The sequence below is a fragment of the Mesorhizobium dulcispinae genome (assembly GCF_033977345.1).
Taxonomy (GTDB): domain Bacteria; phylum Pseudomonadota; class Alphaproteobacteria; order Rhizobiales; family Rhizobiaceae; genus Mesorhizobium; species Mesorhizobium dulcispinae.
In genome coordinates, this window is the sequence record NZ_JAVIIY010000002.1 from 113,658 (window position 1) to 169,341 (window position 55,684).

57 protein-coding genes (2 of these 57 only partly in view) are annotated in these 55,684 nt (G+C 63.8%); 39 read left to right on the forward strand and 18 right to left on the reverse strand.

Annotated elements, in window-relative coordinates:
- From RFN30_RS05190 to RFN30_RS05205, 4 genes are all read left to right on the forward strand, one after another.
- Positions 1 to 189, forward strand: the final stretch of a protein-coding gene (locus RFN30_RS05190; RefSeq protein ID WP_320261070.1) for a DnaJ domain-containing protein. 351 nt of this gene lie to the left of the window's left edge; the window shows 189 of its 540 coding nt (coding positions 352-540); the start codon falls outside the window, past its left edge; it ends in the stop codon at positions 187 to 189.
- Between the two features lie 40 nt (positions 190 to 229).
- Positions 230 to 418 (forward strand): hypothetical protein, encoded by a 189-nt coding sequence (locus RFN30_RS05195; protein WP_320261071.1) that lies wholly within the window; start codon positions 230 to 232, stop codon positions 416 to 418.
- A gap of 101 nt (positions 419 to 519) precedes the next feature.
- Positions 520 to 696 (forward strand): hypothetical protein, encoded by a 177-nt coding sequence (locus RFN30_RS05200; RefSeq protein WP_320261072.1) that lies wholly within the window; start codon positions 520 to 522, stop codon positions 694 to 696.
- A 239-nt stretch (positions 697 to 935) separates the two neighbouring features.
- Entirely contained in the window at positions 936 to 2,078 is a 1,143-nt protein-coding gene (locus tag RFN30_RS05205; protein ID WP_320261073.1) for a hypothetical protein, read from the forward strand.
- Between the two features lie 48 nt (positions 2,079 to 2,126).
- Here the strand turns inward: RFN30_RS05205 and RFN30_RS05210 are convergent, their stop codons facing one another.
- Positions 2,127 to 2,924: a hypothetical protein gene (locus RFN30_RS05210; RefSeq protein ID WP_320261074.1), complete on the reverse strand. Its 798-nt coding sequence runs from the start codon at positions 2,922 to 2,924 to the stop codon at positions 2,127 to 2,129.
- A 107-nt stretch (positions 2,925 to 3,031) separates the two neighbouring features.
- On the opposite strand from RFN30_RS05210, the gene RFN30_RS05215 reads away from it, so the two are divergent.
- The gene (locus RFN30_RS05215) at positions 3,032 to 4,327 is read left to right on the forward strand and encodes a glycosyltransferase (protein WP_320261075.1); all 1,296 of its coding nucleotides are present in this window, start codon (positions 3,032 to 3,034) and stop codon (positions 4,325 to 4,327) included.
- Positions 4,328 to 4,361: 34 nt separating this feature from the next.
- Here the strand turns inward: RFN30_RS05215 and dprA are convergent, their stop codons facing one another.
- The 4 genes from dprA to RFN30_RS05235 form a co-directional block, all read right to left on the reverse strand.
- Positions 4,362 to 5,498 (reverse strand): DNA-processing protein DprA, encoded by a 1,137-nt coding sequence (gene dprA, locus RFN30_RS05220; protein ID WP_320261076.1) that lies wholly within the window; start codon positions 5,496 to 5,498, stop codon positions 4,362 to 4,364.
- The gene (plsY, locus tag RFN30_RS05225; protein ID WP_320261077.1) at positions 5,495 to 6,076 is read right to left on the reverse strand and encodes a glycerol-3-phosphate 1-O-acyltransferase PlsY; all 582 of its coding nucleotides are present in this window, start codon (positions 6,074 to 6,076) and stop codon (positions 5,495 to 5,497) included. Before plsY ends, dprA begins: the two co-directional genes overlap by 4 nt.
- An 86-nt stretch (positions 6,077 to 6,162) precedes the next feature.
- Positions 6,163 to 7,449 (reverse strand): dihydroorotase, encoded by a 1,287-nt coding sequence (locus RFN30_RS05230; protein WP_320261078.1) that lies wholly within the window; start codon positions 7,447 to 7,449, stop codon positions 6,163 to 6,165.
- Positions 7,446 to 8,411: an aspartate carbamoyltransferase catalytic subunit gene (locus RFN30_RS05235; protein WP_320261079.1), complete on the reverse strand. Its 966-nt coding sequence runs from the start codon at positions 8,409 to 8,411 to the stop codon at positions 7,446 to 7,448. Before RFN30_RS05235 ends, RFN30_RS05230 begins: the two co-directional genes overlap by 4 nt.
- Positions 8,412 to 8,558: 147 nt before the next feature.
- Here RFN30_RS05235 and RFN30_RS05240 point away from each other — a divergent pair, with 147 nt between their 5' ends.
- The 3 genes from RFN30_RS05240 to RFN30_RS05250 all read left to right on the forward strand — a co-directional run bounded on the left by RFN30_RS05240 (position 8,559) and on the right by RFN30_RS05250 (position 11,282).
- A complete protein-coding gene (locus RFN30_RS05240; protein WP_441328171.1) occupies positions 8,559 to 10,223 on the forward strand; it encodes a DNA alkylation response protein in 1,665 nt (554 codons plus the stop codon).
- Positions 10,224 to 10,377: 154 nt separating this feature from the next.
- Positions 10,378 to 10,941: a hypothetical protein gene (locus RFN30_RS05245; RefSeq protein WP_320261081.1), complete on the forward strand. Its 564-nt coding sequence runs from the start codon at positions 10,378 to 10,380 to the stop codon at positions 10,939 to 10,941.
- Complete coding sequence (locus tag RFN30_RS05250) at positions 10,941 to 11,282, forward strand: DUF6105 family protein (RefSeq protein WP_320261082.1); 342 nt, start codon at positions 10,941 to 10,943, stop codon at positions 11,280 to 11,282. The genes RFN30_RS05245 and RFN30_RS05250 overlap by 1 nt, the downstream gene beginning before the upstream one ends.
- Here the strand turns inward: RFN30_RS05250 and ruvX are convergent.
- A complete protein-coding gene (ruvX, locus tag RFN30_RS05255) occupies positions 11,224 to 11,706 on the reverse strand; it encodes a Holliday junction resolvase RuvX (protein ID WP_320261083.1) in 483 nt (160 codons plus the stop codon). The genes RFN30_RS05250 and ruvX overlap by 59 nt on opposite strands.
- Before the next feature lie 106 nt (positions 11,707 to 11,812).
- Between ruvX and RFN30_RS05260 the strand changes: the two genes are divergently transcribed.
- The 5 genes from RFN30_RS05260 (at position 11,813) to RFN30_RS05280 (ending at position 15,864) form a co-directional block, all read left to right on the forward strand.
- Positions 11,813 to 12,520 (forward strand): metal-dependent hydrolase, encoded by a 708-nt coding sequence (locus RFN30_RS05260; protein WP_320261084.1) that lies wholly within the window; start codon positions 11,813 to 11,815, stop codon positions 12,518 to 12,520.
- 145 nt (positions 12,521 to 12,665) lie between these two features.
- Positions 12,666 to 12,953 carry an Asp-tRNA(Asn)/Glu-tRNA(Gln) amidotransferase subunit GatC gene (gene gatC, locus RFN30_RS05265; protein ID WP_320261085.1) on the forward strand — a complete coding sequence of 96 codons (288 nt, stop codon included), beginning with the start codon at positions 12,666 to 12,668 and terminating at the stop codon, positions 12,951 to 12,953.
- A 6-nt stretch (positions 12,954 to 12,959) separates the two neighbouring features.
- Entirely contained in the window at positions 12,960 to 13,418 is a 459-nt protein-coding gene (locus tag RFN30_RS05270; protein ID WP_320261086.1) for a GNAT family N-acetyltransferase, read from the forward strand.
- Complete coding sequence (locus RFN30_RS05275; protein WP_320261087.1) at positions 13,418 to 14,983, forward strand: amidase; 1,566 nt, start codon at positions 13,418 to 13,420, stop codon at positions 14,981 to 14,983. The genes RFN30_RS05270 and RFN30_RS05275 overlap by 1 nt, the downstream gene beginning before the upstream one ends.
- Positions 14,984 to 15,066: 83 nt before the next feature.
- Positions 15,067 to 15,864, forward strand: coding sequence for a YdcF family protein (locus RFN30_RS05280; protein WP_320261088.1), 798 nt, complete (start codon positions 15,067 to 15,069; stop codon positions 15,862 to 15,864).
- Here RFN30_RS05280 and RFN30_RS05285 read toward each other — a convergent pair.
- Positions 15,813 to 16,556, reverse strand: coding sequence for a DUF599 domain-containing protein (locus RFN30_RS05285; protein WP_320261089.1), 744 nt, complete (start codon positions 16,554 to 16,556; stop codon positions 15,813 to 15,815). The two genes, RFN30_RS05280 and RFN30_RS05285, sit on opposite strands and share 52 nt — an antisense overlap.
- A gap of 172 nt (positions 16,557 to 16,728) precedes the next feature.
- Between RFN30_RS05285 and RFN30_RS05290 the strand changes: the two genes are divergently transcribed.
- The 3 genes from RFN30_RS05290 (at position 16,729) to RFN30_RS05300 (ending at position 19,537) form a co-directional block, all read left to right on the forward strand.
- On the forward strand, positions 16,729 to 18,132 hold the full coding sequence (locus RFN30_RS05290; protein ID WP_320261090.1) for an L-serine ammonia-lyase: 1,404 nt from the start codon (positions 16,729 to 16,731) through the stop codon (positions 18,130 to 18,132).
- A 148-nt stretch (positions 18,133 to 18,280) separates the two neighbouring features.
- Positions 18,281 to 18,718, forward strand: a complete 438-nt coding sequence (locus RFN30_RS05295) for a DUF1489 family protein (RefSeq protein ID WP_320261091.1) — start codon at positions 18,281 to 18,283, stop codon at positions 18,716 to 18,718.
- 120 nt (positions 18,719 to 18,838) lie between these two features.
- Positions 18,839 to 19,537, forward strand: a complete 699-nt coding sequence (locus RFN30_RS05300) for a J domain-containing protein (protein ID WP_320261092.1) — start codon at positions 18,839 to 18,841, stop codon at positions 19,535 to 19,537.
- 41 nt (positions 19,538 to 19,578) lie between these two features.
- On the opposite strand, the gene RFN30_RS05305 is transcribed toward RFN30_RS05300, so the two are convergent.
- Positions 19,579 to 21,015, reverse strand: coding sequence for a D-alanyl-D-alanine carboxypeptidase (locus RFN30_RS05305; protein ID WP_320261093.1), 1,437 nt, complete (start codon positions 21,013 to 21,015; stop codon positions 19,579 to 19,581).
- Between the two features lie 290 nt (positions 21,016 to 21,305).
- Here RFN30_RS05305 and RFN30_RS05310 point away from each other — a divergent pair, with 290 nt between their 5' ends.
- The 4 genes from RFN30_RS05310 to RFN30_RS05325 all read left to right on the forward strand — a co-directional run bounded on the left by RFN30_RS05310 (position 21,306) and on the right by RFN30_RS05325 (position 25,445).
- The gene (locus tag RFN30_RS05310) at positions 21,306 to 21,635 is read left to right on the forward strand and encodes a phasin family protein (protein ID WP_320261094.1); all 330 of its coding nucleotides are present in this window, start codon (positions 21,306 to 21,308) and stop codon (positions 21,633 to 21,635) included.
- 277 nt (positions 21,636 to 21,912) lie between these two features.
- Positions 21,913 to 22,239: an ATP-dependent Clp protease adapter ClpS gene (gene clpS, locus RFN30_RS05315; RefSeq protein ID WP_040972327.1), complete on the forward strand. Its 327-nt coding sequence runs from the start codon at positions 21,913 to 21,915 to the stop codon at positions 22,237 to 22,239.
- Positions 22,240 to 22,245: 6 nt separating this feature from the next.
- Positions 22,246 to 24,711 carry an ATP-dependent Clp protease ATP-binding subunit ClpA gene (gene clpA, locus RFN30_RS05320; RefSeq protein WP_320261095.1) on the forward strand — a complete coding sequence of 822 codons (2,466 nt, stop codon included), beginning with the start codon at positions 22,246 to 22,248 and terminating at the stop codon, positions 24,709 to 24,711.
- 59 nt (positions 24,712 to 24,770) lie between these two features.
- Entirely contained in the window at positions 24,771 to 25,445 is a 675-nt protein-coding gene (locus RFN30_RS05325) for a chloramphenicol phosphotransferase CPT family protein (protein WP_320261545.1), read from the forward strand.
- A gap of 64 nt (positions 25,446 to 25,509) precedes the next feature.
- On the opposite strand, the gene RFN30_RS05330 is transcribed toward RFN30_RS05325, so the two are convergent.
- The 5 genes from RFN30_RS05330 to RFN30_RS05350 form a co-directional block, all read right to left on the reverse strand.
- Positions 25,510 to 26,604, reverse strand: coding sequence for a phosphatase PAP2 family protein (locus tag RFN30_RS05330; RefSeq protein ID WP_320261096.1), 1,095 nt, complete (start codon positions 26,602 to 26,604; stop codon positions 25,510 to 25,512).
- Positions 26,605 to 26,820: 216 nt separating this feature from the next.
- Positions 26,821 to 27,249, reverse strand: coding sequence for an HIT domain-containing protein (locus RFN30_RS05335; protein WP_320261097.1), 429 nt, complete (start codon positions 27,247 to 27,249; stop codon positions 26,821 to 26,823).
- 281 nt (positions 27,250 to 27,530) lie between these two features.
- Positions 27,531 to 28,745, reverse strand: a complete 1,215-nt coding sequence (locus RFN30_RS05340) for a GNAT family N-acetyltransferase (RefSeq protein WP_320261098.1) — start codon at positions 28,743 to 28,745, stop codon at positions 27,531 to 27,533.
- Between the two features lie 54 nt (positions 28,746 to 28,799).
- On the reverse strand, positions 28,800 to 29,528 hold the full coding sequence (locus tag RFN30_RS05345; RefSeq protein WP_320261099.1) for a glycerophosphodiester phosphodiesterase: 729 nt from the start codon (positions 29,526 to 29,528) through the stop codon (positions 28,800 to 28,802).
- A 12-nt stretch (positions 29,529 to 29,540) separates the two neighbouring features.
- Complete coding sequence (locus RFN30_RS05350) at positions 29,541 to 30,002, reverse strand: RidA family protein (protein WP_320261100.1); 462 nt, start codon at positions 30,000 to 30,002, stop codon at positions 29,541 to 29,543.
- Between the two features lie 138 nt (positions 30,003 to 30,140).
- Between RFN30_RS05350 and RFN30_RS05355 the strand changes: the two genes are divergently transcribed.
- From RFN30_RS05355 to tsf, 5 genes are all read left to right on the forward strand, one after another.
- A complete protein-coding gene (locus tag RFN30_RS05355) occupies positions 30,141 to 30,971 on the forward strand; it encodes a cell envelope integrity EipB family protein (protein ID WP_320261101.1) in 831 nt (276 codons plus the stop codon).
- 149 nt (positions 30,972 to 31,120) lie between these two features.
- Positions 31,121 to 32,416, forward strand: coding sequence for a hypothetical protein (locus RFN30_RS05360; RefSeq protein WP_320261102.1), 1,296 nt, complete (start codon positions 31,121 to 31,123; stop codon positions 32,414 to 32,416).
- A gap of 66 nt (positions 32,417 to 32,482) precedes the next feature.
- Entirely contained in the window at positions 32,483 to 32,761 is a 279-nt protein-coding gene (locus RFN30_RS05365; protein ID WP_320261103.1) for a DUF4031 domain-containing protein, read from the forward strand.
- 203 nt (positions 32,762 to 32,964) lie between these two features.
- Positions 32,965 to 33,744 carry a 30S ribosomal protein S2 gene (gene rpsB / locus RFN30_RS05370; RefSeq protein ID WP_059188654.1) on the forward strand — a complete coding sequence of 260 codons (780 nt, stop codon included), beginning with the start codon at positions 32,965 to 32,967 and terminating at the stop codon, positions 33,742 to 33,744.
- Between the two features lie 119 nt (positions 33,745 to 33,863).
- Entirely contained in the window at positions 33,864 to 34,784 is a 921-nt protein-coding gene (gene tsf / locus RFN30_RS05375) for a translation elongation factor Ts (RefSeq protein WP_127423994.1), read from the forward strand.
- Positions 34,785 to 34,812: 28 nt separating this feature from the next.
- Here the strand turns inward: tsf and RFN30_RS05380 are convergent, their stop codons facing one another.
- A complete protein-coding gene (locus RFN30_RS05380) occupies positions 34,813 to 35,739 on the reverse strand; it encodes a LysR family transcriptional regulator (RefSeq protein WP_320261104.1) in 927 nt (308 codons plus the stop codon).
- Between the two features lie 114 nt (positions 35,740 to 35,853).
- Between RFN30_RS05380 and RFN30_RS05385 the strand changes: the two genes are divergently transcribed.
- The 13 genes from RFN30_RS05385 to lpxB all read left to right on the forward strand — a co-directional run bounded on the left by RFN30_RS05385 (position 35,854) and on the right by lpxB (position 48,944).
- Complete coding sequence (locus RFN30_RS05385) at positions 35,854 to 36,381, forward strand: nuclear transport factor 2 family protein (protein WP_320261105.1); 528 nt, start codon at positions 35,854 to 35,856, stop codon at positions 36,379 to 36,381.
- A gap of 30 nt (positions 36,382 to 36,411) precedes the next feature.
- Positions 36,412 to 37,521, forward strand: a complete 1,110-nt coding sequence (locus RFN30_RS05390; protein ID WP_320261106.1) for an aldo/keto reductase — start codon at positions 36,412 to 36,414, stop codon at positions 37,519 to 37,521.
- Between the two features lie 150 nt (positions 37,522 to 37,671).
- Positions 37,672 to 38,394: a UMP kinase gene (gene pyrH / locus RFN30_RS05395; protein WP_320261107.1), complete on the forward strand. Its 723-nt coding sequence runs from the start codon at positions 37,672 to 37,674 to the stop codon at positions 38,392 to 38,394.
- Positions 38,395 to 38,482: 88 nt separating this feature from the next.
- A complete protein-coding gene (gene frr, locus RFN30_RS05400; RefSeq protein ID WP_082044360.1) occupies positions 38,483 to 39,037 on the forward strand; it encodes a ribosome recycling factor in 555 nt (184 codons plus the stop codon).
- 32 nt (positions 39,038 to 39,069) lie between these two features.
- Positions 39,070 to 39,789: an isoprenyl transferase gene (locus tag RFN30_RS05405; RefSeq protein WP_320261108.1), complete on the forward strand. Its 720-nt coding sequence runs from the start codon at positions 39,070 to 39,072 to the stop codon at positions 39,787 to 39,789.
- Positions 39,790 to 39,800: 11 nt separating this feature from the next.
- Positions 39,801 to 40,619 (forward strand): phosphatidate cytidylyltransferase, encoded by an 819-nt coding sequence (locus tag RFN30_RS05410; protein ID WP_320261109.1) that lies wholly within the window; start codon positions 39,801 to 39,803, stop codon positions 40,617 to 40,619.
- Between the two features lie 103 nt (positions 40,620 to 40,722).
- Complete coding sequence (rseP, locus tag RFN30_RS05415; protein WP_320261110.1) at positions 40,723 to 41,865, forward strand: RIP metalloprotease RseP; 1,143 nt, start codon at positions 40,723 to 40,725, stop codon at positions 41,863 to 41,865.
- Between the two features lie 218 nt (positions 41,866 to 42,083).
- Positions 42,084 to 44,450, forward strand: coding sequence for an outer membrane protein assembly factor BamA (gene bamA, locus RFN30_RS05420; RefSeq protein WP_320261111.1), 2,367 nt, complete (start codon positions 42,084 to 42,086; stop codon positions 44,448 to 44,450).
- Between the two features lie 75 nt (positions 44,451 to 44,525).
- On the forward strand, positions 44,526 to 45,581 hold the full coding sequence (gene lpxD, locus RFN30_RS05425) for a UDP-3-O-(3-hydroxymyristoyl)glucosamine N-acyltransferase (protein WP_320261112.1): 1,056 nt from the start codon (positions 44,526 to 44,528) through the stop codon (positions 45,579 to 45,581).
- A complete protein-coding gene (gene fabZ, locus RFN30_RS05430) occupies positions 45,574 to 46,035 on the forward strand; it encodes a 3-hydroxyacyl-ACP dehydratase FabZ (protein WP_320261113.1) in 462 nt (153 codons plus the stop codon). The genes lpxD and fabZ overlap by 8 nt, the downstream gene beginning before the upstream one ends.
- Positions 46,036 to 46,050: 15 nt before the next feature.
- Positions 46,051 to 46,884 carry an acyl-ACP--UDP-N-acetylglucosamine O-acyltransferase gene (lpxA, locus tag RFN30_RS05435; protein WP_320261114.1) on the forward strand — a complete coding sequence of 278 codons (834 nt, stop codon included), beginning with the start codon at positions 46,051 to 46,053 and terminating at the stop codon, positions 46,882 to 46,884.
- A complete protein-coding gene (locus tag RFN30_RS05440; protein ID WP_320261546.1) occupies positions 46,871 to 47,773 on the forward strand; it encodes an LpxI family protein in 903 nt (300 codons plus the stop codon). The genes lpxA and RFN30_RS05440 overlap by 14 nt, the downstream gene beginning before the upstream one ends.
- On the forward strand, positions 47,763 to 48,944 hold the full coding sequence (lpxB, locus tag RFN30_RS05445; protein WP_320261115.1) for a lipid-A-disaccharide synthase: 1,182 nt from the start codon (positions 47,763 to 47,765) through the stop codon (positions 48,942 to 48,944). The genes RFN30_RS05440 and lpxB overlap by 11 nt, the downstream gene beginning before the upstream one ends.
- Before the next feature lie 88 nt (positions 48,945 to 49,032).
- On the opposite strand, the gene gltA is transcribed toward lpxB, so the two are convergent.
- Both gltA and gltX read right to left on the reverse strand, forming a co-directional pair.
- Positions 49,033 to 50,361, reverse strand: coding sequence for a citrate synthase (gltA, locus tag RFN30_RS05450; RefSeq protein ID WP_320261116.1), 1,329 nt, complete (start codon positions 50,359 to 50,361; stop codon positions 49,033 to 49,035).
- A 181-nt stretch (positions 50,362 to 50,542) separates the two neighbouring features.
- Positions 50,543 to 51,967 (reverse strand): glutamate--tRNA ligase, encoded by a 1,425-nt coding sequence (gene gltX, locus RFN30_RS05455; protein ID WP_320261117.1) that lies wholly within the window; start codon positions 51,965 to 51,967, stop codon positions 50,543 to 50,545.
- A gap of 102 nt (positions 51,968 to 52,069) precedes the next feature.
- Between gltX and RFN30_RS05460 the strand changes: the two genes are divergently transcribed.
- Entirely contained in the window at positions 52,070 to 54,535 is a 2,466-nt protein-coding gene (locus RFN30_RS05460) for a ComEC/Rec2 family competence protein (protein ID WP_320261118.1), read from the forward strand.
- Here the strand turns inward: RFN30_RS05460 and lexA are convergent.
- Both lexA and RFN30_RS05470 read right to left on the reverse strand, forming a co-directional pair.
- Positions 54,519 to 55,253, reverse strand: coding sequence for a transcriptional repressor LexA (gene lexA, locus RFN30_RS05465; protein ID WP_192245184.1), 735 nt, complete (start codon positions 55,251 to 55,253; stop codon positions 54,519 to 54,521). The two genes, RFN30_RS05460 and lexA, sit on opposite strands and share 17 nt — an antisense overlap.
- Positions 55,254 to 55,369: 116 nt before the next feature.
- On the reverse strand, positions 55,370 to 55,684 hold the 3' portion of the coding sequence (locus tag RFN30_RS05470) for a molybdopterin molybdotransferase MoeA (protein ID WP_320261119.1). It continues 891 nt past the right edge of the window; only the last 315 of its 1,206 coding nucleotides appear in the window; its start codon lies beyond the right edge, outside the window; it ends in the stop codon at positions 55,370 to 55,372.

Consider the following 55,684-nt stretch of genomic DNA (forward strand, 5'->3'; position numbering starts at 1 on the left):
GAGCTCGAGCGCCTGTCAGGCTGCCCGCGAGAACATCTGGAGTTTCATCTCTGGTATCTTAAGGCAAAGGGCTGGATAGCAAGGATCGAGAACGGAATGTTCGCCATCACCGTGGACGGCATCGATCGCGCCAATTCCGAACATCGTCGTGACGTTGCCGTGACCAGGCTGCTGGACCATATGAACTGACGGGCATCGCCAATGCCGCAGGGGGGCAGGGGAGGGCAAATTGTCCGAGACCAAGGTGATCGCAGTCAAAGACTGGACCTGCGCGATGAGCGACGAGCTTGGCCGCGTGGCCCTGATGGTCAATCCGACCGAAGGCGAGCCGGTCCTGGTTTTGCTGACGATCTTCCAGGCAGCAAAGCTGGGGCGTGAACTGCAGTCGCCAAAGCGCGTACAAAAACCTGTCCTGTAACGGCGCGGCACGACCAAATACGTTATATTAGCAGTAGCTTGTATTCGACCTCGTCCGGGATCATAATCGCAGGCGCTTTCGGGAACTTGAGGGAGGTTCCGATGCGAACAATCCTCCTGCTGCTTGCCCTGGTAGTGTGTTTCTTCATCTGGGACCGCCTCGCGAACGACGGGATCTACACGTCCGACGTTGAGCGGAGCTTCAGAGAAGCCGCAGCCGACATGCCGCACGGTTACGGCACCGGCATCACGTTCGACCGTGACCTGCTGAAGCGCTAGACACTGCTGGAACGAGGCAGCTACGGGGCTGAGTCGCGCATTCGCCAACGTAACGTCTCGAGTGGTCTTGTTCCCGGCGCAGGCGGGGATCACGAAAGCGGGCGCTCGAAGTCGTATCGTCGACCGATATTGGGGATATTGGGGTCGCGTTCACCGGAAACAGCCTCTAACCGCAGCCGCAACCTTGTGGCCGGACTCCCCGGTGACTAAAGTCGGCCTTCCCGAAGGAGAGCTCGACCATGGCACTTGACCTTTCGGTAGATGCTTCTGCCCCCAAGGCGGCGGCGCCTGGCAAATATCTCTTCGGCCCGGTCGCCGACTTCCTCATGCTCGGCGGCGGTGCATTTCTGATCCTGCCGATTCTGCTTTTGGTGCCGCTCGAATACGAAGGTCTTGTGGCAGCAACGATGGTAGTCGTGGCCTACCTTGTGAACTATCCCCATTTCGCCCACTCGTACCAGATTTTCTATCGCAATTTCGGGCGCAAGGTGAGCGGGACGGGATACGACAGGAGCCTGCAGCTTCGCTACATTTTCGCGGGCATGGTCGTTCCCCTGATCATGGGCGCGTTCTTCGCTTATGGCGCAGCCACGGCGAACACCCGCCTGCTCGGATATGCGGCCAACGCGATGTTCTTCTTCGTGGGCTGGCACTACGTCAAGCAGGGCTACGGCATGCTGATGGTGGATGCCGTTCTGAAGCGCAAATTCTTCGACGATCGGGACAAGAAGGTGCTGCTGGTCAACAGCTATGCCGTGTGGATCCTGGCATGGCTGCAGACGAACACTGCGGTGACGCAGGGGAAATACTACGGCCTGGAATATTACACATTCGCGGCCCCTTCCTGGATCGCCAACATTGCCCTGCTGGCGGCCGTTGCCTCGACGGCAGTCACAGTCCTGATGCTGATCAACCGCTGGCGAAGAAACGGCCGCGCCCTGCCGTATAACGGCATCGTGGCCTATGTCGCGTCGCTCTATCTGTGGATCCTGATTGCGAGGATAAACCCGCTTTGGCTGCTCGTGGTGCCGGCGCTCCACTCGCTGCAATATCTGGCCGTGGTCTGGCGCTACCAGACCAATGTCGAGCGCGACGTCGCGGATGCCGCAAGAAATCCGCAACCGCGGTTGCTGTCCTTTCTCGGACCTCTCTACAGGCTCAGGGTCCTGGGATTCATCGTCGGGGGCGGTGCGCTTGGATATCTCGGCTTCTGGCTCGTCCCGATGGCGATGACGGCCTTGATCCCTTACGACAGGCAGGTCCTCGGGTCCTCGCTCTTCTTCTTCATCGTGCTGATCTTCATCAACGTGCACCACTATTTTCTCGACAATGTGATGTGGCGCCGCGGCAACCCGGAAGTGTCCAAGTACCTGTTCCGGTAGATAGTTTTCGGGAAACTGTGCGGCGTTCCAGGAGAGGCCGACGGCTGATCAATCCGATCGCGCCAGCAAAAGGCGAACGATCGGCTGCACATTGTCCTTGTAGGTAATGCATCGGCCGTAGATGCCCTTTGCCACGCGCTCTCGCCCAATCCGCTCCCATTCGGGCGTCTGCGCAGTCCAGTCGGGGGTCTGGGTAATAAGGCGCTCGCGGGTGAGACAGCCCGGGTCGCGCGCAAGGATCAGACGCGCTTCATCGGCCAATGGCGTATAGGCCTCGATCGCGGCTCTCTTTCTTGCCTGAGCATCTTGATCCAGCTTGATTTCCACCTGGACGGTGCCAGGCACATTGGGCACTGCGGCCGAGCAAAGCTGCTGATGCCCCTTGCGCTTCTTTTGCAGCAAAGCGTTCACAGCGCTGCCGAACACAAAAGCCAGGTCGTGCACCGGATTGTAGCCGTCAACGGCGTCCGACACGACCTGCACTTCCTGGTCGCTGTCGAGATCCGCGCTGATCCTGGTAAACACGTCGAGGAAAAATATCTGGTCGCCGGCCAAAAGAGCTTCGTACCAGGCGGCGTCGGGTATCTCGCCGAAGACCGAGCCCGGCGTTGCGCCGGCCGCCTTCACGATATGGTGGGAATATTCGGTCCTGGCGTTATGACGGCCGCCGGAGCCATCGGTCAAAAGATAGACTCTCGGCTTGGCGCGCTCCAGCCAGTGATGAATTCTGAGCTCATGTCCCGGATGCGCGAGGATCAGGATATTTTGGAGTTCGCTATCCATGGTGCCGCTCCAATTTTGGTTACCGCAGGGCAACCGATGTCGACGTCCCTGTACCAGCAGCAAGCCATGGGGGGAACTTGTTTGGCTGAATTGTTCTCACTATGACACGGGCTGCGTGAGCAGTTCGTCGCCTGCGATAGCGGCTCTACAACCGGCAAGGAAAGCTCGCCTTGAGGATACTCATCACCAACCTGTCGGTGGCGCAAAACAGCGGGTCGGAATCGGTCGTCGAATTGCTTGCTGACGGCCTGCGAGGCGCCGGCCACCAGACAATGCTGCTCACCACAAATCTTGGTGGTATGGCCGACAGAATGCGCCAGCGGGGTCATCACGTCGTCGATCGGATTGCCGAGATCGTCGACAAGCCCGACATCATCCATGGTCAGCATCTGACACCTTGCCTGACAGCCTTGGCCAGGTTTCCCGATGTGCCCGCGGTCTTCTCCTGCCACAGTTCGTTCTACGAGATCGAGGCGCCCATGCCTCATCCTCAAATACGCCATTGGATCGCTGTGGATGAGGCGTGCAAGGCGAAGTGCCTGTCGCGCGGCATCCCGGCAGACAAGATCGATCTCATCTACAACGCCGTCGATCTCGAGCGCTTCAGGCAGCGCCCGCCGCTTCCGGCTAGACCCGAGCGGGGCCTGCTGCTGACAAAAAACTTTGAACACCAGCAAGCGGTGCGGGAGGCCTGTGCCAGAAATGGCATTCAACTCGACGAGTTAGGTCCCGCCACAAACCGGTATTCGCAACAGATCGAAAAGGATCTTCTCGCCTACGACATTGTGTTCGCCACCGCGCGGATGGCCATAGAGGCTGCCGCGGTGGGATGCTCGGTCGTGGTTTGCGATGCGCGCGGCTTTGCGGGAATGCTCGATACCGGCAACATGGAAAGTTGGCGGCGGGCGAACCTTGGGGTGGGGCTGCTCAGCAGACCGGTCACGATCGAAAATCTGACGGCTGCAATCTCCAGCCACAATGCTGAAAACGCTGCGGCCGTCTCTGCCTATTTCCGCGATAAGGCAGGTTCCACCCATTTCATCGACGAACATCTGCGCATCTACAATGAGGTATTGCGTGAGGGACTTCGGGCCAGGCCTGAAGAAGTTGCGCTGGGCACAGCCTCCTGGATCGAGGAAACCGCCGTCTCCATCCAGCATCGCAAATGGTTTCGAGTCGCCAAGGAGATGCATGGCTGGCCGGACGCGATCGACCAGCTAATGATGATGGAGCTGTTGCGTGCGAACACGAAGACGCTGGAAGGAAATTCCGCCTTGTTAACGGCGCTTGGCCAACGGGCTGTAGGCTCCATCCAGGACGGGCCGGAGAACCAGGCGATCCTGCACCAGATAGACGACCGACTTTCCCGGCTCTCGCGCTTCGTCGATGAAGTGAGCCGTCTCTACAACGGCGTGGTGCCGCGGTTCATTCGTAAGGTGCTGCTGAGGATTCGGAGGCGAGGCTGACCACCCCCGTCCGCGGGCATCAACCCCAGCCAGTTCAGCTCCTCTCCAGAACAAGCGAGACATTCCCGCCGGCGTGGCGCTCCAGCCTTCCGGCAAGGTCGAGTTCCAATAGCACCATCGCTATCTGCGCGGCGCTCAAGCCTGTGTGGCGGATGATCTCGTCGACCCCGACCGGTGTCGGGCCGAGCGCTTCCAGCACGTCGGCGCGATCGTTTTCGCCTGGCGGCGGCATTGCCGATAGGTCGGGTGCCTCGGCGAGCGGTGCGCTGCGAGGCGCGCGGACACCGGCGAGCGGCGCCAAGGCGCCGAGAATGTCGGCCGCTTCTGTGACGAGCGTGGCGCCGTCTTTCAGCAAACCGTTGGAGCCTGCGGCGCGCGGATCGAGCGGCGAGCCCGGCACCGCAAAAACCAGGCGGCCCATCTCATTGGCAAGGCGCGCGCTGATCAGTGAGCCGGAGCGCTGCGCCGCCTCGATCACGACCAGCCCGATCGCCATACCGGCGACCAGGCGGTTGCGGCGCGGAAAATCCTGCGCGCGCGGCTGCCAGCCGAGCGGCATTTCCGAGACGATCGCGCCGCCGCGCTCGGCAATCTCATTGCAAAGACCGGCGTTTTCAGGCGGGTAGGGGACGTCGAGGCCGCCGGCCAGCACGCCGATCGTGCCGGTCGAGAGACTGCCGTGATGCGCCGCGGTGTCGATGCCGCGCGCCAGGCCGGACACGATGGCGTAGCCGTCGCGGCCGAGATCCGCCGCCAGCATGCGCGCCATCTTGATGCCGGCGAGCGAGGCGTTGCGGGCGCCGACGATCGCCACCGCCGGCAGGCGAAACACCGCGCCTTCGCCTTTTACCGCCAGCAGCGGCGGTGGGTTGTCCATGGTCTTCAGCATGGACGGGTAGTCGGCCTCGCCGATGCCGACGAAGCGGGCGCCGGCGCGCCTGGCCGCTTCCAGCTCCGCTTCGGCTTCCGCGACCGTCGGGATGCGGACGATGCGGTTGGCGCCGCCCGAAATCATCAGCTCGGGCAGCATTTCGAGCGCTGCCTCGGCCGAGCCGAAGCGGTTGATCAATTCGCGGAAGGAGGCCGGGCCGACATTGGGCGTGCGGATCAGCCGGAGCCAGGCAAGCCGCTGCCGGTCGCTGAGGCGCGGGCCGGCGGCGGGCCCGCTCACCCCTTCGCCCCGATCTTGCCTTCGGTGCCGTCGAGAAGCCGCGAGATGTTGGCGCGATGCTTGATGAAGACGATCAGGCTCATCAACGCGAACAGGCCGGCAATCTGGGGTGTGCTGATGAAGTAAAGCGCGATCGGCACGACCACCGCCGCCGCCAGCGCCGCCAGCGAGGAATAGCGGAACAGGAAGGCCATGGCGAGCCAGACGACGGCGAAGACAAGCATGCCTTGCCAGGCAAGACCGAGCAGCACGCCGAGATAGGTGGCGACACCCTTGCCGCCCTTGAAGCCGAGCCAGACCGGGAAGAGATGGCCGAGGAAGGCGCCGAAGCCGGCGATCAGCGCGAGCTCGGGTGCGAAATGGCCTGCAATCAGCACGGCGGCGGTGCCCTTCAGCGCGTCAAGCAGCAGCGTAGCCGCGGCCAGGCCCTTGTTGCCGGTGCGCAAAACATTGGTGGCGCCGATGTTGCCGGAGCCGATCTGGCGCACGTCGCCGAGGCCGGCGGCACGGGTGATCAAGAGCCCAAACGGGATCGAGCCGAGTAGGTACCCGAAGATGAGCGCGAGCACGTAACCCATTGTTTTCCCCAAAGATAACCCTGTCTGGCTTCCAGGAATTCGTAGAGATTCAGGTCAGGCCGACATCACCTGAATCTCGACACGTCCTAGGCCGAAAACACTGTGCGGCCCGCCACCATGGTTTGCAAGACCTTGCCCTGCAGGCGCGCCCCCTCGAAGCAGGTGTTCTTCGAGCGTGAGCGCAGGCCGCTCTCGCTCACGATCCAGGGCTCGTCGAGATCGATCACGGCGAGGTCCGCCAGCGCGCCGGGCTTAAGTGTGCCGCCGGGCAGGCCGAAAAGCTTCGCCGGCGCGGTCGAAAGCGTCTCGACCAGCCGGAGCAGCGGCACGTCGCCATTGTGGTAGAGCCGAAGTGCGGCGCCAAGCAGCGTCTCCAGCCCGATCGCGCCGGCGGCGGCGTCGGCGAAGGGCAGGCGCTTGGTGTCGACATCCTGCGGGTCGTGCGAGGAGACGATGATGTCGATCGTGCCGTCCTTGATCGCCTCGATCATCGCCAGCCGGTCGTCCTCGGCGCGCAGAGGCGGGGTCAGCCGGAAGAAGGTTCGGTATTCGCCGACGTCGTTCTCGTTGAGCGACAGATTGTGGATGGCGACGCCCGCCGTGACGTTGGCGCCGTCCGCCTTTGCCCGGCCGACGGCTCCAACCGCCATCGCGGTCGAGATCTTGGCGGCGTGATAGGCGCCGCCCGTCAGCCGCGCCAGGGCGAGGTCGCGCTCGAGCGGGATAAGCTCGGCCTCGCGCGGGATGCCGGAAAGCCCGAGCCAGCTCGCATAAAGGCCTTCGTTCATCACGCCGGCCGAGGCGAGGTCGGCGTCCTGCGTCTCATGCGCGATCACGCCGCCGAAATCGCGCGCATAGGTCAGCGCGCGGCGCATGACCAGCGCGTTGGCGATCGTGTGGCGACCGTCGGTGAAGGCCACGGCGCCGGCCTCGCGCAGCAGGCCGAACTCGGTCATCTCGCGGCCGTCCAGCCCCTTGGTGATCGCCGCCGCCGGAAAGATGTTGACGCTCGCCGTGTCCCTTGCCGTGCGCAGCACGAACTCCACCAGCGCCACATTGTCGATCACCGGGTCGGTGTCGGGCATCATGACGATGGAGGTGACGCCGCCGGCGGCCGCCGCGACGCTCGCCGAAGCAATGGTCTCGCGATGCTCGCCTCCGGGTTCGCCGATGAAGACGCGGGCATCGACAAGGCCTGGAATGATCGTCTTGCCGGCGCAGTCGATGACGACAGCGCCCTCGGGCGCGCCCTGGTTCAGCGCCGCCTTGCCGGCGGCGGTGATCTTGCGGCCATCGACGATGACGGTGCCGACCTCGTCGACACCGCGCGAGGGATCAACAACATGCGCCCTGCTGAAAACCGTCACGCTCATGCGCCGCGTCCTTCCTGGTTGCGGCGAGGATCGAGCAGCGCTTCCATGACCGCCATCCGCACGGCGACGCCCATCTCGACCTGTTCCTGGATCACGCTCTGCGGACCGTCGGCGATTTCCGAGGCGATCTCGACGCCGCGGTTCATCGGCCCGGGATGCATGACCAGCGCATCCTCCTTGGCTGCTTTCAGCTTTTCCGCGTCGAGGCCGAAATAGCGGAAATATTCGCGGGTCGACGGCACGAAGGCGCCTTCCATGCGCTCGCGCTGCAGGCGCAGCATCATCACGACGTCGGCGTCCTTGAGGCCTTCGGCCATCGAGCGCGACACGATCACGCCCATCCTGTCGATGCCCGCCGGCAGCAGCGTCGAGGGCGCGACGACCCGCACCTGCGCGCCGAGAGCGTTCAACAGCATGATGTTGGAGCGGGCGACGCGCGAATGCAGGATGTCGCCGCAGATCGCCACGATCAGCTTCGACAGCGGTCCCTTGGCGCGGCGGATGGTGAGCGCGTCGAGCAGCGCCTGCGTCGGGTGCTCATGTGCGCCATCGCCGGCGTTGACTACCGAGCAGCCGACCTTTTGCGCCAGAAGCGCTGCCGCGCCCGCCGACTGGTGCCGGATGATCAGGATATCCGGACGCATGGCGTTGAGCGTCATGGCGGTGTCGATAAGCGTCTCGCCCTTCTTCACCGAAGAGCTTGCCACCGACATGTTCATTACGTCGGCGCCGAGCCGTTTTCCCGCGAGCTCGAAGGAGGATTGCGTGCGGGTCGAGGCCTCGTAGAAGAGGTTGATCTGGGTGCGGCCACGCAGCGTCGAGGTCTTCTTTTCCGATTGCCGCGAGATCGCCACGGCCTGGTCGGCGCGATCGAGCAGCAGCTCGATATCGGCCGGGGAAAGATCGCGGATGCCCAGAAGATGGCGGTGAGGAAACAGCGGCAGGGACGAAGCGTCGGTCATCTCAAGGCGCTGCTATAGGGTGCGGTCCGGCCAGCCGCAAGCGGCAGCTTTGAATTGCGGGCGTTCTCCCCGGTATTTTCGTCGCGCGCCTTGTGTTGCTTGGGCTATAAGGCCCAGTGGCTTCGGATTCGCGACCGCAGCCTTGGGATGGTAAGGACCTCTCTGTCAACTGAAGGATTGGGCGTGACCGACGAGGTGATCAACCAGCCGCCGCCGCTGACGGGCGGCAACGCATGGCGGGGCGATCCGTTGCTCATCCAGCTCGCCGAGCGTTTTTCCGATTCCGTCCGCAAGGATCTGGACGGGCTCGGCCGGTTTGTCATGACCCAGGAGGCGCAGGAACTCGCCCGCCTCGCCAATACCGACACGCCGAAGCTCAGGACGCATGACCGCCAAGGCCGGCGCATCGACCTGGTCGAGTTTCATCCCGCCTATCATGCGCTCATGCGACGCTCGATTGCCGGTGGCTTGCATTCCTCTGTCTGGGAAAACGGCGATGCCGAGATCGGTCGCCGACACCAGGTGAGGGCGGCGCGCTTCTATCTGACCGCCGAACTGGAGACAGGGCATCTCTGCCCGATCACCATGACCAGCGCTTCGCTGGCGGCGCTGATGGCAAGTCCAAAACTGTTCCGCGAATGGGCGCCGCGCGTGACGACGCGCAAATACGACCAGAGCCAGAAGCCGCCGGTGCAGAAGACCGGGCTCACCCTCGGTATGGGCATGACCGAGAAACAGGGCGGCACCGACGTGCGCGCCAACGTCACCAGGGCGGAGCGCACGGGAAGCGGCTTCTACCGGCTGACCGGGCACAAATGGTTCATGTCGGCGCCTATGTCGGACGCCTTCCTGGTGCTTGCGCAGGCACCGGAGGGGCTTTCCTGCTTCCTCGTCCCGCGCATCCTGGGCGACGGCTCGGGCAATGGCTTCCGCTTCCAGCGCCTGAAGGACAAGCTCGGCAACCGTTCCAACGCCTCGTCGGAAGTCGAGTTCGTCAACGCCATCGGCGAGATGGTCGGCGAGCCTGGCGCCGGCATCAAGACGATCATGGACATGGTCACGCTGACCCGGCTCGACTGCGCGGTCGCGTCCTCGGCGATCATGCGGGCAGGGCTGGCCGAGGCCGTCCACCACACGCGCCACCGCCAGGTGTTCGGCGCCAATCTGGTCGACCAGCCACTGATGCAGCGGGTGCTGGCCGACATGGCGCTCGACGTTGCGGCCGCGACGGCGCTGTCGTTCCGGCTTGCGCGCTCCTTCGACGAGGCCGCAAGCGATCGCGGCGAGGCGGCCTTTGCCCGCGCCATGACGCCGGTGGTCAAATACTGGGTGTGCAAGATCGCTCCGCAGCTGCTTTACGAGGCGATGGAGTGCCTCGGCGGCAACGGCTATGTCGAGGAAGCGCCGCTTGCGCGTTACTATCGCGAGGCTCCGGTAAACGCGATCTGGGAAGGCTCGGGCAATGTCATGGCGCTGGACGTGCTGCGCGTGCTCGGCCGTGCGCCCGGCCTGTTCGAGGAGGTGCTGGCCGGCATAGACCGCGACCTCGGCACCGGCGGCCGCGGCACCATCGGCGTGCTCAAGGCGGCGATGCAGGTGGCTTCGACCGACGAGGGCTCGGCGCGCCTACTCACCGAGCAACTCGCGCTTTCGGCGGCGGCGGCCGAACTGCGCCGGCTGGGGGCAGGGCGGATCGCTGATGCCTTCGTCGAAACAAGGCTCGGCGGCCAATGGCGCACCACCTACGGCATGCTCGATTCGCGCCATGATGCGCGCATGATCATCGACACGCTCTATCCGCCGCTGACCTGAAGAGCCTGAAACGCCGTTCATCGCCAGCCTGTGGATGGCCGTTAACCTTAACGAATAGTTTCCGTTGCGGGGAGCCTTCGCAGAGCCCACTCTGCCGATCGGAGTAGGGAAGTATTAACCATGAGCCTCCCGTGCTCCGCCAGGCAGGAAGCGCATGCGGCACGTGTTGACATCATTTCTGGCTTTGCACTGGGCGGTCGTTTTCGCCCTGCTGGCCTACATCTGCATGGATGGCGATCGCGGTATCGCATCGGCGCTCGGCGTGCTTGGCGTGTCGGTGCAAGGCAGCCGTTTCCCGGGTCTCGAGCACGCCGTCATCGTGGCGCCGCTCTCGGTCGCGCTGCTGATCGTTGCGCTGCTGTTCTGCTGGGCTTTCGTCGAAACGCTGCTCAACATCGCGACAAGGCCCGATGCCGGCGACGCGGTGGTGCGGATCGCCTTCATCTCAGCCTCCTTCCTGCTGTCGATCATCCTCGTCGGCGGTGCCGCGCAAGGGATCAACGGGCTGTTCATGGTGGTCGCCATCCAGATGACGGCGCTGCTTGCCTCCTATGTCGCGGTGCTCGCCGAGCGACGCTCGGCTCTGGCCGCCGCGACGGCCTTGCATGAGAGCGAAGCCCGGCTGGTTTCCCATCGCATGGCGGCGGGCGCTGCGCATAGTTCGCTGCTGTCCCGCATCTCCAGCCGGCCGGAAACCAGACCCGGAGGTCGCCGCTGATGCGTGGCCTTCTGGCATTCTGGGCCGCACCGCTGATCCTGTTCTGGGGCTGGTACTTCCTGTCGCTCAACGACATCAATTTCGGCTATGTGATGCTCAGCCGCCAGTTGCACGACTTGGCTTTTCAGCTCTATGGCCAGGTGCTCGGCGTCGATCCGGCGATCATCCCGGGAATGGTCGCGCGGGCCTGCGTGTTCGACAGTTTCCTGCTCCTCGGACTGGTGGCGTTCCGCCGCCGGCGCCAGATCGCCGAATGGATCAGGCGGCGCCGGGAAGGCGCGGTCAGTCCGGACCGACTCGGCCGAGCGACTGAAGCCGGTCCAGGGCTCCCTGCAGAATAAAGGCCGCCGCCGCCGAATCGATCTTGCCGGCGCGCTTCTTGCGCGAGAAATCCATCTCGATCAGCGTCCGTTCCGCGGCGACCGTCGACAGCCGCTCGTCCCACAGCACGAAGGGCAAATCGGACAGGGCAGCCATGTTGCGCGCGAAGGCGCGCGATTTCTGCGCGCGCGGACCTTCCGATCCGTCCATGTTGACGGGGAGGCCGAGCACGATCGCGCCGACATTGTCCTTCTCGAGTTGGGCCAGCAACTGGGCGGCATCGAGCGAAAACTTCCTGCGCAGGATGACCGGGCGCGGATGGGCAAAGGACAGGCCACGGTCCGACACCGCCACGCCGATCGTCTTGTCGCCCAGATCGAGGCCGGCGAGCGTGCGGCCGCCGGCAAGCCGTGCCGGCAATTCCTCGATGCCGATGATGCTCAACAACTCTCCCCGGTCTTTCGCCGCGCGGCTTTTGATGGGCCGCGGGACTTTCAATTTGCCGTCGGCGTTCTATCCTTTGCTAGCAAGAAAATCGAGGAACTCGTTCATGAAACTGACCTGGTACGGCCATTCGGCATTCCGCATCGAGACCAAGGACGCCAACATCCTCATCGACCCGTACCTGGTCGGCAATCCGTCCTGGACCGGCGGCTGGGAGGGGCCGGCAGAAGGGGTGACGCATGTTCTTCTTACCCATGGCCATAACGACCATGTCAGCGGCTCGATCGAAGTATTGAAGAAGAGCGGCGCCATGCTGGTCGCCAATTTCGAGGTCTGCATGTATCTCGTCGGGCAGGGCGTCAGCGACAAGAAGATCAACCCCGGCAATATCGGCGGCACCGTCGATTGCGGTCCCTTCACCACCACCTTCGTCCAGGCGCTGCATTCCTCCTCGTTCGGCGGCCAGGGCGGCACCAACACCTATCTCGGCAACCCGGGTGGGCTCGTGCTGCATTTCCCGCAGGACAAGACGCTTTACCACATGGGCGACACCGACATCTTTTCCGATATGGGGCTGATCAACGAATTGCATGAACCGAAGATCGGCATCGTGCCCATCGGCGACCGCTTCACCATGGGCGGCGCGGTGGCGGCCCTTGCCTGCCGCCGCTTTTTCAACTTCGACACGGTCGTTCCCTGTCATTTCGGCACCTTCCCGATCATCGATCAAACCGCCGACAAGTTCGTGGCCGGCATGGAAGGGTCCGGCGTCAAGGTGGCGCTGCCGGAGATTGGCAAGCCGATCACGATCTAGGCGCTTCGCTCCTCTGCGACGGTGTTGCACTGCCTTAGGCGGCGACGCCCTAAGCGTCCGCAGGCCGATCGCTCCGGCATGATCGATGTTGCGCCGCAAGCGTCGCGCCGCTATAGCCCGCACTGGTTTTCCCGAGGCGATAGATATGTCCGTTGATCTTCAGACCGTGAAGCGCGTCGCGCACCTTGCCCGTATTGCGGTGAGCGAGGAGGACGCCGAACGCATGACCGGCGAGCTGAATGCCATCCTCGGCTTCGTCGAGCAACTGAACGAGGTCGACGTGGCCGGCGTCGAGCCGATGACCTCGGTCACGCCGATGGAGATGAAGAAGCGCCAGGACGTCGTCGCCGACGGCAACAAGGCGGCCGACATCGTCGCCAACGCGCCGGCTACGGACGAGAACTTCTTCCTCGTTCCCAAGGTTGTGGAGTAGGCCACGATGGCCGTCGAGATCGCCGTCGAGACGCCCCTGCAGGACGACGTGCGCGCGCTGGTGGCGGAACTCAACGCCGCGCTGCTCGAGCTGACGCCGCCGGAACATTGCTACCATTTGACCGTCGAGCAGATGGCGGGCGCAGACACGACCGTGTTCATTGCCCGCGAAAATGGCCTGGCCGTCGGCTGCGGCGCGCTGAAACGCCATGACGGCGTGGTCGGCGAGGTCAAGCGCATGTACACGCGGCCCTCGCATCGCGGCCAGAAGATCGGCGCGCAAATTGTTGAGCGCGTCGAGGCGCTGGCGCGGCAAGAGGGGCTGACACGCCTGGTTCTCGAAACCGGCGACCGCCACCCCGCCGCCTGGACCGTCTATGAGCGCGCCGGATTTTCGCGTTGCGGACCGGTGCTGGATTATCCCGACTCCACATGGTCGGTGTTTTACGAAAAGAGCCTTGCCTGATGAGCGACCTCACACATCTCACCATTTCCGAGGCCCGCGCCAAGCTGCGCGGCAAGGAGATCTCCGCCGCCGAGATCACGGAAGCCTATCTCTCGGCGATCGAGCGCGCCAATCCGCTGCTCAATGCCTATGTCACTGTCACGGCCGACAAGGCGCGCGACATGGCCAAGGCGTCCGACGCCAAGCTGGCCCGCGGCGAAGGCGGGGCGCTGGAAGGCATTCCGCTCGGCATCAAGGACCTGTTCGCCACCGAAGGCGTCCACACCCAGGCGTGCAGCCATGTGCTGAACGGTTTCAAGCCGCACTACGAATCGACCGTCACTGCCAATCTCTGGGCCGATGGCGCCGTCATGCTTGGCAAGCTCAACATGGACGAGTTCGCCATGGGCTCGTCCAACGAGACCTCCTATTACGGCCCGGTCATCAATCCGTGGCGACGCTCGCGCCTCGACACGGTGGTGATGCCGACGACGCATCAGGGCGACGGCGGCTTCGTCTCGGCCGGCGGCGCGAAGACCGCGCGGACCTTGGACAATGCCCAACTGGTGCCGGGTGGCTCCTCCGGCGGTTCGGCTTCGGCTGTCGCCGCCTTCCTCTGCGCCGGCGCCACCGCTACCGACACCGGCGGCTCGATCCGCCAGCCTGCCGCCTTCACCGGCACCGTCGGCATCAAGCCGACCTATGGCCGTTGCTCGCGCTGGGGCGTGGTCGCCTTCGCTTCCTCGCTCGACCAGGCCGGGCCGATCGCGCGCGACGTGCGCGATGCCGCGATCCTGTTGAAGTCGATGGCCTCCGCCGACCCGAAGGACACGACCTCGGTCGACAGGCCGGTGCCGGATTACGAAGCGGTGATCGGCAAGCCGATCAAGGGCATGAAGGTCGGCATCCCGAAGGAATACCGCGTCGACGGCATGCCGGAAGACATCGAGGCGCTCTGGCAGCAGGGCATCGCCTGGCTGAAGGACGCCGGCGCCGAGATCGTCGACATCTCGCTGCCGCACACCAAATACGCGCTGCCGGCCTACTACATCGTCGCGCCGGCCGAAGCCTCGTCCAACCTCGCGCGCTATGACGGCGTGCGCTACGGGTTGCGCGTGCCCGGCAAGGACATCGTCGACATGTATGAGAAGACGCGCGCAGCCGGCTTCGGCCGCGAGGTCAAGCGCCGCATCATGATCGGCACCTATGTGCTTTCGGCCGGCTACTACGACGCCTATTACCTGCAGGCGCAGAAGGTGCGCACGCTGATCAAGCGCGACTTCGAAAACGTCTTTGCCGCCGGCGTCGACGTCATCCTGACGCCTGCAACCCCGTCGGCCGCCTTCGGCGTCGCCGACGAGGACATGAACTCCGATCCGGTGAAAATGTATCTCAACGACATCTTCACGGTGACGGTGAACATGGCGGGACTGCCGGGCATCTCGGTGCCCGCCGGCCTTGACGGCAAGGGGCTGCCGCTCGGTCTGCAGCTCATCGGCCGGCCTTTCGACGAGGAAACGCTGTTCCAGACCGCGCATGTCATCGAACAGGCGGCGGGCAGGTTCCAGCCGGAAAAATGGTGGTAGCGTCGTCCCTCATCTAATTCATTAAGCGTTACACCGTCCTTTGCGCGTCCAACAGGACGCGCGGCGCCGTAATGGGGTGAGGGATGTTCTATTATCTTTCCAAGATACTCTGGTTCTTCGTCCAGCCGCTCAACCTGGCGATCTTCCTGCTGCTTGCCGGTCTGCTAGCGGCACTCTTCGGCCGCCGTCGGCTCGTTGCCATCGGCGGCGTCCTTGCTTTTTTGATCCTTGCCCTTTCGGCTTGGACCTCGCTCGGCGCCGTGATGCTCAACCCGCTGGAGGAACGCTTTCCCAAGCCGCCGCTGCCGGAAAAGGTCGACGGCATCGTCGTGCTCGGCGGCGGCTTCGAGGGCGCCATCAACCTGGCGCGCGGCGGCTATGAGCTGAACAGCGGCGGCGACCGCATGGTCGAGACGGCGATACTCGCCCGGCGCTTCCCGCAAGCGAAAGTGGTCGTCTCGGGCGGCAATGGCGAGCTTTTCCTCGACGGCGAAGGCGATGCCGACACCGCGCCACGCCTGCTCGGCGCCCTGGGTGTTGCGTCCGACCGTCTGATTCTGGAGAACAAGTCGCGCAACACCTATGAGAACGCCGTCTTCTCCCGCAGGCTGGTCGAGCCGAAGCCCGGCGAGACATGGCTGCTGGTGACCTCCGCCTTCCACATGCCGCGCGCCAAGGCGCTGTTCGACAAGGCGGGTTTTCCAACCATTCCCTGGCCGGTCGATTACCGCACCTCCGGCAAGGAAGGCGTCGGTCTGTTCCGCGACAATCCAGCCGATTCGCTGCAGGCGACCACGACAGCAATCCGCGAATGGATCGGGCTCTTCGCTTACTGGCTGTCTGGCCGCATCGATCGGCCCTTTCCTGCGCCGGGCGGCTGACCGAGCACTGCCTGGCGCGCGGCCGAGAAGAACTGGCGCCGCACCAGCACGGCAAGCAGCACCAGCGTCGACATGACGAACACCGTCGGGCCGACGAACCAGCCGAGATAGCCGATCGAGAAGAAGACGGCGCGCAGGCCGGAATTGAAATGCTTGCCGGCAAGCACGTTCATGCGGGTGGCCCGCCACACCGCCGTCTCGCTGACCGGATTGCGCGAGGCCTCGCCATGCGGGACAGGCACCGCGCCGATCAGGATCGAGCAATAATTGAACAGCCGGTAGGCCCAGCCGAACTTGAAGAAGGCGAAGGCAAGGATCAGCACCAGGCCGAACATCTTGGCCTGAAAGGCCTCGCGGGAGGATGCGGCGGCGAGCGGCAGGTCGGCCATTATGGTTAGAACCCGGTCGGATGCGCCGAGCAGGGCGAAGCAGCCGCCGAGCGCGATAAGCGAGCTGGAGGCAAAGAAGGCGGTGCCTTGCTGCAACCCGTTCATGATGGCGGTGTCGACGATGCGCACCTCGCGCTCGGCCATGTTGCGCATCCAAGCTTCGCGCTGGGCGTTCATCGCGGTCGTCAGCGACACGCGGCTGACGAGCTTGCCGTCCGAGGCAAGCGTGTGCAGCACCCAGACGACCAGGAAGAAAGCCAGTGCGGCTACGTCTGCCGCCGAAAGATGGATGGAATCGCCCATGGATGCCTTTTACCACAGGCCCGGCGCGCTTCGACGGCGGAAGCAAGCGGTTACATGTCGCTGCCGGAGCAAACAAGGTCGGCTGACGCCGCGCCGCGAGGCGCAAAACAGCGGAAACATCACAGGAATTCCTATATGTAAGTTTTGAGCGGCCCTCAGGAGACAACGGCGCGTGTTCCTTTCGGTATTCGACCTGTTCAAGATCGGCATCGGTCCATCGAGCTCGCACACGATGGGACCGATGACGGCGGCGCGCCGCTTTCTCGACGAAATCCTTGCCGGCGACTGGCCGCGTCCCGCCGGCGTCAAGGTCGATCGCATCGGTGCCAGCCTGCACGGCTCGCTCGCCTATACCGGCATCGGCCACGGCTCGGACCGCGCCGTTATCCTCGGCCTGGCCGGCGAGCTGCCGCAGACCGTCGATCCGGATGAAGCTGACGGCATTGTCGCCCGTATCGGAGCGGAGAAGCGGATTTCGCCGCCTGGACATCCGTCCTATCGCTTCGACCCCGCCAAAGACCTTGTGCTCGACCGCAAGACGCCGCTGACCGGCCACGCCAACGGCATGGCCTTCTACGCCTATGACGCATCCGACCGGCTACTGCTCAAGCGCATCTATTATTCGATCGGCGGCGGCTTCGTCGTCTCCGAGGAAGAATTGCAGCGCATGAAGGCCAAGGGCTCGGTGACGACCGAGGGCAAGAAAGTGCCGTACCCCTTCAAGAACGCCGTCGAGATGCTGGCAATGGCGGCCAAGAGCGGGCTTTCCATCGCCGAGATGAAGCGCGCCAACGAGGAAAAGCACATGTCGCGCGAGGAGCTCGATGCCGGGCTCGACGCGATCTGGAGCGCCATGAAAGGCTGCATCGATCGCGGGCTGTCGCAGGACGGCGTCATGCCGGGCGGCTTGAAGGTGCGCCGCCGCGCGCGCCAGCTGCACGACAAGCTGCAGGAGCAGTGGCAGCAGAACCGGCCCAATCCGTTGCTCGCCAACGACTGGCTGTCGATCTACGCCATGGCGGTCAACGAAGAGAACGCGGCCGGCGGTCGCGTGGTGACCGCGCCGACCAACGGTGCCGCGGGCACGCTGCCGGCGGTCTTGCGCTACTGGCTGCATTTCCATCCTGAGGCCGACCAGCCGAGCATCCGCGACTTCCTGCTGACGGCCGCCGCCGTCGGCGGCATCATCAAGTCCAACGCCTCGATTTCCGGCGCCGAGGTCGGCTGCCAGGGCGAGGTGGGCTCCGCCTCGGCGATGGCGGCCGCCGGGCTCTGCGCCGTCATGGGTGGCACGCCGCCGCAGGTCGAGAACGCCGCCGAGATCGCGCTCGAGCATCATCTCGGCATGACCTGCGATCCGGTCGGCGGACTGGTGCAGGTGCCCTGCATCGAGCGCAATGCGCTGGGTGCCGTCAAGGCGGTCACCGCCGCTTCGCTCGCGATCAAGGGCGACGGCACGCATTTCGTGCCGCTCGACGCTGCGATCGAAACCATGCGCCAGACCGGCCTCGACATGAACGAGAAGTACAAGGAAACCAGCCTCGGCGGGCTGGCCGTCAACGTGGTCGAGTGTTGAAGCGGCGCCACGCCTTTCTTGCCAGGGCATTTTGGAGTTGCCGAAGCAATCGAAACGGCTGCCCTGGCCTCATAATCGGGCAGTTACCGGCCTGTGCATAACCTTGCCCGGCGTTGAACGCCTTGGTGGCAGTCGCTAAATTGCTGGTATGTCTCTAAATCTCATCAAGCTCTGTGTCGGCTGCGACAGCGTCGAGGACCTGGAAGAGTGGATCGCCTTCCGTCTCGACGAGCGGCGCCGCGCCGGCGAGCCGGCCGAGCACTGGCACACCACGCGCATGGTGCCGACGCGCGGCGAGGAGATCACAGACGGCGGCTCGCTCTATTGGGTGATCAAGGGCAACGTGCAGTGCCGGCAGCTCATCACCGAGATCCGGCCCTTCGTCGACGGCGAGGGCATCGGCCGCTGTCATCTGGTGCTCGATCCCGAAGTTGTGCGCACCGATTGGCAGCCGCGCCGCGCCTTCCAGGGCTGGCGCTATCTCAAGCCGTCCGACGCCCCCGCCGATCTCGGCAAGGGCAGGGCCGCATTGGCGGAGATGCCGCCGAAACTGCGCTTGGAGCTTGCCGAACTCGGCCTGCTGTAAGGCCGCACGGCCTCATCTTCCGGTTGTTGGCCCCTCGGCTTGTCCGATGTGGGACTTGCAAGCAACCGGCCGGCACCCCATCCTGATTTGCAGGCGCAATCATCCGGATGACGCAAACCGATGGGCGTGATCATCGCATTGGCGGCCGTGCTTCTGATGCTTTTCGGCGTCGCGACGATCTTCGTGCGCGCCGACGCCGCCAGGATGGCGGACAATCTCAGAACCCTTGGGCCCGCGCTGCTGGGCCTGACCGGCGCGACGATGCTCGTGGTCGGCCGCAGCAGCATTGGCGGCCTGCTGATGATTGCGGCGGCAGGCTGGTATGCCTGGATGCGGGCGAAACGGCCGCCGGCGAAGGCTGTCGCGGCCAAGCGCTCGACCGTGCGCACCGCGGCTCTCGAAATGGACCTCGACCATGACAGCGGCAAGCTCGAGGGCCTTGTTCTCGCCGGCCACTACGAAGGTAAAATGCTGGGCGCCATGGGGATGGCGGACCTGCTGCAACTCCATGTCGAGCTGCGGCCGGACCCGGAGAGCCGCCAGCTGCTAGAGACGTATCTTGACGGCCGTTTTCCCGTCTGGCGCAAGGACGCGCAGCCGGACAGTGGCGAAGGGCTGGGTGTTGCGCCAGGTGCGGGCGCCATGACTAAGGAGGAGGCCTACAAGGTCCTTGGTCTTGAAGCGGGGGCTGCCGCGGCGGATATCCGCAAGGCGCACCGCCGCCTGCTGCAGCGCCTGAACGCCGATGTCGGCGGCACGTCTGTCCTGGCGGCGCGGATCAATGAAGCCAAGGACGTCTTGCTCTCCAATCACGACTAGTCTCCTTCGACGCGGAACTTTCCCGGAGTTTCAAAGGCCGCCTATTGCTGGACGGCGTAGCACGAGATTTTCTTCCGCTTCAGGGCATCGCAGGCCTTCCAGGCCGCATCCTTGGAGCCGAAGCCGCCGAAGCGGGCGCGGTAGTAGGTGACGCCGTCCTTGTCGAACGCGACCGTGAAGCCCGACGCGTCGGCCAGCGCCTTCGGCGCCTGCTTGCTCGTCTTGTCGAGAAGGGCCTGGGCTCCGGACTGCGTCGGCGAGGAAGCGACCTGGACCACCCATCCCGACGGCAGTGACGAGGTCTTGACCGGATCGACGGCCGGCGCGGCCGCCGGCGCTGGCTCGGCGTAGGCTGCAACGACCTGGGATGTGGTTTCGGTCTGCGATGCGGTTTCCTGGGGCGCAGCCGCCGGAGCCATGGCGGCCACCGCAACCGTCTTCACCTTCCTGACCTGGATCACCGGCTTGGTTTCCTCGGCGGCCGGCGCGCTGTCATCGGCCGACGCGACTTCGGTGTCGTCGACAGCCGGCTTTTCGTCCGGGGTCGGCGCGTCATGCTTCGGCAGGAGGACCTTGGCCAGGGTCTTGATCGGGTTGTCGCCGCCCGCCTTGGCGATCAGATCGCCGCCGCCGCGCGTCGAGGCGCGCGGCAGGTAGGTGTTGATCAGGGCGGCCATCTGGTTGTCGCGGCTGCGGCCGGAAGCGCCACCCATCACCACGGCGACGAGGCGACGATCGCCATCCGCGACGGAGGAAACCAGATTGTAGCCGGAAGCGCGCGTGTAGCCAGTCTTGATCCCGTCGACACCCTTGATGCGGCCGAGCAGGCGGTTATGGCCATTGATGCGCTGGCGGCCATAGAGGAACGAGCGCTGCGAGAAATAGCCGTAATATTGCGGGAAGTGCTCGCGCAGCGCTATGCCAAGCATCGCCATGTCGTGCGCGGTGGTGAACTGGCCGGGATCGGGCAGGCCGTTGGCGTTGCGGAAGACGGTGCCGTTCATGCCGAGCTGGCGCGCCTTAGCCGTCATCATCCGGGCGAAATTGTCTTCGCTGCCGCCCAGCAGTTCGCCGAGCGCGGTCGCCGAGTCGTTCGCCGACTTCGTCACCATCGACAGGATCGCTGTCTCGACCGGCACCGAGCCGCCGGCGCGCACGCCGAGCTTGGTAGGCGGCTCTGCCGCCGCATGGGCCGAATACGGCACCGGCGTGTTCTTGCTGATCCTGCCCTTCGCCAGCGCCTCGAAGGTGAGGTAGAGCGTCATCATCTTGGTGAGCGAAGCCGGATAGCGCCGGCCGTTGGCGTCGGCCGAATAGAGCACCTTGCCGGTCTTGGCGTCGACGACAATGGCCGCTGACTTGGCGGCAAGAGCCGATGCCACGTCGGCGGCGACAATCGTCACCGCAAGCGCGGCGACCATGATTGCCTTGAAGGAGAATGAAGATTTCGAGACGAAGCCCGACAACGCCTGACGCACCGCTACTTACCCTGAATTTTCGTTGCCCCGGAGGCGGCAAAGGGAGTGCCTGCCTCGCTTCCGGCCAAGCTATCGCGGTCAGCGTTACCAATCCGTTTATGGTAACCGCCGCGTTCACCATTTTCTGGCGATTTGAGCCTCTGTTTATTCGAATTTTAGCGGTTGCTGTCATTGGGGACCCTTTGCGGGCCAAGGGAATCTTGACTTTTGTGCAGCGCACAATATATTCTTAGTGCATTGCACAAGGGCGCCCGGGGCAAATGGGCGTTTCAACCAAAGGGAAGTGTGAAATGACCCAGACCTATGAGGACTTCACGAAATACGGCAAGGAGTTTGCCGACACCGGGCTGAAGAGCTTTGCCTCGTTCACCAAGGGTGCGCAGGCGATCGCCACCGAAGCCGGCGAATATACCAAGAAGAGCTTCGAGGCCGGCAGCGCCGCCTTCGAGAAGCTGTTCTCGGCCAAGTCGATCGAGAAGGCCATCGAGATCCAGACCGACTACGCCAAGCAGAGCTACGAGAGCTTCGTGGCCGAAGCCAGCAAGATCGGCAACCTCTATGCCGAGCTCGCCAAGGAAGCCTACAAGCCCTTCGAATCGGTCGTCGCCAAGGCGAAGTAATTTCGTCGGATCACATCCGACACGGCCAGCCGGCCTGCAGAAAGGGCCCGGTCGCGGAAGCGCGGCCGGGTTTTTTCATGTGCGGCTGCAACCGCCTGAGCCCTGCCGCATTCACGATTGAGAAATTCGCTGAAGTTTGCCCACCTAGCCATATTGTCAGCTAAACAGAAGGGCTTAAAATCGTTCATCGAAGACCTACATGTTGAACTCGCATGAGGATTCGAAAAGGCAGGACTACGTGACGATCGGTTTGACTGCCACGGCAGACGTGGTGCGAATGCAAAGTGACGGCGACCGCAACGATCCCGGCCGCGGCACAGCGGTCATCACGCGCACCAAAACCAAGACCAAGAAGCCCAGCCTCTACAGGGTCCTCATCCTCAACGACGACTACACTCCCATGGAGTTCGTGGTCCACGTCCTGGAGCGTTTTTTCCAGAAGGACCGCGAGGCCGCCACGCGCATCATGCTGCATGTTCATAATCATGGAGTGGGCGAGTGCGGGGTCTACACATTCGAGGTGGCCGAGACCAAAGTGTCTCAGGTCATGGATTTCGCCCGACAGAATCAGCATCCGCTGCAATGCGTGATGGAGAAGAAGTGAGGTAACATGCCGGCTTTCTCCCAAGGCCTGGAAAAGGCGCTACATCAGGCGCTGACATTCGCCAACGAGCGGCATCATGAATATGCGACGCTCGAACACCTGCTGCTCGCGCTCATCGACGACACTGAGGCGGCCGCCGTGATGCGCGCCTGCAATGTCGATCTCGACGAGCTCAAGCACACCGTTCTCACCTATATCGACACCGAGCTCGACAACCTCGTCACCGGTTACGACGAGGATTCCAAGCCGACCGCCGGGTTCCAGCGCGTCATCCAGCGCGCCGTCATCCATGTGCAGTCGTCCGGCCGCGAGGAGGTGTCGGGCGCGAACGTGCTCGTGGCGATCTTTGCCGAGCGCGAGAGCCACGCCGCCTATTTCTTGCAGGAACAGCAGATGACCCGCTACGACGCGGTCAACTACATCTCGCACGGCATCGCCAAGCGCCCCGGCGCGTCGGAGTCGCGCACGCCGCGCGGCGCCGAGGACGAGCAGGGCGGCCAGAACGGCGCCGAGCCGCAGGAGGACGGCGGCAAGAAGAAGCCGCAGGACGCGCTGACGGCCTACTGCATCAACCTCAACAACAAGGCCAAGGCCGGCAAGATCGATCCGCTGATCGGTCGCGAGAGCGAGATCAACCGCACCATCCAGGTGCTGTGCCGCCGTTCCAAGAACAACCCGCTCTATGTCGGTGACCCTGGCGTCGGCAAGACGGCGATCGCCGAGGGGCTTGCCAAGCGCATCGTCGAAGGCGACGTGCCCGAGGTGCTGCAGGACGCTACTATCTTCGCACTCGACATGGGCACGCTCTTGGCCGGTACGCGCTATCGCGGCGACTTCGAGGAGCGGCTGAAGCAGGTCGTCAAGGAGCTCGAGGACTATCCCGGCGCTGTGCTGTTCATCGACGAGATCCACACCGTGATCGGGGCAGGGGCCACGTCCGGCGGCGCCATGGACGCGTCGAACCTCTTGAAGCCGGCGCTGTCGTCCGGAGCGATCCGCTGCATCGGCTCGACCACCTACAAGGAGTTCCGCCAGTTCTTCGAGAAGGACCGCGCGCTGGTGCGGCGCTTCCAGAAGATCGACGTCAACGAGCCGACCATCGAGGACGCCATCGAGATCATGAAGGGCCTGAAGCCCTATTTCGAGGAGTTCCACAAGGTCCGCTACACGAGCGAGGCGATCAAGGCTTCGGTCGAGCTGTCGGCCCGCTACATCAACGACCGCAAGCTGCCGGACAAGGCGATCGACGTGATCGACGAGACCGGCGCCTCGCAGATGCTGGTGCCGGAGGCCAAGCGCAAGAAGACGATCGGCATCAAGGAGATCGAGGCGACGATCGCCACCATGGCGCGCATCCCGCCGAAGACGGTTTCGGCCGACGACGAGAAGGTGCTTCAGGGTCTCGATGTCGAGCTGAAGCGCGTCGTCTACGGTCAGGATACCGCGATCACCGCGCTGACGTCGGCGATCAAGCTGGCGCGTGCCGGCCTGCGCGAACCGGAGAAGCCGATCGGCTCCTACCTGTTCTCGGGTCCGACCGGCGTCGGCAAGACGGAAGTGGCCAAGCAGCTTGCCGCCTCGCTCGGCGTCGAGCTCATCCGCTTCGACATGTCGGAATACATGGAACGCCACACCGTCTCGCGGCTGATCGGCGCGCCTCCCGGCTATGTCGGCTTCGACCAGGGCGGCCTGCTGACCGACGGCGTCGACCAGCATCCGCATTGCGTGCTCTTGCTCGACGAGGTCGAGAAGGCGCATCCGGACCTGTTCAACATCCTGTTGCAGGTGATGGACCACGGCAAGCTGACCGACCACAACGGCAAGCAGATCGACTTCCGCAACGTCATTTTGATCATGACGACCAATGCGGGCGCGTCGGACGCTCAGCGCGCGGCGATCGGCTTCGGCTCGACCAAGCGCGAGGGCGACGACGTCGAGGCGATCAACCGGCTGTTCACGCCGGAGTTCCGCAACCGCCTCGATGCGATCATCCCGTTCGGCTCGCTGCCGGTGCCGGTGATCCATCAGGTGGTGCAGAAGTTCGTCATGCAGCTCGAGGCCCAGCTCTCCGAGCGGGGCGTCACCTTCGACCTGTCGCCGGACGCGATCGCCTGGCTGGCCGATAAGGGCTATGACGAGCGCATGGGCGCGCGTCCGCTCGGTCGCGTCATCCAGGAGCACATCAAGAAGCCGCTGGCGGACGAGGTGCTGTTCGGCAAGCTGAAGAAGGGCGGCACGGTGCGCGTCACCGTCGAGAAGAAGGAGACCGGGGAGACCGGCCTGAAGCTCGAATCGCTCGCCGACGAGGCCCCGGTGAAGCCGAAGAAGGAAGATCCGGAGGACGCGCCGAAGCCGAGGAAGGCAGCGGCGAAGAAGCCCGCCGCCAAGAAGGCGGTGGCGCAGAAGCCGGAGCCGAAGGGCAAGGATGGCGGCAAGCGAAGCCTGGTCCCGCAACTGCCCCGCAAGGGCTGATCGGCTTAAAGCGCAAAAAAGCCCCGGCAACGGGGCTTTTTTCGTTGGAGGAACCCGTGATGGATGGGCAAATCATCATTCTGAACGGCGCGCCGCGCTCCGGAAAGTCGAGCATTGCCGCCGCTATTCAAGCGACGTTCGATGGCGTTTGGATCAATCTCGGCGTCGACGCCTATGCGCAAATGACGCCGCCGCGACTGCGTCCGGGTATCGGCTTACGCCCCGGCGGCGAACGACCCGACATCGAGGCCTTTGTGCCGCGCCTATACGCCGCGCTTTACGATTCCATCGCTGCACACAGCCGGCTGGGGCTGAATGTCGTCACCGATGTCGGCCATCATGATGCGCATTCGGGGCCGCTTGATATCCTTCCCGATTGCGCTCGGCGCCTGGACGGGCTGCCGGTGCTGTTCGTCGGCGTCCGCTGCCCGATCGAAGCGATCCTGCAACGGCGCGCCGCAAGCGCGACGGACGGAACATATGTGACCGGATCGGACGAGGATCCGATACCGCGGCCGGTGCGCCTGTGGCAGGAAGAGGTGCACAAGCCCAGCATCTACGACCTGGAAGTCGACACGTCGTGGCTGGGCCCGCAAGCATGCGCCGAGGCAATTCGCCAGCGGCTCCTTGCCGGACCGAAGCCGTTGGCCTTCCGGAGGCTGGGGCAAATGCGGGCAAAGGGCAAGGACAGTGACCGGCGCAGCCCGGTGCCGCGGCTGCCGCGCAAGGGCTGAAAGGCCTGAAGATCAAAAAAGTCCCAAAGACGGAACTTCATTCACGATTTGCTGGTTGCAGGCGTCAGGCAACGCCATCCGGCGCGAAGCGCGTCAGGAAATATCCGCAAGCCTTCCAGATCGCGATCGATAACAGCGCACCCGCGTAGCCGTCGATGGCATAGTGCCAGCCAAGCACGACCGAGCCGATCATTATTATGCCGGCGAATGCCCACATCAGGATACCGGCCGGCCGGGAACGCCGCGTTGCGTAAAGAGCGAAAAGCACCGCCATCGCCACGTGCATGGATGGGAAAGCGGATATTCCGATACTGCCGTCGGTTGCGCCGGTATAGCCGCTCCACAGCATATCCTGCGTGCTGAGCGCCCAGATCGGATAAATACGATCGGCAGCGGCGAGTGCTTGCATGAGGGGGCGAAAGTCACCGCCGAGACCCAGACGCTCGTAAAAGCACGGCCCTGCCGACGACAGCCCCATCGCCAGGAAGAAGCCGCCAAGCGTCCATATCAGCATGAAGCTCATCAGGAACTGATGACGCAGCTTGGTGTCGTTGCGTGTGATGCAGGCGGTGAAAACCGTGGCGATGAGCACGATGAACCAGAAATTGTACGCGATGTTGAACATCCTCAATGCAAATGGCGACTGGACGACAAACCATAGCCATTCGTCTGGTGCCCTACCGAAATGCAGGATCCGATCGGCGTGGGCCAGCGCCTTGTCCCATGCAAATGGGGAGAGGATTGTGATGGCTCCTTTCAGCACACCGACGGCGGACATGAAGGCGATGCTCGCGACCAGGCCATTCAGGCTGTTGGCAGTGCGTTCGGCGTCGCCGAAAAAACCGCCCAGCGATTTCAGGAAGGTGCCGAGCGGTTCGGTATCCCGCTTGACCAGCGCAAGATGGAGGAAGATCCCAAGCGCAAAGACGCAGCCGCAGATCCAGAAAGCGATGAAAAGGTACTGAATGTATTCCGTCAGCACGCCGAAATCCGGCATGTTTCCGGTACGCATTCCGATCACTGTTGCCAGAATCAGGGCACCGACAGCCATGGCGTGCAGCAGCCGGTGCCGTCGAAAGGCATCCGCCAGGGAAATCAGAAAAGCACGTCCGACAGCCGTCCTCGCAAGGGGGGTCGACGCCGCAGCCGAATTTTCCATGGTTCGAAACCCAATAGCTCGCCACTGCCTTAGCGTTCTACAGCGAGATGGTTCGATATTTCCTAACCAGACGATTCGAGTGCAAACGGTCGCATCCGGCGCTGCACACGGCCGGCTGGACCCGAAAATCGCGCGAAGGTTTTCGCGGCAAACCGAAATCGGGCTCGTCAGTGCGAGGCTATCAATCGGCCTTCAATGTCGGCGGATCCGCGAGCTTCAATTTCCCAGTGCCGCGCGGATCTTGCCGGCGTTCTCGGCCAGCACTTCCGGCTTTTCCATCTGCCCGGAATGGGGCTTGAGCGGCACGCCGTCGAAGCGCGGGATGACGTGGACGTGGAGGTGGTAGACGGTCTGCCCGGAGGCTGGTTCGTTGAACTGCAAGAGCGTCACGCCGTCGGCGTTGAAAGCCTTTTTCACGGCCACCGCCACTTTCTGCACCACGGCAAACAGCGGAGCGAACGTCGCCGGATCGGCATCGAGGATATTGCGCGACGGCGCCTTCGGCAGCACCAGCGTATGGCCCACCCCTTGCGGCATCACATCCATGAACGCAACGACCGCGTCATCCTCATAGATGCGATGCGAGGGGATCTCGCCGCGCAGGATTTTCGCAAAGATGTTGCCGGGATCATAAGCTTCGGCCATGGCGGGCACTCCGGATCGTATTCGCTATCCGGTTTAGCGAAGCCGCTGGTGAGCGGCAAGGCGCTCGGGCCGATCTGACAACAGCAATGCGCCTCGGTGCCAACGTCCGCCGACCAAGGAGGCTGTCGAATGCGCGGTCGCCGCATCCGCTTCCAGCAGGGCAGTGCGCGTGGCGAAGCTGGCGGTTACAGGTGGCGTCTTCTTCCTTGTCGCCTGCTTTCGATACTCGTTTCGATTGCAGCTAGAAAGCCGCAATGATCGTTGGATAGTAACGAGCAGATTTATTCCTTGAGATCCCTGCGGAACGGCATGTGCTCTTCGAGATATTCGCCCATCCGCTCCACCTCGCGCCGCTCGCGGCGCAAATAGTCGGCGACCGCGTTGCGCAGGCCGGGATGGGCGATGTAGTGCGCCGAATGCATGGTCACCGGCTGATAGCCGCGCGCCAGCTTGTGCTCGCCCTGCGCGCCGGCCTCCACCACCTTGAGCTTGCGCTCGATCGCGAAGTCGATCGCCTGATGGTAGCAGACCTCGAAATGCAGGAAGGGGTGATCCTCGATGCAGCCCCAGTTGCGGCCGTAAAGCGCGTCGGAGCCGATGAAGTTGATGGCACCCGCGATATAGCGGCCGTTGCGCTTGGCCATTACCAGGAGAATGTCCTCGGCCATGCGCTCGCCGATCAGCGAGAAGAACTGACGGTTGAGATAGGGCCGGCCCCATTTCCTGCCGCCGGTATCCATGTAGAAGGCAAAGAAATCGTCCCAGGCGCGCTCGGTGATGTCCTTGCCGGTCAGCCAGTCGATCGAGATGCCGTCCGCCAGAGCCTCGCGCCGCTCCTTCTTCATCGCCTTGCGCTTGCGTGAGGCAAGCGTGGCAAGGAAGTCGTCATAGCTCGAAAAGCCTTCGTTGAAGAAATGGAACTGCTGGTCGGTCCGATGCAGGAACCCCGCCGCTTCCAGCGTCGCGATGTCGGGCTCCGCCGCGAAGGTCACATGCGCGGAGGACACGCCAAGCTTATCGGTCACCAATTTCAGGCCGGCGGCGAGGCCGGCCTTTACCGCGCCTTGGTCCTCGCCTTTGCCGACCAGCAGGCGAGGGCCGGTGACAGGCGTGAAGGGCACCGAGCATTGCAGCTTGGGGTAATAGCGCCCGCCAGCGCGCTCGAATGCGTCCGACCAGCCATGGTCGAAGACATATTCGCCTTGGCTGTGCGATTTGAGATAGCAGGGCACGGCGCCCAGCAGCTTGCCTTGCGCCGTCTCGAGCCTGAGGTGATGACCCTGCCAGCCGGTGCGCCGCACGGCACAGCCGGAATCCTCCAGTGCGCTCAGGAAAGCGAATGAAACGAGCGGGTTGTAGCCGTTTTCCTTGTCGCCGCGGGTGGTTCCCGCAAAGCCGTTCCATTCCTCGCAGGTGAACGCGCCTATGCCCGCCGCGACGCGGATCGCGTAATCCGCATTCGCTGTCCGTCCATCGTCGTCGTCACCCTGATCCATGCGGCTTATTTAAGCGTCCTCAAGGCTGTCGCAAGTCACGTTTAGGACACTGCCTCAGGCGACCTTGACCAGATCCGGCTCAAATCCCTCGAAGGTCATCTGGTCGGCATATTTGAAGGTGAGGTCGACCGCCGGCTGGTCGTGCACCGTCCAGGTGATCACCGGCATCCTGAGCTTTTCGCGCACGAAGCTGACAAACGGGTTCGGCAGGTCGCCGGCGGCGTAAGAGGTGAAGGCAAGGTTGTGCGCCAGCATGGCAAAATGCGCCTCGATCAGCTGGTTGTCCTTGCCGTAAGCGGTCAATCCGCCGGGAATGCCCGGCGCATCCTTTGCAAAATCGCGGATCAGCCAGTGGTCGAACGACATGATCGCCACCTTGCCCTTATAGCCCTTGAGCAGTCTGCCAACGCTGGCGACCAGTCCTTTGTCGTGGCCGGGAACGCCTTTCAGCTCGACCACCAGCGGCACGCGACCGCCGATCAGGTCGAGCGCTTGCTGCAGCGTCGGCACATGGTCCTTGGTGCCGCCCACCTTGAGCGCGGTGAGCTCGGCCGCGGTGCGCTGCCAGACAAAGCCGTCCTCGCCGGCTAGCCGTTTCAGGTCGCCGTCATGGATGATGACCGGCACGCCGTCGGACGAGATATGCACATCGCATTCGATCGCGTAGCCACGCTCGGCCGCCGCTGCAAAGGCCGACAGCGTGTTCTCCCAGCGCGTCTTGTTCATGTCGTGAAAGCCGCGATGCGCGACCGGGCGGGCAATCAGCCAGGAAAGGTCGGTCATGTCAGGCTCTTCTCACTCGACCTCGAAGATCGCTTCGATCTCGACCGCGGCATTGAGCGGCAACGAGGCGGTGCCGACGGCGGAGCGCGCATGCTTGCCGCGTTCGCCGAGGGCCGCGACCAGGAAGTCGGAGGCGCCGTTGGCGACCAGATGCTGCTCGACGAAGTCCGGCGCCGAGGCGACGAAGACCGTGATCTTGACCAGCCGGCGTATCTTCTCGAGATCGCCAAGCGCCGCCTTGGCTTGCGCCAGAATGTTGATCGCGCAGAATTTCGCGCCTTCCTTGCCGGCAGCCGTGTCGATGTCGCGGCCAAGCAGGCCTGCCACCAGCTTGCCGTCATTGAGCGGCAACTGCCCGGCCGTGAACAGCAGGTTGCCGGTCCGGCAATAGGGCACGTAGTTGGCCGCTGGCGCGGCGGCGGCCGGAAGAGTGACGCCGAGATCGCTTAGCCGCTTTTCGATTGTTTCGCTCATTGGTTTTCCCTATTGCTGGAAGGCGCCGCGGTGGCCGGGCCGAAATTGCTATTTTTGCCTCGCTTCCGCCACGACTTTTTTTAAGCTGGACCATCTTTCCCTGCGGCCTGCCATTGGTCGCGACGATCGGAGCACTTCATGCGCGTGACGCGCCTTTTCGTTTCCGCCGCCCTCCTGTCGGCGGCCATCCCGATGGCTCCGGCCTTCGCAGTGCCCGCGCTGCAGGCGCACCGCGCCGTCTACGACCTTACCCTTAACAAGGCGTCCGACCGCTCTGGCATCACCGGCATTTCCGGCCGCATGGTGTATGAGTTCAACGGCTCTCCCTGCGAAGGCTATACGGTGAAGTTCCGTTTCGTCACCCAAATCGTCACCAGCGAGAACACCAGGTTGACCGATCAGCAGACGACGACGTTCGAGGACGCCGAAGGCAAGACCTTCTCCTTCGTGACGAAATCCTTTGTCGACCAGAATCTGGACAAGGAGGTGAAGGGCATGGCGACCAGGGAGCCGAAAGGTCTCAAGGTCGACATCGACAAGCCCGAGAAGAACACGCTTGAGCTCGCCGCCACGCAGTTCCCCACCCAGCATCTCGTGGAACTGATCGGCAAGGCCGAAAGGGGAGAGAGCTTCTATCAGACCAATCTGTTCGACGGCTCCGAGGACGCCAACAAGGTGATGACGACCACCGTCGTCGTCGGCAAGAAAACCGACGCCGACACGTCGGATCCGGAAGCGCCGGCGCTCGCCAAGCTCGCCACCGACAAATACTGGCCGGTCGACATCGCCTATTTCGACGATACCGACAAAAGCGGCGAGGAAGTGCCCGAGTACCGGATCAGCTTCAAGCTGCATGAGAACGGCATCACGCGCGACCTCGTCATGGACTATGGCGACTTCTCGATGACCGGCAAACTGGTGAACCTGTCGCTGTTCGATCAGGCCAAGCCTTGCCCGGCCTCGAAATAGCAGCGGGTTAACCACGAAGCGGCCTGCCGGGGCGACCTGACTTGAAGGCGCCGCAATCCTGTCCCAGCTTTGCTTTGTTTCACGCAATTCCGGACGGAAAACCGCTGCGCACTTTTCCTGGAATTGCTTAGGGGCATTTCGGGGGAAGCTTGGGCAGGATTGACGTGTTCGTGGCGCCGCGACCCAATCCGGCGCTGATCAAGATAATGACGATCGTCAATCGCATCGTCATGCTGCGCGGTGTTCCAGGCTTTCGCGACTTGTTGCCGTTCAACCGGCTGGCCGGCCTGCGCGGCGTCGCCAATGTCCGCCACATCGACTTTCCCGCTGGAGACGAGCAGAGGCTGAAGGCCTGCTGCGGCGGGGGCCAAGCGACGTTCATCACGCCCAACCATCCCGAATTCTTCACCGACTGGATGATCGACAAGGAGATCGTCTCGCGCGTCAGCCCGCTTGCTGCCTCATGGGCGACGCATGGCGTGGTGAACGGGCTCGGCCGGCTGATGCAGAAATTCTGGCTGGCCAACAACCTAATCGCGCAGATTCCCGGCAACAACGAAGCCGCGAAGTCGCATTCGGTCGACTGGGCGCTGAAGGGCCACGGCGTGCTGCTTCACCCGGAAGGCAGCGTTGGCTGGCACGGCAACTATGTCGCGCCGCTGCTTCCCGGCGCGGTGGAGATGGGGTTCGAGGCGCTGCAGCGCGGCCGCGAGATCAACAAGGATTTCAAGGCCTGGGTCGCTCCTGTCGTCTGGAAGCTAGCTTTCACCGGCAATGTCGAGCGGGCGCTCGCCAGGGAATGCGCCTATGTCGAGAAGAGCCTGAAAATCGAAAGGGCCGGAGACGGCTCGCTGCCGGAGCGCGTCTACCGCATCTATTCAAGCCTGCTGTCCCGGGACGAGCAGGCTTGCGGACTGACGGCGGAGGAGGGCGCTTCCTATGCCAGCCGCCAACAAAGGGTGCTGGCCACACTTGGCCGGCAGCTTGCCGAAGGCATCGCCGCCGACGCCGGGCTCGACCTGGCCGAGTTGCTGCGGCGCTCGCGCCGGTGGCTGCGCGAGGGCAAGGCGGACGCCGAAGAGCAGAAGCGCGTGCGAGAACTGGCGGAAACGACCCAGCGCATCCAGCGCGTCGGTCCATGGGCCTTCGCCGATCAAAGGATCACGCAGGAAGAGATCGCCGAGCATCTGAAGCGCATCCGCAACGATTACTGCAAGGGCTCACTGCGCGACACGATCAACCGCTTCGTTCCGCAGCCCGCGGGACCGCGCTGCGCCCACATTCGCGTGCCCGAACCTTTGGAATTGCACGAATATGACGGCCCGGTCGACGAGGCGCTCGCCGGACTGCGCTCGCGCATGCAGGCGGCCGTAACCAGGATCGTGACCGACCTCGAAGCCGCCGGCGGCTTCATTTCCTATCCGAATCCCTTCTATCATCGCTGACTTCACGTCGGCCCGGGTGACCATGAACGGGCCGCCCATGGTGTCGGTTGGAGTGCTGCAAGCGCAATGGCTGTCTATGTCGATGCGGCGATCTGGAAATGGGCCGGCCATCGCTGGTGCCATCTGCTCGCCGACGACACAGACGAGTTGCATCGCTTTGCCGCCGAGCTCGGCCTCAAGCGCTCGTCCTATCAAGGACCGCCGAAGACGTCGGCGCCGCATTACGATATCACCGGATTCGAGCGCGACCGCGCGGTGCGGCTCGGCGCGGTCGAATGCAGTCGCGAGGAAATCGTGGCGATCTTCCGCCGCGTACGGGTGCCGAACGGCAAGGTAAAACGCTGAGGATTGGCGCGGATCGCCGCAGGCAGGAGCGTTTTTCGGCACCCCGCTTGCGTTTACGGCGCTTCCCCTCTATATGCGCGCTCATTCCACACACGGACTTTGGTGTCTGCCCGGGAGAAATCCGGCTGAAACCTCCGGTGGCATCAGGACATGAAGTCCGAAATGCCTGTGTCCGTGGAGGCCAACCGGAAAGGAACTAAAGAATGGCTCTGCCTGATTTCAGCATGCGCCAGCTTTTGGAAGCTGGTGTTCACTTCGGCCACCAGACCCACCGCTGGAACCCGAAGATGGCGCCCTACATCTATGGCGCCCGCAACAACATCCACATCATCGACCTGTCGCAGACGGTGCCGCTGCTGCACCAGGCGCTCAAGCAGGTTTCCGACACCGTCGCCAAGGGCGGCCGCGTGCTGTTCGTCGGCACCAAGCGCCAGGCTTCGGACATCGTTGCCGACGCCGCGCAGCGCTCGGCCCAGTACTATGTCAACTCGCGTTGGCTGGGCGGCATGCTGACCAACTGGAAGACGATCTCGAACTCGATCCAGCGGCTGCGCAAGCTCGACGAGACGCTCGCCGGCGAGGCCCAGGGCCTCACCAAGAAGGAGCGCCTCAACCTCGACCGCGAGCGCGAGAAGCTCAACAAGGCGCTGGGCGGCATCAAGGACATGGGCTCGACGCCTGACCTGATGTTCGTGATCGACACCAACAAGGAAGCGATCGCCATCCTCGAGGCCAAGCGCCTCGGCATCCCGGTCGTCGCCATCATCGATTCGAACTGCGATCCGGACAAGATCGACTTCCCGATCCCCGGCAATGACGACGCGGCGCGCGCCATCCAGCTCTATTGCGACCTGATCGCCAAGGCTGCCATCGACGGCATCGCCCGCCAGCAGGGCGCGCTCGGCATGGATATCGGCGCGTCTGCCGAGGCTCCGGTCGAGCCGGCGCTCGACACTCCGGCCACCGAAGCTCCGGAAGCTTGAAAAGCGAAGGCCGGTTGCGGCCTTCATCTTTCCAATAAGTTGGCGCGCTAAAGCGCTTTTGCCGGGCGCATCATCGAGATTCGATGGTGCGTCGGCGCATTTGAAACAAAGAGGCGACAATGAGCATTTCGGCTGCACAGGTCAAAGAACTCCGCGACTTGACCGGCGCGGGTATGATGGACTGCAAGGCGGCGTTGAACGAAACCAACGGCAACATGGAAGAGGCCGTCGACTGGCTGCGCAAGAAGGGCATCTCCAAGGCCGACAAGAAGGCCGGCCGCACCGCGGCGGAGGGCCTGATCGGCGTCGATTCCGGCGTGCGTGAAGCGGCGATCGTCGAGGTCAATTCCGAGACCGATTTCGTCGCGCGCAACGCCGCCTTCCAGGAAATAGTCGCCAACGTCGCCAAGGTTGCGCTCGCCTACGGCACGACCGAGGCGGTGGCCGCGGCCAAGTATCCGGGCTCCGACAAGTCGGTCACCGAGACCATCAAGGACGCGGTCGGCACCATCGGCGAGAATATGGGCTTCCGCCGCTCGGCCAAGCTCACCGTCCCGCACGGCGCTGTCGCGACTTATGTGCACAATGCCGTCGCCGACGGCCTCGGCAAGCTCGGCGTGCTGGTCGCGATCGAGACCACCGGCAATGAGCATGCGGCAAACGCTTTCGGCCGTCAGGTCGCCATGCATGTCGCCGCCACCAACCCGATGGCGCTGACCACGGAGGAACTCGATCCGGCAGCGGTCGAGCGCGAGAAGGCGATCTTCGCCGACCAGGCCCGCCAGACCGGCAAGCCGGAGGCGATCATCGAGAAGATGGTCGAGGGCCGCCTGCGCAAGTTCTACGAAGAGGTGGTGCTTCTGAAGCAGGCCTTCGTGCTCAATCCCGACATCACCGTCGAGAAGGCGCTGAAGGATGCCGAGAAGGAGATCGGGGCTCCGGCCAAGATCAGCGCTTACCTGCGCTTCGCCCTCGGCGAAGGCATCGAGAAGGAAACGACCGATTTCGCGGCGGAAGTCGCGGCCGCGGTCAAGAAATAGCCCGAAGCAAAAAGTAAGGCTAAAGAGCTCAGGCAACTCGGCCGGGTGTCCGCATGGATGCCCGGCCGATCTCTTGTGCGGTATCGATAAAGGCTCTCAGCTTCGGCGCCATCGACGCCCGGCGCGGGAAGTAGAGGAAAAGGCCGGGCTCCTCGATCGCCGTCTTCGGCAGGATCTGGACGAGGCGCCCGGCGGCGAGATCGGCGCGCACCAGCGGCTCGAACACATAAGCGAGCCCGACGCCGGCAAGCGCAAGATCGATGGCCGCAAGCGAATCGGTGACGACGGCCGTGCCGCGCGTCTCCACCACGACGTCCTTGCCGTTCTCATTCAAATCCCAGCGATAGAGGCCGCCGGAGCGGACGAGCCGATAGCCGATGCAATTGTGCCTCGCGAGGTCGGCCACGACGCGCGGTCGGCCGTGCTTGCCTATATAGGCCGGCGAAGCGACGACCACGGCCTTGAAGGGCGGCGTGAGCCGCACGGCGACCATGTCTTGCGCGATCATCTCGCCCAGCCTAATGCCGGCATCGAATCCCTCGCCGACGATGTCGACCAGGCCCTGCTCGGCGAAAACCTCGACCGTCACATCCGGATAGCGTTCAGCCATGGCCGCGACCACGGGCGTCACCGCCAAGGGGATTGCGATGTTGGAGGCATTGATCCTGAGCAGACCGGAGGGCCGGCCCTTGACGCCGCGGATGCGGTCCAACCCTTCAGTAATGTCCTGAAGGGCAGGGGCCGCCGTCTCCACAAGGGCCTTGCCGGCCTCGGTCAGCGAGACGCTGCGCGTGGTGCGCGCAAACAGCGGCTGACCCATACGCTCCTCCACCAACCGCACCGCGTGGCTGACCGCAGACGGGCTCATGCCGAGCTCGGCCGCGGCAAGCGCGAAGCCGCCGCGTCGCGCCACGGCAACGATGACAGGCAGGTGTGTGAGCAGGTCCCGATCCATTCATGAACGATATCGCATAGTCTTTGCGAACAATGCAATCTTATCGACGACGGTGCGCCGGCCCATATTGTCGCCAGGACGTCGGCGGCGGGCTGATGCTCGAGGAGAAGAGACATGAATGCGTTGAGACATGTGACCTTCGCGGCAGGACTGGCGCTGGCGCCGGTCGATGCCGGCGGAGCCGAACCGGCAGGCTGGCAGGCGCTCGCCGACGAGCGCGCGGTCATCCGGATCGCGGATGCCATCGACCGCGCCGTCGACGCGCAGGACTGGAAGCTTGCGCGCAGCTACTTCGCCGACCGCGTCACCGTCGATTTCAGCAGCCTTTCGGGGCAGCCCCCGGCCACCATCGCCTCCGACGACCTGATCGGCACCTGGGCGGCGAACCTCAAGGGCAGCAAGACCAGCCTGCATCTGCGAACCAACCACCAGGTCGACATAAACGCCGATACGGCGACCGTCCGCTCCAACGGCTATGCCTGGAACCGGATGGAAGGCAACGGCGATCCGCTGTGGGAAGTCTGGGGCACCTACGAGCACCACCTTACCCGCTCCGGCGCCGGCTGGAAGGTCGACGGCTTCACCTTCCGCATGACGCATGAGCGCGGCAATCCCTGGGTCAAGTCGACCCCCGGCCAATGAGCCGACATCAAAACACGATCGGAACACATTATGAGCATGACCTATTACACGCTTGGCAACAGCGGCCTGCGCGTCAGCCGGCTGGCACTGGGCACCATGACCTTCGGCACCGAATGGGGCTGGGGCGCCGACAGGGAAACCGCCCGCGCCATGTTCGACGCCTATGTCGAGGCCGGCGGCAATTTCTTCGACACCGCCGATCTCTACACTGGCGGCACCGCCGAGACCTGGCTCGGCGAATTCGTCGCCGAGCGCGGCTTGCGCGACAAGGCGGTGATCTCCACCAAATTCACGATGAACATGGATTCCGGCAATCCGAATGCCGGCGGCAACGGCCGCAAGAACATCATGCGCGCCGTGGACGCTTCGCTGAAGCGCCTCGGAACCGACTATATCGACCTCTATCTGCTCCATGTGTGGGACAGGCTGACGCCGGCCGAGGAGGTGCTGCGCACGCTGGACGACCTCGTTCGCGCAGGCAAGGTGCGTCATATCGGCCTTTCCGACATGCCGGCCTGGTATGCCGGCCGGGCGCAGGCGATCGCCGAGCTGCGCGGTTTAGAGCCGATCTCGGCCCTGCAGCTTGAATATTCGCTGGCCGAGCGTGCGATCGAGCATGAATTCGTGCCTTTCGCCACGCGTCACGGCGCGGGCATCATGGTCTGGAGCCCGCTGGCCAGCGGGCTGCTCAGCGGCAAATACCGCCCGACGCAGGCCGGGAACGCCGGGCGGCTCGACGGTTTCCGCAACACCACGCATCCTGGCTTCCAGAAATTCACCGACCGCAACTGGGCGATCGTGGCCGAGCTCGAAAAGGTGGCTTCCGAACTCGGCCGCAGCATGGCGCAGGTGGGGCTCAACTGGACGGCGACGCAGCCCGGCATCGCCACCGTCATCCTCGGCGCGACGAAGCTCGCCCAGTTGCAGGACAATCTCGCGGCGCTCGATTTTTCGATTGCCCCGGAGCTTCGCAAGCGGCTCGATTCGGCGAGCAGCCTGCCGGCGCCGTTCCCTCATTCCTATTTCGGGCCCGAGATCCAGGGAAGAGTGACCGGCGGCGCCGCAACCGGCGACAAGCCATCGGGCTATTCCCTGCCGGTCCTGATCGAAGGCGAGGCGGTCAGCGTCAGCAGCAGCTGATCGAAAAAGCCTGGAATTTTGCGCAAGGGCGCGGCGTGACATCGCCGCGCCCTTCGTGTATCGGGTCGAACCATCGTGCCAGCGCCGCCAGGCGAAGCGGGGCAGCTTGCGCCTCCAGATTTGCCCGCGCCGAGATTTTCGAGGAACCAGATGACGGTGAAGCCCCTCTATCGACGTGTCTTGCTGAAAGCTTCGGGCGAAGCGTTGATGGGCGAACAGCATTTCGGCATCGACGTTTCGGTCGTCGACCGTATCGCCGCCGACATTGCCGAGGCGCGCGCGCTTGGCATCGAAGTCGGCGTCGTCATCGGCGGCGGCAACATCTTCCGCGGCGTGGCCGTCGCCTCCAAGGGCGGCGACCGGGTCACCGGCGACCACATGGGAATGCTCGCCACCGTCATCAATTCACTGGCGCTGCGCACCTCGCTGAACAAGATCGGCGTCGACGCCGTGGTGCTTTCGGCCATCGCTATGCCCGAGCTCTGCGAGAGCTTCTCGCAGCGCCAGGCGACCGCCTATATGAATCAGGGCAAGGTGGTGATCTTCGCCGGCGGCACCGGCAATCCGTTCTTCACCACCGATTCGGCGGCGGCGCTGCGCGCCGCCGAGATCGGCGCCGACGCGCTGTTCAAGGGCACGCAGGTCGACGGCGTCTATTCGGCCGACCCGAAGAAGGATCCGAGCGCGGTGCGCTTCGATCGCATAAGTCATGCCGAAGTCATAAAACGCGGGCTTACGATCATGGATACGGCAGCGATTGCACTTGCGCGCGAAAACAACATTCCGATAATCGTCTATTCGATCCACGAAAAGGGTGGTTTCGGCGAAATCCTGAGGGGCGGCGGCCATTGCACGGTCGTCGCCGACAACTGATCGGATCAGAACCGGCTAAATAAGCGTTGGTTCCGGATGGGAACCCGAACACAACAGTGAACCCGGCGAACGGGTCGAGGAGATGATCATGAGTGGCGAGTACGACGATCTCAAGCGGCGCATGGACGGGGCGATTGCCGCCTTCAAGCATGATCTCGCTTCGCTGCGCACCGGCCGCGCCTCCAGCAACCTGCTCGACGCAGTCCAGGTCCATGCCTATGGCACGACGATGCCGATCAACCAGGTGGCCAACGTAACGGTTCCGGAGCCGCGTATGATTTCGGTATCGGTCTGGGACAAGTCCATGGTCAGCGCCGTCGACCGGGCCATCCGCGAAGCCAATCTTGGCTTCAATCCGATCGTCGACGGCACCAATCTCAGGATTCCGCTGCCCGAGCTCAACGAGCAGCGCCGCAAGGAACTGGTCAAGATATCGCATGGCTACGCCGAAAACGCCCGTGTCGCGGTCCGCCATGTTCGCCGCGACGGGATGGATTTCCTAAAAAAGGCGGAAAAGGACGGTACGCTTAGCGAGGACGATCATCGCAAGCGCTCCGACCAGGTTCAGAAGCTGACAGACGAGATGATCAGCACCATCGATCACCTGCTTTCCGATAAGGAAGCTGAAATCATGCAGGTTTAGGGTCGGTTCTTCACCGGCTCGAAAGCGAGACCATGGCAACGCCCGCGCATGTCGCGATCATCATGGACGGAAATGGACGCTGGGCCAAGGCGCGCGGCTTGCCGAGGCTTGCCGGCCATCGCGCCGGCGTCGAGGCCTTGCGCAAGACTGTCCGCGCCGCGCCCGAGCTCGGTATCTCCTACCTGACGGTCTACGCCTTCTCCTCGGAAAACTGGTCGCGGCCGAAATCCGAAGTCAGCGACCTGATGGGCCTCTTGAAGCTCTTCATCCGCCGCGATCTCGCCGAGCTGCACCAGAACGGCGTGCGGGTGCGGGTGATCGGCGACAGGGAAGGGCTGCAGCCGGACATCAGGGGCCTGCTGCAGGAGGCCGAATCGCTGACCGCGGCCAACGAGGCGCTGACGCTGGTCATCGCCTTCAACTATGGCGGCCGCGACGAGATCGTGCGCACCGCGCGCAAGCTCGCCGATGCCGTGGCTCGTGGCGAAATGGCAAGCGACGCCATCACGATGGAGAGCTTTGCCGGTTCGCTCGACACCGACGGCATTCCCGATCCCGACCTGGTGATCCGCACCAGTGGCGAGCTCAGGCTGTCGAACTTTCTTTTGTGGCAGGCCGCCTACAGCGAGCTCGTCTTCCTGCCGTGCTACTGGCCGGACTTCAGCCGGGAGCATCTCGCCGACGCCCTGCGCGACTTTGCCGGCCGCGAGCGCCGTTTCGGCGGGCTCGCAGCCCGCGACGTCGCCTTGTAGCGCCGGCATCCATGAGCAACCTCCAGCAGCGCGTCATCTCGGCCATCGTGATGGCGGCGGTCACGCTTGCGCTTACCTGGCTCGGCGGACTGCCGTTCCGGCTGTTCAGCGCGGCGATCGCGGCGCTGATCTTCTACGAATGGATGCGGATGTCGCGCCTTGGGAACGGCGCGACGCTTGGCTTTCTGCCGGAAGCGCTGATTCTGGTCTTCATCGGCGCGCTGGTCGCCGGCCTGCCGGCGCTGTGGCTGTTGCCTCTGATTGCGGCTCTCACCGCAATCGTCACCGTTGCCGTGCGGCTTAGGGGGGCGGCGCAGTGGGTTGCATCGGGGCTGGCCTACGCGTCGTTGTCCGGCTTATCGCTCGCCTATCTGCGCGATGACAGCCATTCCGGGCTGATCGCGATTCTCTTCCTGTTCGCCGTGGTCTGGGCAACCGACATAGCGGCCTATTTCGTCGGCCGCGCGGTCGGCGGCCCGAAGCTCGCGCCGTCGATCTCGCCCGGCAAGACGCAGAGCGGCGCGCTTGGTGGCGCCGTCGGCGGCGTTGTCGCCGGCCTGCTGCTGGCAATCGTTGCCGGAGCCGGCAATCTCGTGACGCTTGGCCTTGTCGCCCTGGCGCTCTCGATCGTCTCGCAGATCGGCGATCTGTTCGAATCCTGGGTCAAGCGCCGGCACGGCTGCAAGGATTCGAGCAATCTGATTCCTGGGCATGGTGGTGTCATGGACAGGGTCGACGGGCTTGTCGCGGCGGCGTTCGCCCTGTACGTCATTGGTTGGGTTTTGACGGGCACCGCCGATCATCCGGCAATGGGGCTGTTTCCGAACTGAATGGCGTCGCCGCTGGGCGAAAAACGACGCATGCCACGGATTCGCCCGGATTGATGCCACAGTCGCGGCGGACGGTCGCGCTGGGCGAATTTGAGGGCATGACTTGAACGAGATTCTTCACGCGCTCTTCAGCACGCAAGGCTTTGTCCTCGGCACCCTCGTGCCGTTCCTGTTCGTGCTTACCGTCGTGGTGTTCGTCCATGAGATGGGCCACTATCTCATTGGCCGCTGGTGCGGCATCGGGGTGAAGGCTTTTGCCATCGGCTTCGGCCCGGAACTCTTTGGGTTCAACGACCGTCACGGCACCCGCTGGAAGCTCTGCGCCATCCCGCTCGGCGGCTACGTCAAATTCGTCGGCGACATGAACGCGTCATCGAGCCAGCCGAGCGCCGAAGACCTCGAATCGCTGACCGAGGCCGAGCGCGAGGTCGCCTTCCACACCCAGCCGATCTGGAAACGCGCGGCGACCGTGGTTGCCGGACCGCTGTTCAATTTCCTGCTGACGATCGCCGTGTTCGCGGTGCTGTTTTCGCTCTACGGCCGTCCGGTCATGGAGCCGACCGTGGCCGAAGTCACCGCCGGCAGCCCTGCGGCGCGGGCAGGCATCCAGCCCGGCGACCGATTCGTCAAAGTCGACGGCAGCAAGGTGGAGACCTTCGCCGACGTCCAGCGCCTGGTCTCGGGCCGCGGCGGCGACGCCATCGCTTTCACCATGTTGCGCGACGGCAAGGAAATCACCGTCACGGCGACGCCGGAGCCGATCGAGCAGCAGGATGCGCTGGGCAACAAGGTCAAGGTGGCGATCATCGGTGTCGCCAACAATGCCGAGCTCGGGCAGCCGCGACTGGTCTCCTATACGCCCGCGGGCGCGCTGGCGGCGGCTGTCGAGGAAACCGGGCATGTCATCGAGCGCACCGGCCAGTTCCTGAAGCGGTTTGTCGTTGGGCGCGAAGACAAATGCGCGCTGGGCGGACCGATCAAGATCGCAAAAATGTCGGGTCAGGCGGCCAAACTCGGCTTCGAGTGGCTGGTGCAGCTTGTTGCATTCCTGTCAGTCGGGATAGGAATTCTCAATCTGCTGCCGATTCCCCCTCTCGACGGAGGGCACCTCTTGTTCTACGGCGTGGAGGCCGTCATAAGGCGGCCCGTGTCGGAGCGGATGATGGAGATGGCCTACCGGGCGGGTCTCTTTCTGGTGCTCGGATTCATGGGTTTCGTTTTTTGGAATGATCTGTTTGGGTGCTGAAATCATGAAGAAATTTGGCTTCGGCCCCGGCCGCATTGAGACGCCGTTTACCATGCGTGGGGATATGCGTGACACGAAAGCCACGCAACAGGGTTAAGTAAATACAAATTAACCGGGAGCCTTGCGTGTAGGGGAAATCCGGTTAATACGGTAAGGGAAAATACCGCACGTCCGGTTTTCTCGCCGTGGGGACTACGAGAAAAAGGTACAAAAGCCCGATGAAGGCAGCATCCAAGTTTCTGAGCGCCGCGTCCGCGGCGGCTTTGTCCGCCGCGCTGGTTTTGCCGGGCGCGCTCGCAGTGCAGTTCGTTGCCACATCGGTAGCCGAAGCAGCAGTGGTCAGCAGGATCGAGGTCAGCGGCAACCAGCGTGTCGATGCCGAAACCATCCGCAATTACATCTCGATCAAGCCCGGCAAGGCGTTTTCGAGCGCCGATATCGACAGCGCCGTGAAGGCTCTGTTCGGCACCGGGCTGTTCTCGGACGTCCAGATCAATCAGGTCGGCTCGACCCTGGTCGTCAAGGTTTCCGAATACAAGGTCGTCAACCAGGTCCTGTTCCAGGGCAACAAGAAGCTCAAGGACAACGCGCTTCAGGCGGCCATCCAGCTGAAGCCGCGCGCGACCTTCTCGCAGCAGGCGCTCGATGCCGACGTCGAGGCGGTCAAGGCTGCCTATCGGCGCATCGGTCGCGACGACGCCGCCGTCACCACCCAGATCATGGATCTCGGCGACAACCGCGTGAACGTTGTCTTCAATATCAACGAAGGCGCACGCACGCAGATCGCGGCCATCAATTTCGTCGGCAACAGCGCCTTTTCCAGCCGCCGCCTGTCGGACGTCATCAACACCAAGCGCTCGACCTGGCTTTCGTTCGTGCTGCGCGACGACGTCTATGACGAGGATAAGCTGCGCGCCGACCAGGAGCTGCTGCGCCGTTTCTACTACAATCACGGCTATGCCGACTTCCAGGTCGTTTCCGCCGTCGGCGAGTTGGACGAAGCCACAAACAAATACACGGTCACGATCACCGTTCAGGAAGGCGAGCGCTACACCTTCGGTGACATCAGTGTCGAGAGCACCATTCCTGAAGTCGATTCCAAGTCGCTGGAATCGGTCGTCGAGACCCACAAGGGCGATGTCTACAACGCCAAGGACGTCGAGGATTCGATTGTCGCTCTGACGGAGAAGGTCGCCGGTTCGGGCTATGCCTTTGCCCAGGTGACGCCGCGCGGCGACCGCAATTTTGAGAATCACACGATCTCGGTCGTCTACACCATCGACCAGGGCACCAAGGCCTATGTCGAGCGTATCGAAATCCGCGGCAACGACCGCACGCGCGACTATGTCATCCGCCGCGAATTCGATGTCAGCGAAGGCGATGCCTTCAACCAGGTTCTCATCCAGCGCGCGAAGAAGCGGCTGGAAGCGCTGGATTACTTTGAAAAAGTCGACATTTCGACTGTTCCCGGCTCGGCTCCCGACCAGGTCGTTCTGGTGGTCGACGTGGTCGAGAAGTCGACCGGTGAGTTCTCGATCGGCGCCGGCTATTCGACCGGCGGCGACACGCCAGGCCCGTCCGTCGAAGGCTCGATCACCGAGCGCAATTTCCTCGGCCGCGGCCAGTACATCAAGCTCTCGGCCGGCGGCGGCAGGCACTCGCGTGACTACGCGATCTCCTTCACCGAGCCGTATTTCCTCGGCCGGCGTATCGCGGCGGGCTTCGATATCTACAGGTCGACCCGCGAGTACACCCACTATGACACCAACGTCACGGGTGCGACCGTCCGCTTCGGCCTGCCGATTACCGATAGCATCTCGACGCAGCTGGCGTACAATATCTCGCAGGAAAAGTACAAGTTCCGCAACTGCGACGACAATGGCGATGGTACTCAGGGCGACTGTAACCTTTCACAGGCCATCAAGAACGGCATTGAAGAAAGCCCGTGGCTGAAATCTTCGGTCAGTCTCGGCGTAGTATACAACACCATCGACGACATGAAGAACCCGCACGAGGGTCTCTATATCACCGGCACAACCGAGTTTGCCGGTTTGGGTGGCGATGCGAAGTGGGTGAAGGTAACCGGTCGGGCAAGCGTCTACCAGACTTTGTCAGAGCAACTGGACCTCGTTGGCCTGATTTCGGGTGGTGGCGGATATATAGCGAGCTACGGCAGCAACGATCTGCGCATCTTTGACTACTTCCAGAGCAATGAGCGCATGATCCGCGGTTTCGAATATGGCGGTATCGGTCCTGTGGCCACCGGAACCAGTGGTGACCATCTTGGCGGCACGACCTATTTCAATGCCTCGGCAGAGGCGCAGTTCCCGCTGCCGGTTATTCCGGAGAGCTTTGGATTGCGCGGCGCCGTCTTCGCGGATGCTGCAACGCTTTACGGAAACAAGCTGGGCGACGCGTTGGTCGATCCGTCGTCAACCGGCATGAAGCTGCGCGCCTCGGTCGGCATCGGCTTGATGTGGGCGTCGCCGTTCGGGCCGATCCGTATCGACTATGCGTTCCCGGTCAAGAAGGAGCCGACCGACAAAACGCAGGAATTCAACTTCGGCATAGCGACCCGTTTCTAATCCGCGGGTTACGATGCTTCCGGGCCTGATGGCCCGGAAGAGACTGATCCGACCGAGCTGGATAATGTTTGTGGAATGACCGATCCGGTGTTCTTCGCGCCTTCACGCCGGTATACGGCTGGCGAAGTCGCGAATCTGACCGGCGCCAATCTCGTTGATTCCTCGCAGGCTAATATCGCCATCAAAGCGCTGGCGCCCGCCAACGAGGGCGGCGACGGCGCGCTGGTCTTTGTCGACGGCAAGCGCAATTTCGCCCTGATGCAGTCGCTCAAGGCGGCCGCCGTGCTGTGCCCTGCAGACTTCGCCAACAGGGCGCCGCAGGGAATCGCCGTGCTGGTGCATCCGCGCCCGCAGCAGGCCTTCGCCATGGTCGGACGGCTGCTCTTTCCGCAGGCCGCCACTCCGGGGCCGATGACCGGCGAAACCGGCGTTTCGCCGCAGGCGCATATCGATCCGTCCGCGCATGTCGAAAGCGGTGCGATCGTAGAGGCAGGCGCCGTGATCGGTCCCGATGCTTCCATAGGCGCCGGCACGGTCATCGCGCCGCACGCCGTCATTGGCCGCTCCTGCAAGATAGGCCGCGACGGTTACGTCGGTCCGGGCGCCAGCATCCAATATGCGCTGATCGGCAACCGCGTCATCATTCACGGCGGCGCAAGGATAGGCCAGGACGGGTTCGGTTTCGTGGCCGGCGCCAAGGGACCCGAGCGCGTGCCGCAGATCGGCCGCGTCATCATCCAGGACGATGTCGAGATCGGCTCCAACTCGACCGTCGATCGCGGCGCGATGTCGGACACCGTCATCGGACAAGGCACCAAGATCGACAATCTGGTGCAGATCGCCCACAATGTTCGCATCGGCCGCAATTGCATTATAGCCGGGCTTTCGGGTATTTCCGGTTCCGTCGTCGTGGGCGACAACGTCACCATGGGTGGCGGTGTCGGCCTCGCCGACCATTTGACCATCGGTCCGGGAGCCAAGCTTGCTGCGAGAAGTGGATTCATGAGCAACGTGCCGGCGGGCGAGGTCTGGGGAGGCTATCCGGCGCAGCCGATGGCGGAAGCCATGCGCGAGATCGCGATGCTGCGCAGGCTGGCCAGGACGCGCAAGCAGGGCGACGGAAATGGCTGACATGGTGGCAACGACACTCGAGGCGGTCGACATAATGGGGCTGATGAAGCTTCTGCCGCACCGCTATCCGTTCCTGCTGATCGACCGCATCGTCGATATCGATGGTGACGACTCCGCGGTCGGCATCAAGAACGTGACCATCAACGAACCGCACTTCCAGGGTCATTTTCCGCAGCAGCCGGTGATGCCGGGCGTGCTCATCATCGAGGCCATGGCGCAGACCGCGGGCGCGATCTGCATCCGCAGCCTCAACGCGGAACAGCCGTCGCTGGTCTATTTCATGACCATCGACAACGCGAAGTTCCGCAAGCCGGTCGTTCCAGGCGATCAGCTCAGGATCCACGTCAAGAAGATCAAGAAGCGCGGCAATCTGTTGAAATTCGCCTGCGAGGCGATGGTGGATGGCGCTAAGGCCGCCGAAGCCGAAGTTTCGGCTATGATGGTCACCGGCTGACGGTTCGAAATGCTCATGAAAGTTCAGACATCAATCCATCCTTCCTCGGTCGTCGAAGAAGGCGCCCAACTCGGCGAAGGCGTCCGCATCGGGCCCTTCTGCCATGTGAGCGCCGACGCCATCATCGGCGATCGCGTCGAGCTGGTCAGCCACGTCTCGGTGATGGGCGCGACCACCGTCGGCGCCGCGACCAAAGTCTATCCGATGGCGACGCTTGGAGCGCCGCCGCAGAACACCAAGCACAAGGGTGGTCGCACCACGCTGGTCATCGGCGAGAATTGCACGATCCGCGAAGGCGTCACCATGCATGTCGGCACGGATTCCAGCCGTGGTGAGACGACTGTCGGCGACAACGGCAATTTCCTCGCCTATGCCCACATTGCCCATGACTGCGTCGTCGGCAGGAATGCAACCTTCGCCAATGGGGCGACGCTCGGCGGGCATTGCGAGATCGGCGACAACGTCTACATCGGCGGCCTAACCGCCGTTCACCAGTTTGTCCGCGTCGGCGATAACGCCTTCATCGGCGGCTGCTCGGCCGTCGTCGGCGACGTCATTCCCTATGCGATCGCCGTCGGCAATCGCGCCAAGCTGCGCGGGCTCAACATCATCGGCCTGAAGCGCTCCGGCCTGCCGCGTGCCGAAATCTATTTGCTTCGTGAGGCTTACAGGACGATCTTCGACCGCTCCCGCACCGTCGGCGAGAATGTCGAGATCGCCAAGGCGGAATTCGCCTCCTCGCCGACGGCCATGAAGATGATCGATTTCATCACCAGCCGCGGCAAGCGGCACTATGCCGTCCCGCCGCTCAAGGGCGGCGGCGATAACGATGGCGATGACGAAGGCTGAGCCCGCCGGATCAGCGCTTGCACTCGCGCCGGGCTCCAGGGTCGGCATCATTGCCGGTGGCGGCAGCCTCCCGGTCGAGGTGGCGGAAGGCCTGGCCAAGCAAGGACATCAGCCTTTCGTCATCCTGGCGAAGGGCGAGGTGGACCGCGAAGCCGACTTCGCCGCCTACGAGCAGGCGACGTTGGCGCTGGAAGACATCGGCTTGTTGCTTCCCTTGCTGAAACGCCAGGGCATCACCCACCTGGTTCTGGCCGGCGAGATCAGGCGCAGGCCACGGCTCACCAAAATACGCCCGACCCCCGGCCTGCTGGCGATAATCCCGTCCGTGATCATGGCGCTGGCGCGCGGCGACGACGGGCTTTTGAAGGTTCTTACCCGCGGGCTGGAAAAGCGCGGCATCACGGTTGTCGGTGCGCATGAGATCGTCGCGGAGCTCACCGCCGGCGAGGGCACGCTCACCACCACGGGGCCAAAGCAATCGGACTGGCGCGATATCGAGGCAGGCCGTGCGGCGGCCAAGGCGATCGGCACGCTGGACATCGGCCAGGCGGCGATTGCGGTCGGAGGAAGGGTGATCGCGCTGGAAGGCATCGAAGGCACCAAGGGCCTGCTTGAAAGGACACGCGACTTGCGCGGGCACGGCCGGCTCGCCGGAAAAAGGCGCGGCGTGCTCGTCAAGTGCGCCAAGCCGGGTCAGGAATTGCGGGCCGACCTGCCTTCGATCGGCCCGCAGACGGTCGAGGCGGCACATGCCGCCGGCCTTGCCGGCATAGCCGTCGAGGCAGGCCACTCGCTCATTCTCGAAGGCCCGGCGACATTGGCGCGGGCAAACGCGCTTGGCTTGTTCATTGTCGGGTTCCCCGCAACGGAGCCGGCCGATGCCAGGTGAGAAGCCGCTCAAGATTGCCATCGTCGCCGGCGAGGAATCGGGCGACCTGCTCGGCGCCGACATCGTGCGCGCGCTCAAGAAGACCACCGGCCGCAAGATCCAGCTCGTCGGCATCGGCGGCCGGCATCTGCAGGAACTGGGGCTGACACCGCTCTTCGACGGCAGCGAGATCGCGCTGATGGGCTTCAGCGCCGTCTTGCGCGACCTGCCGCGGCTGATGCGCCGGATCAGCCAGACGGCCGGCGCCATCGCGACGGAGCGTCCGGATTGCCTGATCACCATCGACAGCCCTGACTTTTCGTTGCGTGTCGCCAAGAAGGCCCGCGCCGCCGCGCCCGCCATCCCGATCATCCATTATGTCTGCCCGAGTGTGTGGGCATGGCGGCCGGGCAGGGCGGCGGCGATGAAGCCCTATGTCGACCACATCCTCTGCATCCTGCCTTTCGAGGTGAAGGCGCTCGCCCGCCTCGGCGGACCGCCCGGCACCTACGTCGGCCACCGACTGACGCAGGATCCCGGCGTGCTCGGCGCCGCGAAGGCGCAGAACCTGCCGCGCGACCTGTCGGAGGATCGTGTCAAGACGCTGCTCGTGCTGCCGGGCTCACGCCGCGGCGAGGTGCGCCGGCTGATCGAGCCGTTCGGCAAGGCTATGTCGGTCCTGCGCCAGCGCGGCCACCGGTTGCGCCTGCTGTTACCGACGGTGCCGCATGTCGCCGACCTGGTGAAAACGTCCATCGCGAGCTGGGACGAGAAGCCCGAGATCATCACCGATCCCGAGCGCAAATGGCAGGCCTTCGGCAAGGCCGATGCGGCTTTGATCGCGTCCGGAACGGTCTCGCTGGAGCTGGCGCTTTCCGGCGTTCCGATGGTCTCCAGCTACAAGCTCGATCCGATCGCGCGGCAATTGCTGCAGCATCTGGTGACGACGTGGTCGGCGCTGTTGCCCAACCTGATCGCCGATCGCGCGCTGGTGCCGGAGTTCTACGATCAGTATGTCAGGCCGGAGAACCTGGCACGTCAGCTGGAAGCGCTGTTTGCCGACACCGGCATGCGCGCCTGGCAGAAGGCGGGCTTCGCCGAGATCGCCAGGCGCATGGCAACGGAGAGGCCTTCCGGCGAGATAGCAGCCGAAGTGGTGCTGGGATGCATCAAGAAAGCGAATAGGGAGTAGCGAATAGCGAGTAGGGGGTTGGAATGCCGCCCGGCGCCCCAGTCTTCTTTCCCTATTCGCTATTCGCTATTCCCTATTCGCTACTCGCTTACCTTTTCGCAATCGGCACGTAGTCGCGTTCCGTGGCGCCGGTGTAGAGCTGGCGCGGGCGGCCGATCTTCTGGTGCGGATCCTCGATCATTTCCTTCCACTGCGCGATCCAGCCGACCGTGCGCGCGACGGCGAACAGCACGGTGAACATGGTGGTGGGGAAGCCCAGCGCCTTCAGCGTGATGCCGGAATAGAAGTCGACGTTCGGATAGAGCTTCTTCTCGATGAAGTAGGAATCAGTGAGCGCGATCTTCTCCAGCTCCATCGCGATGTCGAGCAGCGGATCATCCTTGATGCCAAGCTCACCCAACACCTCATGCGCGGTCTTCTGCATGATCTTGGCGCGCGGATCGTAGTTCTTGTAGACGCGGTGGCCGAAGCCCATCAGGCGGAACGGGTCGTTCTTGTCCTTGGCGCGGGCAATGAATTCCGGGATGTGGTCGACATGGCCGATCTCGCCCAGCATGTTGAGGGCCGCTTCGTTGGCGCCGCCATGCGCCGGACCCCACAGGCAAGCGATGCCGGCGGCGATGCAGGCGAACGGGTTGGCGCCCGACGAACCGGCAAGGCGCACCGTCGAGGTCGAGGCGTTCTGCTCGTGGTCAGCGTGCAGGATGAAGATGCGCTCCATGGCGCGCGCCAGCACCGGATTGATCTTGTACTCCTCGCACGGCACGGCAAAGCACATGTGCAGGAAGTTGGCCGCGAAGCTGAGATCGTTCTTCGGATAGATGAAGGGCTGGCCGATGTGGTATTTATAGGCCATGGCCGCGATGGTCGGCATCTTGGCGATCAGGCGCATCGAGGCGACCATGCGCTGGTACGGGTCCGAGATGTCGGTCGAGTCGTGATAGAAGGCCGACAGCGCGCCGACCACGCCGCACATGACGGCCATCGGATGCGCGTCGCGGCGGAAGCCGGTGAAGAAGCGCGACATCTGCTCATGCACCATGGTGTGGCGCGTCACGCGGTAGTCGAAGTCGTCCTTCTGCGCCTTGGTCGGCAATTCGCCGTAGAGCAACAGGTAGCAGACCTCGAGGAAGTCGCCGTGCTCGGCAAGCTGGTCGATCGGATAGCCGCGATGCAGCAGGATGCCGGCATCGCCGTCGATGAAGGTGATCGCGGACTCGCAACTCGCCGTCGATGTGAAACCGGGATCGTAGGTGAAGGCGCCGGTGGTGCTGTAGAGAGCGCCGATGTCGATGACATCAGGCCCGGTCGAGCCGCTTCGCACCTTGAATTCGTGGGTCTTGCCGGCGAGTTCGAGCCTCGCGGTCGACTCACGCGCCTTGCCGCCCGATTCCAGTTTTGTCGCAGCTTCGCTCATTGCAAACTCCTTTATGTTTCCTCATGCCGGCAAGGCAATTCCTGCAAACGACACGTCGAAATCACCGGAATGCGCGAACTTACCACCGCATTTTAGGAGGTGCGTGCCAGATTGGGCCAGGGCCTAATGTTGCACTGCGAAACACACCTTTCAATGCCAATCTTTTTGGGCCAGTTCGCTCCTAATCGATTTGATCTCCGATCCGCGCCAGGCTTTCCTCGCGCCCCAGCACGGCAAGCACGTCGAACACGCCGGGCGAGGTGCTGCGGCCGGTGAGCGCGGCTCTCAGCGGTTGGGCCACGGCGCCGAGCTTGTGACCGCCGGCCTGTGCAAAGTCGCGAAGAGCGGCTTCGGCGGCTGCGGCGCTCCATTCGCCGGAGATCGCCGCGAGCGCGGCATTGGCGCCATGCAGAATGGCGCGCGCGTCACTGCCGAGCAATCCGGCGGCCTTTTCGTCGAGTTGCAGCGGCCGCTCGGCGAACAGGAAGGCGGCTCCATCCACGAGCTCGACCAGCGTCTTTGCCCGCTCCTTGAGGCCAGGCATGGCGGCAAGCAGCTGAGCCTCACGCTTCTCGTCGAGCTTCGCCGCGAGCGCCGGGCCGCCGCCGAGATAGGGCAGGGTGGCGACGAAGACATCGAAGAGGGCCTTGTCGTCCATCTTGCGCATATGCACGCCGTTCAGCGCCTCGAGCTTGGCGAAGTCGAAGCGCGCGGCACCCTTGTTGACGTCGCCGATATCGAACCAGGAGATCATGTCCTTGATCGACATCACCTCGTCGTCGCCATGGCTCCAGCCGAGCCTCGCCAGATAGTTGAGCAGGGCCTCCGGCAGATAGCCCATGGCGCGATAAGCTTCGACACCGAGCGCGCCGTGGCGCTTCGACAGCTTGGCGCCGTCGGCGCCGTGGATCAGCGGGATGTGCGACATCGACGGCACGGTCCAGCCCATGGCGTTGTAGATCACGGTCTGGCGCGCGGCATTGGTCAGATGGTCGTCGCCGCGGATGATGTGGGTGACGCCCATGTCGTGGTCGTCGACGACGACAGCGTGCATGTAGGTCGGATTGCCGTCCGAGCGCAGGATGATGAAATCGTCGAGATCCTTGTTGGGGAAGCGCACCTCGCCCTGCACGCGGTCGTGCACGATCGTCTCGCCCTCGGTCGGCGCCTTGATGCGGATTGCGCCCTTGACGCCGGGAGGCGCCTCGGACGGGTCGCGGTCGCGCCACTGGCCGTTGTAGCGCGGCGGCAGGCCCTTGGCCCGCGCCACCTCGCGCATCGCCTCCAACTCGGCAGGCGTCTCGTAGCTGTAGTAGGCCTTGCCCAGGCGCACGAGCTCCTCGGCCACTTCGCGGTGGCGCGGCGCGCGCTCGAACTGCGACACGGCCTCGCCGTCCCAGGAGAGGCCGAGCCAGGTCAGTCCGTCGAGGATAGCAGCCGTCGCCGCCTCGGTGGAGCGCTCGCGATCGGTGTCCTCGATGCGCAGCAGCATCGTGCCGCCGGTGTGCCTGGCATAGAGCCAGTTGAACAGCGCCGTGCGCGCCCCGCCGATATGCAAATAGCCGGTGGGCGAGGGGGCAAAACGGGTGACGACCTTGTCGGACATGGAACTCTCAGAGTGGCACTGAAACGGGCGTGATTGCGCGGGCCTTTCGCGCGGTCGGCGTTCATGTAGCATAGGAGGTCTGGGGCGCAAGGGGCAGACCCGATGGCTGGACGTGGCCGGGGCGCGGAGGAGGGCGAGGGAACGACAGCTGGCGTCAGCGAGCGCCTGCTGTTTGCCGGCACCGTGCCTGCCGAAGCGGCACCGGTTTTGCTCCCGGAGCGACACCCGCCTGCGAAGGTTCCGTCGCCCGGCGGCGTCGACGCCCGCCCGGCTTCTCCTCCGGCAGCCATCGACCGGATCCGCAGGCAGTTCCGCGGCGCTTCGTTTTCCGCGTTTCGCCGGGGCGTCGCCGTCGCGGCCGCCACCGAACTCGACCGCGGCGTCGGCTTTCTGCTGGTGCCGGTGTTCCTGGCCGCCGGCGTGATCCTCTATTTCTCCTTGAACGTCGAGCCGGATCTTTACAGGCCGCTGGCGGCAGTGGCGCTGATGGCTGTCTGCGCGGCGGTCTCGCGCTCTTGGCCGAAGACGCATCTCGTGTTCATGGCGGCGCTGTTTTGCGCCTTGGGCTTTGTCGCCGCGAAGGTCGAGACATGGCGCGCCGCGACGCCGATGCTCGGTGCCGACATCCAGACGCGGCTGACTGGCCGCGTTGTGATTGCCGAGGAGATGGCCAACGGCCGCGTCAGGCTGACCATCGATCTGATCTCAACCGCGCAGCCGAAGCTGCGCTACGCGCCGGACCGCGTCAGGCTTTCGGCGCGCAGGATGCCGCCCGACATGAAGGCAGGATCCCTGGTGACGGGTTATGCGAGGCTTTTGCCGCCGACAGGCCCGGTTCGCCCTGAAAGCTATGACTTTTCCTTCGACAGCTATTTTTCCGGCATAGGCGGCAGCGGCTTTTTCCTCGGCGATCCGAAAGTCATTTCCACAGCCGACCCGCCCACTGCGACGAGCATCACCTCGACGATCGAGAACGCGCGCGAAAACATTGCCGATCATATCAGAAGCATCGTCGGCGGTCCTGAAGGCGAGATCGCCGCGGCGCTGATCGTCGGCGTTCGCGCCGGCATTCCGGAGGACATCAATGAAGCGATGCGGCGGACCGGCATCTATCACATCATCTCGATTTCCGGCCTGCACATGGCGCTGGTCGCCGGCACGGTCATGCTCCTGCTGCGCGGCGCGTTCGCGCTGTTTCCGGATTTTTCGTCACGGCGCCCGGTGAAGAAATATGCAGCGGCAATCGCGCTGATGTCGATCGCCGCCTATCTCGTCATCTCCGGCGTGGTGGTCGCGGCCGAGCGAAGCTTCATCATGCTGGCGGTGATGCTGGTCGCCGTGCTGTTCGACCGCGCGGCGCTGACGATGCGCAACCTGGCGATCTCGGCCATCGCCGTGATCCTGGTGTCGCCGCATGAAGTGGTTGGGCCGAGCTTCCAGATGTCGTTTGCAGCCACGGCCGCCCTTGTCGGCGCTTATGCCGGCTGGGCCGACTACCGCGCCGACAAGCTGCGCCCGCCGCCGGTCAAGCGCTCGTTCGTCGGCTTCCTGTCCAGAAAGCTCGCAGCCGGAGCGGGCGGCGCTGCTTTGACATCGATTATCGCAGGAAGTGCAACGGCGCTGTTCGCCATCTGGCATTTCCAGCGTGTCTCGCCGCTCAGTTTGCTCGCCAACCTGGCCGTCATGCCGATCGTGTCATTGGTTGTCATGCCGCTTGCCGTCCTCAGCGCACTGGCAATGCCATTCGGCTTCGATGGTCCTTTCCTCTATGTGATGGGCAAGGGCCTGACAGCGATGATCGCGATCTCGGCATGGATTTCGGAATGGTCGCCGGTCGATGCCGTCGGGCTGATCTCGATCCATTCGGTGCTGCTGGCAACGATCGCGCTCGTCATCGCCACCATGGCCACCACTTGGCTCAGGCTGGCAGCCGTGCCCTTCGCACTGGCCGGCCTGCTGACAATCCCGCAGGTGCGCACGCCGGACCTGCTGATCTCTGAGGACGCCCATCTGGTGGCGATGCCGATCGGCGGCGGCGAGCTCGCCGTCAATCGCGCCCGCTCCAATGAGTTCACCACCGATAACTGGAAACGCGCGCTCAAGGCCGAAACGATCGTGCCGCCGGAGACATTCGCCAACGGTGCGTTGGACATCGCTGACCCTGTCGACCTGCCGCCGGGATCGCCCTTTTACTGCACGGGCGATCTTTGCATCGGCCGGCATCCATCCGGCGCCATCGTCGCCTTGGCGGAAAATCGCAACAGCGCTCGCACGGCCTGCGGCTTCGCCGACCTCATCGTCATCAACGACGCCACGGCCTACAATCCTTGCCGCGATCCTCGCATTCTCGTCGTCACCAAGCGACAGCTTGCGCGCGACGGGAGCGCTGCCGTCTACTTCGACCCGCAATCGGCAACGGCGCGACCAACCATTCAATATGCCGTCGAAAAGCCGTATCGCCCCTGGCATGAGCAGCGACGCTATTCGCGCGAGGCAAGGGGCCTGGCGCCGTACAACAGGCCCGAAAAGTCAGCGGCAAAGCCAGAGCCACTCAGTAGCGGCGAATGAGCCCGACCAGCTTGCCCTGCACCTTGACTCTGTCCGGCCCGAAGATGCGGGTCTCATAGGCCGGATTGGCGGCCTCGAGCGCGATCGAGGCGCCCTTGCGGCGGAAGCGCTTCAGCGTCGCCTCCTCGTCGTCGACCAGCGCCACCACGATCTCGCCCGGGCTTGCCGTATTGGCGTTGCGGATGATCACCGTATCGCCGTCGAAGATGCCGGCCTCGATCATCGAGTCGCCTTTGACCTCAAGCGCGTAGTGCTCGCCGCCCGCGATCATGTCCGGCGGCACCGTGATCGAATGCGTCTGGTGCTGGATGGCATCGATCGGCACACCCGCTGCGATGCGGCCCATGACCGGAATGGACACGGCCGAAACGGCGTCGTCGTCATTGCTGGGCGTCGGCGTGCGCGAGGGTGCCGCGGGCTTGATCTGCCGGCCGAGATTGCCTTGGCCGCCCTGGATGACGCTCGGCGAGAATTTCTTCGCCGCATTGAGGCCGGGCGCGATCGAATCGGGCAGGCGCAGCACTTCCAGCGCGCGCGCCCGGTTCGGCAGCCGGCGAATGAAACCGCGCTCTTCCAGCGCCGTGATCAGGCGATGGATGCCCGACTTCGAGGCAAGGTCGAGCGCTTCCTTCATCTCGTCGAAAGACGGCGGAATGCCGCTTTCCTTGAGCCGTTCATGGATGAACATCAGCAGTTCATGTTGTTTGCGCGTCAGCATGGCGGCCCCTGTGGGTTCTGAAACCAGAATCAGAAAAACAAACCCAGAACAAACACTATCTGTTCCAGTTGTGTTCCGCAACCGTTTAAAGTTTAGTGAATGTGTTGACGTTTTGTTCAGCGTAACATCAGAACGCTGCATTCGGCGCCGGCTTCGGCCGCCGGGGCGAAGGGCTCACGCACGATCAGGCCGTTGGCGTCGGCGAGCATCCTCAGCATTGAGGAATCCTGGATACCGAACGGTGTCGCGACCAGCGTTCCGGCTTCCTCGCGCACAACTGCCCGCACATAGTCCTGCCTGAGGTCATTGGCGTGCATCGCGGCAGCCAACCGTGCCGTGCGAATGTCCTGCCGGTAGTTGCGGCTGCCAAGCCGCGCCAGGAGCGGCTTCAGGAACAATTGCGAGCAGACCAGGCTCGCCACCGGATTGCC

Bases quoted from the DNA above. Each gene is read 5' to 3' on its own strand.
- RFN30_RS05200 (WP_320261072.1), top strand. From the start codon at position 520: ATGCGAACAATCCTCCTGCTGCTTGCCCTGGTAGTGTGTTTCTTCATC.
- RFN30_RS05205 (WP_320261073.1), top strand. From the start codon at position 936: ATGGCACTTGACCTTTCGGTAGATGCTTCTGCCCCCAAGGCGGCGGCG.
- plsY (WP_320261077.1), bottom strand. From the start codon at position 6,076: ATGGGTTACGTGCTCGCGCTCATCTTCGGGTACCTACTCGGCTCGATC.
- RFN30_RS05230 (WP_320261078.1), bottom strand. From the start codon at position 7,449: ATGAGCGTGACGGTTTTCAGCAGGGCGCATGTTGTTGATCCCTCGCGC.
- RFN30_RS05235 (WP_320261079.1), bottom strand. From the start codon at position 8,411: ATGACCGACGCTTCGTCCCTGCCGCTGTTTCCTCACCGCCATCTTCTG.
- RFN30_RS05240 (WP_441328171.1), top strand. From the start codon at position 8,559: ATGGTAAGGACCTCTCTGTCAACTGAAGGATTGGGCGTGACCGACGAG.
- RFN30_RS05245 (WP_320261081.1), top strand. From the start codon at position 10,378: ATGCGGCACGTGTTGACATCATTTCTGGCTTTGCACTGGGCGGTCGTT.
- RFN30_RS05250 (WP_320261082.1), top strand. From the start codon at position 10,941: ATGCGTGGCCTTCTGGCATTCTGGGCCGCACCGCTGATCCTGTTCTGG.
- RFN30_RS05260 (WP_320261084.1), top strand. From the start codon at position 11,813: ATGAAACTGACCTGGTACGGCCATTCGGCATTCCGCATCGAGACCAAG.
- gatC (WP_320261085.1), top strand. From the start codon at position 12,666: ATGTCCGTTGATCTTCAGACCGTGAAGCGCGTCGCGCACCTTGCCCGT.
- RFN30_RS05270 (WP_320261086.1), top strand. From the start codon at position 12,960: ATGGCCGTCGAGATCGCCGTCGAGACGCCCCTGCAGGACGACGTGCGC.
- RFN30_RS05275 (WP_320261087.1), top strand. From the start codon at position 13,418: ATGAGCGACCTCACACATCTCACCATTTCCGAGGCCCGCGCCAAGCTG.
- RFN30_RS05280 (WP_320261088.1), top strand. From the start codon at position 15,067: ATGTTCTATTATCTTTCCAAGATACTCTGGTTCTTCGTCCAGCCGCTC.
- RFN30_RS05285 (WP_320261089.1), bottom strand. From the start codon at position 16,556: ATGGGCGATTCCATCCATCTTTCGGCGGCAGACGTAGCCGCACTGGCT.
- RFN30_RS05295 (WP_320261091.1), top strand. From the start codon at position 18,281: ATGTCTCTAAATCTCATCAAGCTCTGTGTCGGCTGCGACAGCGTCGAG.
- RFN30_RS05300 (WP_320261092.1), top strand. From the start codon at position 18,839: ATGGGCGTGATCATCGCATTGGCGGCCGTGCTTCTGATGCTTTTCGGC.
- RFN30_RS05310 (WP_320261094.1), top strand. From the start codon at position 21,306: ATGACCCAGACCTATGAGGACTTCACGAAATACGGCAAGGAGTTTGCC.
- clpS (WP_040972327.1), top strand. From the start codon at position 21,913: ATGCAAAGTGACGGCGACCGCAACGATCCCGGCCGCGGCACAGCGGTC.
- clpA (WP_320261095.1), top strand. From the start codon at position 22,246: ATGCCGGCTTTCTCCCAAGGCCTGGAAAAGGCGCTACATCAGGCGCTG.
- RFN30_RS05325 (WP_320261545.1), top strand. From the start codon at position 24,771: ATGGATGGGCAAATCATCATTCTGAACGGCGCGCCGCGCTCCGGAAAG.
- RFN30_RS05330 (WP_320261096.1), bottom strand. From the start codon at position 26,604: ATGGAAAATTCGGCTGCGGCGTCGACCCCCCTTGCGAGGACGGCTGTC.
- RFN30_RS05335 (WP_320261097.1), bottom strand. From the start codon at position 27,249: ATGGCCGAAGCTTATGATCCCGGCAACATCTTTGCGAAAATCCTGCGC.
- RFN30_RS05340 (WP_320261098.1), bottom strand. From the start codon at position 28,745: ATGGATCAGGGTGACGACGACGATGGACGGACAGCGAATGCGGATTAC.
- RFN30_RS05345 (WP_320261099.1), bottom strand. From the start codon at position 29,528: ATGACCGACCTTTCCTGGCTGATTGCCCGCCCGGTCGCGCATCGCGGC.
- RFN30_RS05350 (WP_320261100.1), bottom strand. From the start codon at position 30,002: ATGAGCGAAACAATCGAAAAGCGGCTAAGCGATCTCGGCGTCACTCTT.
- RFN30_RS05355 (WP_320261101.1), top strand. From the start codon at position 30,141: ATGCGCGTGACGCGCCTTTTCGTTTCCGCCGCCCTCCTGTCGGCGGCC.
- RFN30_RS05365 (WP_320261103.1), top strand. From the start codon at position 32,483: ATGGCTGTCTATGTCGATGCGGCGATCTGGAAATGGGCCGGCCATCGC.
- rpsB (WP_059188654.1), top strand. From the start codon at position 32,965: ATGGCTCTGCCTGATTTCAGCATGCGCCAGCTTTTGGAAGCTGGTGTT.
- tsf (WP_127423994.1), top strand. From the start codon at position 33,864: ATGAGCATTTCGGCTGCACAGGTCAAAGAACTCCGCGACTTGACCGGC.
- RFN30_RS05380 (WP_320261104.1), bottom strand. From the start codon at position 35,739: ATGGATCGGGACCTGCTCACACACCTGCCTGTCATCGTTGCCGTGGCG.
- RFN30_RS05385 (WP_320261105.1), top strand. From the start codon at position 35,854: ATGAATGCGTTGAGACATGTGACCTTCGCGGCAGGACTGGCGCTGGCG.
- RFN30_RS05390 (WP_320261106.1), top strand. From the start codon at position 36,412: ATGAGCATGACCTATTACACGCTTGGCAACAGCGGCCTGCGCGTCAGC.
- pyrH (WP_320261107.1), top strand. From the start codon at position 37,672: ATGACGGTGAAGCCCCTCTATCGACGTGTCTTGCTGAAAGCTTCGGGC.
- frr (WP_082044360.1), top strand. From the start codon at position 38,483: ATGAGTGGCGAGTACGACGATCTCAAGCGGCGCATGGACGGGGCGATT.
- RFN30_RS05405 (WP_320261108.1), top strand. From the start codon at position 39,070: ATGGCAACGCCCGCGCATGTCGCGATCATCATGGACGGAAATGGACGC.
- RFN30_RS05410 (WP_320261109.1), top strand. From the start codon at position 39,801: ATGAGCAACCTCCAGCAGCGCGTCATCTCGGCCATCGTGATGGCGGCG.
- bamA (WP_320261111.1), top strand. From the start codon at position 42,084: ATGAAGGCAGCATCCAAGTTTCTGAGCGCCGCGTCCGCGGCGGCTTTG.
- lpxD (WP_320261112.1), top strand. From the start codon at position 44,526: ATGACCGATCCGGTGTTCTTCGCGCCTTCACGCCGGTATACGGCTGGC.
- fabZ (WP_320261113.1), top strand. From the start codon at position 45,574: ATGGCTGACATGGTGGCAACGACACTCGAGGCGGTCGACATAATGGGG.
- lpxA (WP_320261114.1), top strand. From the start codon at position 46,051: ATGAAAGTTCAGACATCAATCCATCCTTCCTCGGTCGTCGAAGAAGGC.
- RFN30_RS05440 (WP_320261546.1), top strand. From the start codon at position 46,871: ATGACGAAGGCTGAGCCCGCCGGATCAGCGCTTGCACTCGCGCCGGGC.
- lpxB (WP_320261115.1), top strand. From the start codon at position 47,763: ATGCCAGGTGAGAAGCCGCTCAAGATTGCCATCGTCGCCGGCGAGGAA.
- gltA (WP_320261116.1), bottom strand. From the start codon at position 50,361: ATGAGCGAAGCTGCGACAAAACTGGAATCGGGCGGCAAGGCGCGTGAG.
- gltX (WP_320261117.1), bottom strand. From the start codon at position 51,967: ATGTCCGACAAGGTCGTCACCCGTTTTGCCCCCTCGCCCACCGGCTAT.
- RFN30_RS05460 (WP_320261118.1), top strand. From the start codon at position 52,070: ATGGCTGGACGTGGCCGGGGCGCGGAGGAGGGCGAGGGAACGACAGCT.
- lexA (WP_192245184.1), bottom strand. From the start codon at position 55,253: ATGCTGACGCGCAAACAACATGAACTGCTGATGTTCATCCATGAACGG.